The organism is Gordonia sp. JH63 (assembly GCF_009856645.1).
Taxonomy (GTDB): domain Bacteria; phylum Actinomycetota; class Actinomycetes; order Mycobacteriales; family Mycobacteriaceae; genus Gordonia; species Gordonia hongkongensis.
The window spans coordinates 115,344-173,014 of record NZ_CP047235.1; the positions used below are offsets into that span (position 1 = coordinate 115,344).

Here is a 57,671-nt window from a genome sequence, read left to right on the forward strand (position 1 = left end):
GTTCACCGCGCTGGTGCCGTTGTTGGTGATCGGTGTCAGCCTCGGCGTGGGCCGTGGCATCTTGTCCGCACTCGGCGAACTCGGTATGCCGGTATCGCAGTTCACCGTCGCGTTCATGACCGTCATCCTGCTCGGAGCCGGGGTCGACTACTCAGTCTTCTTCATCAGTCGCTATCACGAACGGCTACGCCAGGACGCCACCACCGAGGTTGCGCTCGTGGACGCGACAGCAACTATCGGACGGGTCATCCTGGCTTCAGCTGCCACGGTGGCGCTGGCCTTTTTGGCGATGGTCTTTGGTCAGCTGAGCGTGTTCTCCACCTTGGGTCCGGCATGCGCGATCGCCATCCTCATCGGATTCCTCGCCACGGTCACCCTGCTACCACCGGTGTTGCTGTGGGCGGCACGATTCGGCTGGGGCGCACCCAGGCGAGATCTGACCCGAAAGTACTGGAATCGCGTCGCCGTGCTCGTCGTGCGGCGTCCTGTGCCGCTGCTGGCACTAACCCTGGTCGGGCTAATCGTGCTTAGCGTCTTCGCGACGGGCATCCAGATCACCTTCGACGATCGTGAGGGGCAACCCGCGACAACCGACAGCAACGAAGGCTACGCGTTGCTCGACCGTCATTTCCCTCAAGACGTCACTATCACCGAGTTCCTCGTCGTAGATGCACCGATCGATCTCCGTACTGCCAGCGGGCTGGCCGATCTTGAGCAAATGGCCTCACGTGTATCCCAGATCCCCGGAGTGACTCGAGTCATCGGCGTTACCCGTCCCACCGGGGACAAGCTCGAGCAAGCCGAGCTGTCCTGGCAGAACGGCCAGATCGGGAACCGGCTGGCGGGTGCGGTCGACGATGGCCAGAACCGCCGCGGTGACCTCGAACAGCTCCGTACAGGCGCATTCCAACTCGCCGACGGGCTTACTCAGCTCGACACCCAGGTACGCACCAACTTGGCCCCCCTGGCCGGCATCCTCGATCAGGCAAGCACAGCCGGGCAGCAAATTCAGCAGTACCAGCCACTACTACGCCAACTCGCCGCATCTGCACCAGCGCTCGATCGCGCTTCTCAGAATGCCCCACAGCTGGCCGCGCTCACCCGCCAAACATCTGCAGCCCTGGCAACAGTGACCTCGATCCTGCCCATCCTCGATAATGCGCCCTGGTGCACCCAAGTCCCGCAGTGCGCAGCTCTGCGCGCGCAGACCCGCAATCTCGACGCCCTACTGAGCAACGGGACCCTCGACCAGATCGCCACGCTGTCAACACAACTCGCGCAGCTGGATACACCGATCTCAACAGTCACCGACCAACTCACTTCCACCGTCAACTCACTGGGCTCCACGCTGGGAAGCATCAGCAGCCAAGACCTTCCCGGCAAGCTCACCCAACTGCAAACAGGTATCAGTCAACTCGCGGCGGGATCACGCCAACTCGCCGCCGGTGTATCCGCGCTGATCGACAGCAACCTTCAACAACTCGCCGGGATGGCCGCGCTAGCCACACAACTACAAACCTCCGCCCGCGAGACCGCCGGAACAAACTCAGCAACCGGCTTCTACCTCCCACCTCAGGCCAACGCAGACCGCCGTTTCGTCGACGTCGCTCGCCAGTTCGTCTCGCCCGACGGCCATACCGTGCGCTACGCAATACAAACCAGCTTCGACCCCTACAGCACCGAGGCCATGCAACTGGCCGACACAATCACCGATGTCGCACTCGCCGCCAGACCGAACACAACCCTGCAGGACTCCAACATCGCGACAGCCGGGTTCCCCGCCATCAACGCCGATCTGCAACGTCTACTCACCGAAGACTTCCGACTCCTAGCGTTGGCCACCCTCACCATCGTCGGCCTGATCCTGATACTCCTACTCCGAGCACTCATCGCGCCGCTATACCTTCTGGGCACCGTCATACTCAACTACACCGCGGCACTGGGTATCGGCGTCCTGATCTTTCAACACATCCTCAAAACCGACATCGCCTGGCCCGTACCACTACTGGCCTTCATAGTCCTCGTCGCGGTCGGCGCCGACTACAACATGCTTCTCATCTCTCGCCTACGCGAAGAATCCCAAAACAACATCCGCATCGGCGTCCTGAGAACCGTCACCAACACCGGATCAGTCATCACCTCGGCCGGCCTCATCTTCGCTGCCAGCATGTTCGGACTCATGGCCGGATCCATCTCGATCATGACCCAGGTCGGACTCATCATCGGCATCGGCCTGCTGCTCGACACCTTCATCGTCCGCACCATCGTCGTGCCGACCATCGCCACACTTGTCGGCAGAGCAAGCTGGTGGCCGAGTACCCGAACCGACACGCATCCAGCGTCCCGCTAGTACGCACGCACGTGCCGAGATCTGACCGGCCCCGCCAGTCATCCAGCCATCGCGCCCACCTCATCGACTGACACCCGCTCGACGGTCGGCCGCGGCACCACACCCGACCCACGTGCGAGCGCCCCTCGCGTCGTTGACGCTGGTAGAACTCGCAGGAGGGCCCGTCGCGGCGTTGGGGACTGTCGCTGATTCGGTGTAAGTGGTTTTGATCGCCCCCGGCGTGGGGCAGGAGGAATCACGACGATGACCGACACAATCGGGGGCGTGGATGCCCCGGTGGCAGGGCCGGTTCAGACCGGTCAGGAACACGATGTCACCACCGCGGATGCGGTGCGTGAGCTCTCGAAGGCCGAGCAGGCTTTGGTGAGCGATCTGGTACGTAGCTCACGCGCTCAGGGAGTGGCTCTGACCGGTCCTGACGGGCTGCTCAAAGCGCTGACCAAGAGCGTGCTCGAAGCCGCGCTCGATGAAGAGATGACCGAACATCTTGGCTATGACAAACATGACGTGGCCGGCCGCAACACCGGCAATTCACGCAACGGCACGCGCACGAAACGGGTCCTGACCGACGCGTGCGGGCAGGTGCCCATCGAGGTGCCCCGCGACCGCAACGCCACCTTCGACCCGGTAATTGTCGGTAAGAGCAAACGTCGCGTCACCGATGTGGATCGGGTAGTGCTGTCGCTGTATGCCAAAGGCCTCACAACCGGCGAGATCTCAGCGCATTTCGCCGATGTCTACGGTGTCAACGGCGGCTGAAAACTGACCCCTTATCGACGGTTGAATTTTGACCCCCTTTGGTGTGGTTACTGGTCGGTGTTGACGAGTTCTCGTCGGGCTTTGGTGCGGTAGGAGTCGCCGTCGATAGCGATGACCTCGGCGTGATGGACGAGGCGGTCGATGAGTGCGGCGGCGACGACGTCGTCGGCGAAGACTTCGCCCCAACGGCCGAATGGCATGTTCGAGGTGATCAGAATCGAGCCTTGTTCGTAGCGACTGGCAATGAGTTGGAAGAACAGGTTGGCGGTGTCGGAGTCGAATGGGAGGTAGCCGATCTCGTCGATGATGATCAGTCGGTAGCGGCGGAGCCGTTTGAGTTCGGCGGCCAGGCGGCCGGTGGTGTGTGCCTCGGTCAGGCGGGTGGCCCATCCGGTGGCGGTGTCGAAGAGCACGGGGTAGGCGTTGTGTGCGGCTTTGATCCCGAGCGCGATCGCGAGGTGGGTTTTTCCCACCCCGGGTGGTCCGAGAAGGATCACGTTGTCGCTCTTGGCGATCCAGGTGCTGGTGGCCAGGTGGGCGATCACATCACGACGCAGTCCTGGAAGGTGGTCGAAGTTGAAGTCCTCGAGTGTTTTGACCGCAGGGAAGCGCGCGCCGCTGATCCGCAGCATGGTGCCGTTGGCTTCGCGTTCGCTGACCTGGCGGTCAAGAATCGCTGCGAGGTACTGCTCGTGGGTCCAGTTGTCGGTGCGGGCCCGCTCGGCCAATTCCGCCCAGCATCGGCGGATCGCTGGCATCTTCAACGCCCGCGCCGCGAACTCGATCTGTTTACCTGTTTGATTGTCGGACACAGTCTTTCACCTTTCAATGCTGGTGGATGTGGTGGGCGGGTGAGCTTGGGGCGGGGTGGCAAAGTTCACCCCGAACAGCTCGTCGTAGTCCGGTAACGCCCGGATCGGCACCTCGTGGCCATCAGGGTGGGCGCGGATGCGGGCGGCGTTTCGGGCCCGGTTGGCGAGGTCTTGGCGGCGGTAATCGCGGCGCAGTTCTTTGGCTGCTCGCACGTGCTGAGGGTCGGCGATGGTGACGTGGTTGGCCCAGCTGCGCGCGTGGTCGGCGACGGTGACCTCGCCGCAGAGGATGCGCACCTGCTGCAGGTCGGCAGTGATGTCGACGAACCGACCGATCACCGACGGGTGCACCGAATAGTCATTGCCGGCTACACGTACGTAGTAGTCGCGACCGAGTCGCACCCGGCTACTCAAGCCGATATGCGGTGCGGTCGGAGGTAGGCCGGTCATCTGCTCGAGGTCCTCGGCGAACACGTCACACGGGCGTCGATCACCGATCGCGCGCACCACTCGGGTGTTGGCATGATCGGCCAGCCACCGATCGAACTGGGCGGTGAAATCGGCCGGTGAGCTGAACTGGCGGCCCGGCAGGAACGAGCTCTCGAAGAACCGGTTGTTGCGTTCGACCATGCCCTTGTACTCGGGGTCTCGCGGTGGCGCCAGCTCCAGCCGCGTACCCAACGTGCCCACGAAGCCGGCCGCCAACGCGGTGGGTGTGCCCTTGGGGCCGATCGCGGCTTCGCGGTCCCACACCAGTTTGCGGGTCACCCCGCCCAGTTGCGACAGCAGCAGCCACATTCCCGTCAGGATGTCTCCGCCCTGGCGAGACGGGATCATCACCGCCGACCGGTACCGGGAGAACGCCAACGTCATCACCAACACCGGTAGCATGGCGAACTGATTGTGGCTCAGAGGGATTCGGTAGTCCGGAAACCACAAATCCCACTGTGAACAGCCGCCGGGCTGATAGATCACCCGATCGGCTGGATCTACCCCACGAAACTCTGGACGAATAGCCCGGACCCGGTCTTTGAGGACCGTCAACGACCTCGTCCACCCAACCCGCTCGGCGATCACCGTCGCCGGCATCGTCGGATACTCCCGCAGCAACGCCCGGATCTGCGGTTCGAACGCGTCGACCGCCGAGCCCGTCGCCGGCCGCGAGTACTTCGGCGCGGTATCCGAAGCCAACGCCGCACGAACGGTGTTGCGGGCCACCCCCAACCGGCGCGCGATCTCCCTGATCGGCACACCCTCACTGCGATGCAAACGGCGGATCTCTGCCCATTGCTCCACTGAAATCACCCTCCTAACAAGACGGGGGGGGGGGTCAAAATTCACCCGTCGTCAGGGGGTCAGTTTTCAGGCGTCGTCAACATACGGTGCGTCGGTATCGAAAGACACTGAACCGCCCCGGGTCTGTCGGAGGCTCTCGAACCTGTGAAGGATGGAGAGCATGGCAGCACCACGCAAGTACAGTGAGGAACTCAAGGACCGGGCCACCCGGATGGCATGTGAAGCGCGACGAGATCCCGATTCGTCGAGAGGTGCGATCAAGCGGATCGCCGATCAGCTCGGAGTCCATCCCGAGGCGTTGCGCAATTGGGTTCGTCAGGCCGAGATCGACGGCGGGGTCCGCCCGGGCACCACGAGTGAGGACGCTGACCGCATCGCGGCGTTGGAGCGGGAGAACCGTGAACTGCGGCGAGCGAACACGATCTTGAAGCAGGCTTCGGCTTTCTTTGCGGCGGAGATCGACCGCCCACAGCGCTGATCGTGGAGTTCGTCGCGGCTCACCGCGATGAACACGGAGTCGATCCGATCTGTGCGGCATTGCGCGATACGTCCGCCCAGATCGCTCCGTCCACGGTACGAGCCCACCTGAGCCCCCAGAAGACCGAGGCGCCTCGTGTGGTGCGTGACCGGGAGCTCCTTACCCAGGTCCGCGCGGTGCATGCCGACAACCTCGGCGTCTACGGTGCCCGCAAGGTGCATGCCCAATTGCGCAGACAGGGCCATAGTGCTGCCCGCTGCACCGTCGAGCGATTGATGAAAGCCGATGGGCTGCAAGGGATAGCGAGACTCAAGACACGCAAGACCACGCGCAGCGAGGGAGCTGAAACACCCCGGCCGGCTGACCGGGTCAACCGTCAGTTCACCGCGGCGGCACCGAACGCGTTGTGGGTGGCGGACCTGACCTACATCCGCACCCACTCGGGCTGGGTGTACGCGGCGTTCGTCCTGGACGTGTTCTCGCGGATGGTCGTCGGCTGGCAGGTCTCGACCACCATGCACACCGACCTCGCCCTCGACGCCCTGAACATGGGATTGTGGGCACGGTCGCGTGCCGGCCACGACGTGGCCGGGCTGATCCACCACTCCGACCGCGGAGTGCAATACCGAGCCATCCGCTACACCGAACGACTGGCCGAAGCCGAAGCGGTGACATCTGTTGGCTCCAAAGGGGATTCATACGACAACGCGATGGCTGAGGCGTTCAACTCGCTGTTCAAAGCCGAATGCATCCGTAACCCCGTGATGCGCCCGCGAGGCGGCTGGGCAGGTGTGGGCGAGGTCGAGATCGCCGTCGCTGAGTACGTCGAATGGTTCAACCACCGCCGCCTGCACGGCGAGATCGGACACGTCCCACCCGTCGAGTACGAGAGCGCCTACTGGTCGACCCACACCGTCACCAGCTACCGTGAGAACCCGGTCCCCGCAAACGCTGGAACCAACTAACCGAGCCTCCAGCAAACCCGGGGCGATTCACACCGTCTCCCGAATCACGGATCGGGTCATCGAAGAGATGGTGTCGTGGTGGGCACGCCCGCTGGAGAAAGTGTACGCGGCGGTGTTCATCGACGCGATCATGGTCAAGATCCGGGATGGGCAGGTGCGTAACCGGCCCATCTACGCCGCGATCGGGGTGGATCTCGACGGGCACAAAGACATCCTCGGCATGTGGGCCGGCGACGGCGACGGCGAGTCGGCCAGGTTCTGGCTGGCGGTGCTCACCGACCTCAAGAACAGGGGTGTCCGCGACATCTTCTTCGTTGTCTGTGACGGATTGAAAGGGTTGCCCGACAGTGTATCTGCCGCATTCCCGTTGGCCACGGTACAGACGTGCATCATCCATCTGATCCGCAACACCTTCAAGTACGCCTCCCGCAAGTACTGGGACCAGATCAGCGCCGATCTCACACCGATCTACACCGCGCCGACCGCCGCTGACGCCCGGGCGCGGTGGGAGGAATTCGCCGAGAAATGGGGCACGCCGTACCCAGCGATCGTGACCCTGTGGGAGAGCGCGTGGGAGGAGTTCATCCCGTTCCTTGACTACGACGTCGAGATACGGCGAGTGTTGTGCTCCACCAACGCGATCGAAAGTCTCAACGCCCGCTACCGGCGTGCGGTGCGCGCTCGAGGACACTTCCCGAACGAGCAGTCCGCACTCAAAACGCTCTACCTGGTCACCCGGTCGCTGGACCCGAAGGGTACCGGTCAGACGAAGTGGGCCGTACGCTGGAAGCCAGCGCTCAACGCCCCGGCCATCACGTTCGCCGATCGTATGCCCGCAGCCGAAGAACGCTGACCCGCCGAGCAATCGGAAAACCGCCGCTTACACCGAATATCGGACAGACCCGTCGGGGCCCGATTCCCGCCGAGCTCGTGGTGAGCGTGCGTGAGACGCTGGGTGGGGGTCGTCCAGAACGGGGGGTGTCCCTATGGGTTTGTCAAGCAGCTGAAGCGATTGGGGTTCGGTAGGGCTCGCTGTGCTTGAGCATCGCGTAGAGGACGTCGCATCGTCGGCGTGCCAGGCAGATGAGGGCGGCGTTGTGTTTCTTTCCTTCGGCGCGTTTGCGGTCGTAGTAGGCGCGGCTGGTGGGGTCGTGCAGTGCGGCGAACGCGGAGAGGAAGAAGGCTCGTTTGAGTTTGCGGTTTCCGAATCGGGCGGGGTGCTCGCCACGGATGGAGGTGCCGGATCGGTGGGTGACTGGTGCGATGCCGGCGTAGGCGGCCAGGTGGCCTGCGGTGGCGAATGCTGAACCGTCGCCGACTTCGAGGAGGATGCGGGCTGCTGTGTAGGGGTCGTAGCGGATCTGGTTTCGCACCGCGGCAAAGTGGCTCCGCGCCATGTCTCGATCGTTGTCCGCGTCGCCGGTAGCATCACGGGTGGACGCCTGCACGGTGGCGTGGTCGAAGGCCAGGATACGTGACGCTGCGAGAAGAACTGCAGGCTTCCCGGTTGCCTCCTGTCGATGTCACAGGACCCGGGTCAGCGGGAACCGGCGTCCTGCTGATGGTAATGCTCCTGCGTGCGTTTGTGTGAACGCGGCGGCCCTGCTTAGCGTCCTCCTCGCGGACTTGCCGCGACAGGCCGGTTAGCCTGACAAGGATGCTGCGGCCTTTCGTAGTGACGCCTCCAGGGTCGTTTCCGCCTCGGGTAGAGCCGCCGCGAGGGTTGTGACGGATCGGAGCCGCTCGGATGAGGCGTGATCCTTCTGTACTGCTGCGCGTGCGACTGCAGTCCAGGATGTCGCCGCATGGTGGGCGTTGGCTGCAAGGATGGCGGTGGCGTGATCGCCGGTGAGGCGCGCGATTTCGTCGCAGCCCTGTGCCAGCAGTCGGCGGAACAGGCCGCCGCCGGTCCCCGCTTTCTCGATGAAGGCGCCGAGGCTGAATAAATGCATCTCGAGGTCGTCGGTCGACAGGGCTCCCCAGCTGCAGACGTCGGATGCGAGCGCGCTGGCAGCGTCGAGGCCGTGTGACCCGTGTTCTGCGGGCCCGGCGATCGTCGATGCGCCTGGGGTGCTCAGGCTCGCTGCGGATTGTGCGAATGCCTGTGCGGCCACCTCGAGAATCGAAGGTGGCGTCTGTGGCCAATTGATACGAAACAGCGTGTGTCGGGTTGGCTCCGGGAAGGAGGTCGAGCGGCGCGCGCGTGCGAGTGCGTCCAGTGGGACGCGTTGAAGGTCTTCGCGATCGTTGTCGGCGATGTACGCGACGCCTTGCGTCTCGTCGTAGCCGACTACAACGATGTCGTGGCGGCTCATGCGCAACTGGACCCGCAGGTAGGGGAGTTCTGCGATCTCCGCCCAGACCAGTGCAGGGCGTCCCTGATCGATCTCGCCACGAAGGTTCTCCCAACCCTCGGCCGGGTCGTCTGTGGCAAGCACCTCGACGGTGCCGCCCAGACGGCGGGGGAGGTCGATCTCAAAATCAGGTCCTCGTCCGACTAAGTACACGGGTGGCATCAGCGCTTTTGATCGAATGTAGGTGAGGGAGAGGGCTCCGCCGAGGGCAAAGACGAGGCCCTCGTCGGGTGGGCCGTCGTAACCGAGCCCGGTCCACTCCATGAGGTCTCGCATCGCACCGGACCCACAGTGGCCACCCATTCGGTGCGGGTAGGGGTCGATCATCGAGGGGCCGGACACTGACACGATCCTCCTGTGTTGAGGCGGTACGAAAATTGTCGATTGCCGGGCCGACGACTGAGGCAGACCGGGTTAGGCGTGGAATGCATCTAGTGACGTCGCACGCTGCGTGAGTATAAGAGGGCCATAGGCCTCTTTGAGAGCCACCAGGATGTTGTCGAGAGGCAGGTCGTTGTACACACCTCTTTCGCGGACGTACTCCATGTGTGTTGAGCCGTCCGCGGAGTGAGCGTGGAGCAACGCGTCGCTGTCGCCGGTGAAGTCGATCGGGGCGACTCCGAACCGCGCGCACAGTTCCGAGTTGAACGCGGGTGTCGCCTTGAGCCACCGTCCGTCTATGTAGACGTGGCTGTACCCGTGATAGACGAAGACGTCGGTTCCCATCAGCTCACGTAGGGCGCCCGTTTGGAGGTGATTACGGACGTCGGCGAAGCATAGCCGCGCTGGGATCCCGGCGGCGCGGAATGCGGCGGTAAGCACGACGGCCTTGGGGACGCAGTATCCACGCCCGGATTCGATTACATGGCTGGCCCGGTAGTGCTCTGGGTCGTTGGAGACGGTGTACGGGTCGTAGCGGATGGCGTCGCGCACCGCGGTGAACAGGCGGCCGGCTTTGTCTTTGTCGGTGGTCGCGTTGCCGACGGCTTCGCGTGTGAAGGTTGCGACGGTGGCGTGCTCGATGTCGAGGAAGCGTGAACCCGTCAGCGCCGCCGGGCTGACCGCATTTGTCGGTGATGTGGTCATGGGGCCGCTCCGATCAATTCGGACCTGACGATCGGCGCTCGTTGTGCAATGGCGCGCTTGGCGGTCACGAAGTCAGCGGGTCTGTTGACGCAGTCAGCTGCAATCAGTTCTCCGGCGGTTAAGTAGTAGCAGGTGAAGTCGCGGCCATGGGCGGGGTTGCCGCTGACCAGCACCTCGTCGTATCCGGTGTTGAGCCCGGCGATCTGGAGTTTGAGGTCGTATTGGTCGGACCAGAACCATGGCAGTGCGGCGCGACCGGTTGTGTTGTCGCAGATTGTGGCCGCCGCGATCTTGGCGTGCTCGGTTGTTGCGGACACGCACTCGAGACGAACACGTCGCCCGTACCGCTCGATTCGGTGGTTGGCGCAGTCGCCGGCTGCGACGATGTCAGGATCGCTGGTACGAGCGCGGTCGTCGACGAGGATGCCGTTTTCGACGTCGATGCCCGCAGCTGCTGCGAGCTCCGTGTTCGGAATGACGCCGACGCCGACGATGACCAGGTCAGCGGCCAGCGTCTCCCCCCCGGACAGGACAACGCCGTCGACTCGTTCGTCGCCGCGGAACCCTTCGACCATTGCGTCGGTCCGTACCTCGACACCCTTCTCGCGGTGAATTCGATCGAAGAATTCCGACACGACGGGCGCCGTGACACGTTCGAGTACGCGTCCTGCCGCCTCCAGGACGGTGACCTCGACACCCAGGGTTCGAAGCGAGGCCGCTGTCTCCAGGCCGATGTACCCGCCGCCGACAATGACGACCCGCGAACCCGGGACCGCGGCGGCGCGGATGGCCTCGACATCGGTGGCGGTGCGCAGATAGTGCACGCCCGGCAGGTCGGCGCCGGGGACCGGCAGTGCGCGAGCTCGAGCGCCGGTGCACAGGGCCAACTTCGAGTAGGACACCGCGTCGTTGTTGCCAAGAGTGACGGTTCGTTCGGCACGGTCGATCGAGGTCACGGTCCCGTCGACGAGCTCGATCCGTTGCTTGTCGTAGAACTGGCGGCTCCGAATCGCGACATCGTCGAGATGGCAATCGCCAGCCAGGTATGCCTTGGACAGCGGCGGCCGCTGATACGGCAGGCGGCCCTCGTCGCCGATCAGCAGGATGGCCCCAGCCCACTTCTCCTTGCGCAAATTGGCCGCCAGCTGTGCGCCCGCGTGGCTTGCGCCGACGATCACGACCCGATCAGTACTCACGTCTCCGGCTTGGGAGTCAGACGGACCATCATCTTGCTGATCCCACGAACGAAGTTGGACTGCACGTACTCCGGATCACCGACCACCTCGATGTCGTCGAAGCGCTCGAGAAGTTCTTCCCAGAGAATGCGCAACTGCAATTCGGCCAAACGGTTTCCCATGCAACGGTGCACACCGAAACCGAACGCGATGTGGTTGCGAGCGTTGGACCGATCGATGATGAGCTCGTCCGGGCGGTCGAACACTCGCTCGTCGCGGTTGCCGGAGGCATACCACATGACGACTTTGTCACCTGCGCGGATGAACTGACCGTTGAGCATCACGTCCTTCTTGGCGACCCGACGCATGTATGCCAGCGGGGTTTGCCACCGGATAATCTCCGACACCGCATTGGGAATCAGATCCGGATTGGCTTTGAGTTTCTCGAACTGCTCGGGAAACTCGTTGAGAGCCAGCACTCCGCCGCTCATCGAGTTGCGGGTGGTGTCGTTGCCGCCGACGATCAGCAGCACGAGGTTCCCGAGGAACTCCATCGGGCTATTGTCGAGAAGGTTCTTGGTGTCCTCGTTGCTCTGCAGCATGGTGATGAGGTCGAATCCGGTCTCCTCGCCTGCCGCGGTCCGCGCGGCCTTGTCTCGCCACAGCGCACTCAAGCCCTGTGCCATCGCGACCATCTCGCGGAAAACTTTGTCGTTGTCCGATGGTCCGCCGTTGGCCTGCTCCATCGACGTGGCCAAATCCGACCACTGGACGAGTTTGTGGCGCTGCTCGTAGGGGTAGTCGAGCAATGTCGCGAGCATCCGCGCGGTCAGTTCGACCGACACGGTCTGGACCCAGTCGAACGGTTCGTCGAGCGGTAGCTCCTCGACGACTTCCCGGACGCGAGACCGGATGAGGCCCTCCATCTCGCGCAGGTTCTTCGGTGCGACGACTCCCTGGACGGCGGCGCGCTGCTTGTCGTGCCGCGGCGGGTCCATGGCGATGAACATCGCGATATCCATGAAACGCGGGGGCCGACCGATGATGATGAACGGTTCGGCGGAGAACGCTTCATGGTTTTTGTCGACAGCGATGATGTCGGCATGTCGAGTGACCGACCAGAACGGCCCGAAGGGACTGCGGGGCTGGAAGTGAACGGGCGCCTCATTGCGCACACGCTCGAAGTAGGACCGCCACATGCCCTGTCGGTAGAGAAATGGGTTGCTCAGATCGATGTCAGTGAGTTCGACGTCCTCGACCGGCGGGATGGGGGTCTCGGTGAAGATTTTCTTGCCGTCGGTTCGGGTGACGATCCGGCGGGTCTTGTCATAGACGTGAGCGCCACGGATCTGCAGATCGATCGGGATCATGGACTGCGCCTTCTCGGCGATCGCGGTGGTAATGCTCATCTGAAAGTCGCTCTCATTCTCTCACTTCACAACTGGAACTCGGGGAGGTGAACGGTCAACCCGTCCCACTCTTCGCGCGCGGTCATCTGACACGACAGCCGCGAGTTGGCCTCACGCTCGGGGTGCATGCTCAACATGCCTTCTTCGACGTCTGTGCTGTGGCCGACGGTGTCGATCCACGCGCTGTCGACGACGACGTGGCAGGTTCCGCATGCCGCCTCACCGCCACAGTCGCCATCAATGCCCGGTATCGCCTGGTCGACCGCGGTCTGCATCAGTGACCTGCCGGGCATCACCGGCGCGGGGTAGTCCTCGCCGTCGTGGGTCACGTAGGTGATCGTGGCCATGGCCACCTCCTTGTTCCTGGGTCGTAGAGATGAGTGTGCGCGCGGCGAATGTGGTCGATCCAGGTTCGGACGTCGCGATGTCTTGTTAACTTGGCTCATATGAGCCTTGTCGAGTCGGGGATGCCGCCGCTGGCGTTCGCCCAGCTCCTCGACAGCGGCGCCTTGGGCGCGGCGGAGACCCGAGCGTTCGAACGCATCATGGCCCGCGAGGGCGTCGATCTCGCGGTCGTCATTGCGCGACAGGGCCAAGTGCCTGTCCGGTGGTTTCACGAGGTGTATCCGGCGATGGATTCCCAGCAGGGATTCCGGTTGGGCGTAGCGTTCGCCGAGCACGCTCAGCTCACCTCGTTCGGCCCCATCAGTTTGCCGCTGGTCAGTGCGGGTTCCGTCGTCGAAGTTGTTCAACTGCTTCAGTTCTTGCCCCTGATATCGACCGCGCTGAGCACCGAGTTCCAGCACGGAGATTCTGGACTGACGATCGCTCTGGCCGGGCGCACCGACAGCGCCGGCACCGATTGTTTCGCCGTCACCTACGGTGGTCTGGCTGTCCTGCGGTTGGTGGACATGCTCGCCGGTGCCGTCCCCTCCGTGGAGCTTCATCTGACATGCCAGGCGCCGGCAGACCTGATCGCCGTGGGTGAGATCGGCCATCGGATCGTTTTCAACGCGCCCGCGGCGTTCGTGCACATACCGGCTGCCGTGCTCTACGACGTGTGCCGTTTCTCCGACCCCGTGGCCTACCGGATCGGTATTGCCGAGCTTCGACGCGTCTACGAACAGCGTAGGCCCAGTTCCTACACGCAGCTGGTCCGCGCACAGTTCGATGCCGACCCTGCCCGCGCTGACGGTGCTCGTATCGCGGCGGAGCTGTCGATATCGGTGAGCACACTCAAGCGACGCCTGAACGCCGAGGGCACCACCCTGCGTCGCCTGCGGCAGCAGTTCGTCCAAGAACGGGCCACCGCGCGACTGCTGGATCCGGGCATCGGTGTCGGCGAGATAGCCGCAGAACTGGGGTACTCCGACGCCGCCAGCTTCTCTCATGCGTTCACACGGTGGGTCGGATGCTCCCCGACGCGGTTTCGCCGCGCACCGGCGAATCGGCAGGCAGCGCCGGGCATCTGAGCAGGTCAGTCCGCGCGAAGAAGATTGACGAAAAAGCTGTCTACCGTGGAGGTGTCGGCGTAGCGCGCGAAGTGCATGAGATCGACTTTCACGAACTCGCCGGTGGCGGAAAAGTAGGTCTCGCCGTCCACAGTCCCGCTCGCCCCGATGTGCAGGATGTGATCGGCGTCCTCGTCGATGCACGCCGTAAGACGTACTGGTACGTGGAGGGGTACCGGTCGGCGGTACTTGACGGTCAACGTGCGCGTGACGGCCGGGGTGCCGGCGATCCACAGCGTGAATCCCATGATGTCGTCGCACGCGGCCGAGATAGCGCCTCCGTGCGCCAAACCTGGTCCACCGGAATGCTTGGTGGTGAAAGAGTGATCGGCAAAAACGCGGTCGCCGTCGCGGTACACCTCGAGCTGCAGGCCGCTGGCATTCTCCGGCCCGCAGCCCATGCACGATGGGGAGTGTGCGGGCAGTTTGGTGGGTGCTGACATCACAGTCCTCGAATCGATGCTCGTGCCGGTAGCAGACCACTACCAACGGTATCGTTGGTAGAATGCCACATCCACGCTGGACCAACAGCGTGAGGAGACCTGGTGGCGGTGAGCATCAATGGCCTCGACGACGTCGATCCGCGGCGGGTTCGTTCCCGGAACCGTCTGCTCGACGCCACGGCGGTGTTGCTGCGCAGCGGGGGAGTGGAGGCTGTCACCGTCGAGGCGGTCACGAGCGTTCCCGCAGCTGGAGACAGTCGTGCGGCAGCAGTCGGTCGACCCGATCCCTGCGGGAGTGCCGTCGTTTCAGTCATTCGACCGGATGGGCACGGCGTTCGGGGAGAAAGGCGCCAAGACAACGGCGTTTATCGCCATGGAGAACCGTGGCGGCCTCACCCCGACGGTGCGTGCACGCTACGACGAGCTTGTCCAGGAACTTCGTGGCACCACCGCCGATGTCGCTTCCGCCCGCGACCTGGTGGGGGGATCGCCGATGTGTGTTGTCGAACTTGTCAGGATGTAAAGCCTGGGACGGGATCACGGTCGTTCTAGAAGTACTGGCCGACGTCGGCAATCTTGTAGGCCACCGGGTCATGCAGGCTGTGCGTCCGGATGTTGCGCCAGAACCGGTCCAGCCCCAAACGCGGGTGTGTCCCACGCGCCCCGATGACCTCGAAGATCCGGCTGCCTATAGACAGACCCGCCTCGGTGGCCAAGACCTTCACCCCCGACACCTGAACCATCAGCGAGGCCCGATCGGCGGGTGCCAAAGCATCACCCTTCTCCCAGATCCGCTGCACCGCGTGCGACGCATCGCGGGCCGCCGCGTCAGCGCCTTGTAGTTTAATCGCAAGCTCTCCAAAGGTCCGAACTACGTATGGATCCTGCGTGGCCTCAGAAACCCCCGCAGGGGTCCATGGCCGTGCGTGCTCCAGCGTGTATTCGCGAGCGGAGTCCAGCGCTTCGGCGGCAATTCCTATGTAGACGTGCGAGAAGATCAGTTGCACCAACGGGCCGAATAGGCTGGCGCGCCTATAGCCGAAAAAGTCGGTGATCACGCTGTTCGGAGCCCCCAACACCTCGTGCGGAAGCACTTGAACATCTTTGAAGTCCGTTGTACCGCTGTCGGTCCGCCGCATCCCCAGGGCTTTCCAGTCATTGTTGGGACGCACTCCCCCTCGGTCGGTGGGTATGACCGCTGTGATAATTCCCGACCGCTCGGGTGAGTCATCATCCTGCGCCACGCCAAACACCAGAAGCAGATCGGATCCGAGCGCCCCGCTACAGAAATGCTTGGTCCCGTTCAGCACGTAACCACCGTCGTCGCGTGGGGTTGCACGCACCTTCCAGTCGAGAATGTGACTGTTGTTCTCGCTCAACGCGTTCCCCGTCCAGGAACCCTGCGCCACGCGGCGGTAAGTGGCGTCGCGCTGCTCCGGCGAGCCGAGGAGTTCGATGAAGGCTGCACACACGAGGTGGTATCCGTAGAGGTGGCCAAGCGAGCCGTCGACCTTGGCAATCTCGCGGATTACTGCGAAGACTGAATCGCCCCGGGTTTGCTGGAGGCTCGGTTAGTTGGTTCCAGCGTTTGCGGGGACCGGGTTCTCACGGTAGCTGGTGACGGTGTGGGTCGACCAGTAGGCGCTCTCGTACTCGACGGGTGGGACGTGTCCGATCTCGCCGTGCAGGCGGCGGTGGTTGAACCATTCGACGTACTCAGCGACGGCGATCTCGACCTCGCCCACACCTGCCCAGCCGCCTCGCGGGCGCATCACGGGGTTACGGATGCATTCGGCTTTGAACAGCGAGTTGAACGCCTCAGCCATCGCGTTGTCGTATGAATCCCCTTTGGAGCCAACAGATGTCACCGCTTCGGCTTCGGCCAGTCGTTCGGTGTAGCGGATGGCTCGGTATTGGGCGCGTTCAATCGGTCGATGCAACACTGGGTTGTTGTAGCGAGTGTAGTTGTTCGCCAAAGACTTCGGCGGGAGTTTTCCATCCAAGGACTTTTCTAGGACGGTTGTTGAGGGTGTAGGCGATGGCCTCGAGGTCCTCAGCTGACCACCGCGACAGATCAGTTCCCTTAGGAAAATATTGGCGCAGAACACCATTGGTGTTCTCGTTGGATGGTCGCTGCCACGGTGAGTGCGGATCGGCGAAGAACACCTGCGTTCCGGTGTCCATCGCGAACTGGGCGTGAGCGGACAGTTCCTTGCCGCGATCCCACGTCAACGTTTTGCGCAACTGCTGCGGCAGCGCGGCGATCGACGCTGTCAGTCCTGCATTCATCGCGATGGCACCGTAGCCACCGAGTGCGGGCCCGTTCTTCACAGGCGGCTGCTCACCCCAGCCCTGCTGGCGTGGCAGATGCACCAGAAGTGTTGCACGACTACGACGTTCAACGATCGTGCCGATCGCCGATCTCCCAGTTCCGATAATCAGATCACCCTCCCAGTGCCCGGGGACGGCACGGTCCTCGGCCTCGGCAGGGCGCTGACTGAACACGACATCGGAGGTGACGTGACCCTGCGGCTTGTTGCGCGAGCGGGCCCGCGGCTCCCTCAGTGCACGTCCGGTGCGCAGGCACGCGACCAGCTCACGTTTGAGCGCGCCGCGGCCCTCGATGAACAGGGACTGGTAGATCGCCTCGTGACTGATACGCATGGATTCATCATCGGGGAAGTCGACCTTCAAACGCTGGGAGATCTGCTCTGGACTCCACGCCAGCGACCACCGCCGGTTGGCCCGGTGCGGTTTGTTAAGCCCCTTCCATGGCGGTGGCGTGGGGCCCGCAGCGATCGTGCCATCGGGACGGCGGACAACGCCGGCCAGGCGGTCCTGTACGTACTCCCGCAACTCGACGTGGGCCACGAGCTTCGCTGTTTTCGGGCGCTTGGCGGCCTGCTGGGCTTTCCACTGCGCCACCAACGCCCGATACTCGAGCTTCCCGCTCCTGGTTGCGGCGTTGCGCCGTAGCTCACGCGAGATCGTGGCCGGACTCCGCCCGATCCACCGTGCGATCTCACGCACCCCACGATCCTGGGCGCGTAGCAGCGCGATCTCTTCCCGTTCGGCGAAGGATAGATAGCGGCCCGAAGGCTCATCCAGACTCAGCGGCCTCATGCCGCCAGCGTGGCGGAACCAGCGTGTACCCACCGGCACCGACACACCGACAGCGATCGATGCCTGTGCCGTGCTCACCCCCGTCGCGACCACCCGCCAAAACTCACGTTGCACCTGCCGCGACGGCTCCGGCCGCCCCGGCGATCGCATCGCCGGCCGAAGTGCACGATCAGCACGCCACTGCCGACGAACACCTACCGCCACATCGCTGGTCCTCCGACTCCAGTCCGCCGTAGCCACCGCAAACACCTCCATGATCATGGTGTTGCGACGACCAGTTGAATCCGCCTTGCACTCCGCGGTCGGAGTGGTGGATCAGCCCGGCCACGTCGTGGCCGGCACGCGACCGTGCCCACAATCCCATGTTCAGGGCGTCGAGGGCGAGGTCGGTGTGCATGGTGGTCGAGACCTGCCAGCCGACGACCATCCGCGAGAACACGTCCAGGACGAACGCCGCGTACACCCAGCCCGAGTGGGTGCGGATGTAGGTCAGGTCCGCCACCCACAACGCGTTCGGTGCCGCCGCGGTGAACTGACGGTTGACCCGGTCAGCCGGCCGGGGTGTTTCAGCTCCCTCGCTGCGCGTGGTCTTGCGTGTCTTGAGTCTCGCTATCCCTTGCAGCCCATCGGCTTTCATCAATCGCTCGACGGTGCAGCGGGCAGCACTATGGCCCTGTCTGCGCAATTGGGCATGCACCTTGCGGGCACCGTAGACGCCGAGGTTGTCGGCATGCACCGCGCGGACCTGGGTAAGGAGCTCCCGGTCACGCACCACACGAGGCGCCTCGGTCTTCTGGGGGCTCAGGTGGGCTCGTACCGTGGACGGAGCGATCTGGGCGGACGTATCGCGCAATGCCGCACAGATCGGATCGACTCCGTGTTCATCGCGGTGAGCCGCGACGAACACCACGATCAGCGCTGTGGGCGGTCGATCTCCGCCGCAAAGAAAGCCGAAGCCTGCTTCAAGATCGTGTTCGCTCGCCGCAGTTCACGGTTCTCCCGCTCCAACGCCGCGATGCGGTCAGCGTCCTCACTCGTGGTGCCCGGGCGGACCCCGCCGTCGATCTCGGCCTGACGAACCCAATTGCGCAACGCCTCGGGATGGACTCCGAGCTGATCGGCGATCCGCTTGATCGCACCTCTCGACGAATCGGGATCTCGTCGCGCTTCACATGCCATCCGGGTGGCCCGGTCCTTGAGTTCCTCACTGTACTTGCGTGGTGCTGCCATGCTCTCCATCCTTCACAGGTTCGAGAGCCTCCGACAGACCCGGGGCGGTTCAGACCGTCGGCCAATCTGCGCCCCAACCACCGTGCTCCTCGGGTACCGCGAGCGCCAGCAGACCACTTAGGCGTAAGTCCTCTTTCTCACGGGTGGCTGGCCCCCCATCGCGATCCCGTTCGACGATTCCCTCCCGCCAGCTTGCAGCAAGGTCTCGAGCCACCGCGAGAGGATCGCCCGCCCGCCGGTCGGTGGCCGCCGCCGTGTCGTCGGTGACTGTCATTCGTATTCTCCAATCGCTGATGTGCCGGCCGCGCATGTACGCAGGCTCGTCTGCAGAAATTCCGGGGCCGACCAATCAGTCAGGTCGATCGCCTTATCCACCAGATCGTGGTCGACCAGGTACCGCTGTGTCGCAGCAAGGACAGTGAGCGCATCGTGGTCGAGGGTGGGTACTAAGTTGTCGGTGAAGTGCTCGCCGAAACCGCGTGTCACCGCAGTCTCGCTAACACCGAGGTTGCGGGCATGAATCGCGACTGTCTCGGTCAGATGATCGCGCGCCCAGGAGCCTGCCCGGACCACCGTATCCACCAGATGCTGCACGAGTGACGGGTTCTTATCGACGAGTTGCGCGCTGATTGTCCAAACGCTGGCGTAGTGGCTTGTCCTGTCCAAGCTCAGGTCACGCAGCGGTCTAACACCGGTGAGGTCTTCGAACTCCGCGGACCACGGAAGCCAGCTGAATAGCGCATCGACCGTCCCCCCGGCAAAGACTTGTGCCTGATGGGCCCCGACGGCGGGAAAGAGGTCCGAACCGTTCACTGATGCCGATGCGCTGAGTCGGTCCTGCGGTAAGTCGACTCCCGCCGTCTCAATGGGTACGAGCTCGATATCGTTTACTGTTACGCCGGAGTGACGAAGGGTGTGCTGCAGGGCTCGCGCCTCCCAAGTGCCCAGTGCGACGAGAGTCTGGCGCCACGGGTCGAGCTGTCGGTAGTCACCAAGGTCGCCGCGCAGGATCCGGATTGCCGATGCGGATACGCCGACACGATGCCCCGCCAGTTGCTCCGGTGCGGTCAGGGTGGGGTCGGCCGCGTAAAAGCCCAGCTTTCCCTCGAACAGGGTGACGCCCAGGAGGCGTGTGCGACCCGGTGCACGCAGGCCCTCACTCACCAACGGCGGGATCTCTCCGCCGAATCGGGTGTAAGCGGGATGATCGTAGGTGAAGTGCAAGGAGCCCAGCGGCCCTCCCAGCACGTCCAGATTGATGCCAGCCTCGGCGAGCAACTGCGACTCGCGGCCAACCAGCAGGGCGTTGGGAACAGGGCAGTTGCTGTACGCGAGGGTGTGGACCGCTGAGCTGGTGTCGGTCACAGCGCCGCCGCCCCGCTTGGCAGTTCCAGGCCGAGGTGGTCGCGCAGCGTTGATCCCTCATACTCGTCGCGGAATACCCCACGTTCTTGCAACAGCGGCACCACCTGGTCGACAAAGTCCTCGTAAACGCCGGGCAGATAGGCGGCGGAGATGATGAACCCATCAGCCGCTCTCGCATCGAAGTACTCGACCAGTCTGTCGGCGATCTGGGTGGGCGTTCCTCCCCACTGCGGGACAAAACCCACGTTCGTGCCATAACGCTTTCCAAGGTCGGCCAGTGTCAGATCCTCGCCGTCGCTCGCAACCGTGGAGAACATGTGGAGCATGGTGGGGATGTGCGCGTCCCCCAAGCTCGCGACGATGTCGGAGTACTTCGCGTCTAGGGGGAAGGCGGACAAGTCGATTCCACTATGACTCGACAACGTCGACAGACCGACCTCGGGGTGGACGAGACCGTTGATGTATTCGAGGCGATCGCGTGCGATCGCCTCGGTCTCCCCAAGTATGGGCATGACAGCTGTGAAAACCTTCGTGGCGTCGGGGTTGCGACCCGCGGCACTCACTTGCCCCTTGATGTCCTGGTACGTGCGCTGCATCATCTCCAGCGTCGGCGAGATGCTGAACACGGCGTCGGCCCACTGGCCCGCGAAACGTCTACCGCGAGGCGACAATCCGGCCTGGAGGAGTACTGGCTCGCGCTGACTTGAAGGGGGGATTTGCAGGGGGCCGCGCACGTCGAACCAGTCACCACGGTGATCGACGTAATGAACTTTCTTAGGATCAGCGAACCGGCCGCAGATCTTGTCCAACAGCAGCGCATCATCGTCCCACGAGTTCCACAGCTTACGTACGACCTCGACGAACTCGTCCGCGCGGTCGTAACGGGTGTCGTGTTCAAGATGAGCATCGATTCCGAAGTTCTTTGCCTCTGAATCGTTCAGCGATGTCACGATGTTCCACGACACCCGCCCGTCGGACAGGTTATCCAGCGTTGCCAGGATACGGGCGACGTGAAACGGCGGGTAATACGTGGTGGAGATGGTGGCTCCAAGTCCCAACCGGTCGGTCACGGCGGCCATCGTCGCCACCACCGTGGCGGGCTCGAGTGCGATCGCGCCCTGGCCGCCCAGTCCGACGCCTGTTTGCAGATCATGGCCGTAGCTGTCCTCGACTGCGAGAGCATCCGGAAGGAAAAGAAGATCAAACTTTCCGCGTTCAAGGGTCTGAGCGATCTTCTTATAGTATGCACCGGAAAGAAAATCGTTAGTTGCTGCGGATCTAGTGTCCTGAGTCATTAATTTCCGTTCGGTTGTTAGGCTAGGGAATGGCAACCCGGGGTCCGCGAGCAGTGGATATTGTTCTGACTGATGACGAGCGCCGTGAGCTCGAAGGGTGGGCGCGTCGGCGAACGACGGCCTCGGGTTTGGCGATGCGCTCACGAATCGTTCTCGCCGCCGCTGATGGCGGTTCGAATACTGAAGTGGCACAACGACTCGGCCTCAATCGCAGTACCGTGCGGCGCTGGCGAGGCCGGTTCGTCGAGCACCGCTGCGAGGGGTTGCTCGACGAACCCCGGCCTGGGCGACCTCGCACCGTCGACGACGAGCAGATCAAAAACTTGATCACCGCGACTCTCGAGACCACTCCGAAGAATGCGACACACTGGTCGACGCGGGCGATGGCCGAGCATCTCGACATGTCACAGTCAACCGTGTCGCGTGTGTGGCGGGCGTTCGGATTGGCTCCGCACAAACAGGATTCGTGGAAGCTGTCGAGAGATCCCTTGTTCACCGAGAAGGTCCGTGAATCACCCCTGGTTTGATGCCGCTTCCTTCTGAGTCAGGAAGGATGAGCACATGCCTAAGAAGATCGATCCGGAGGTCCGTTCGAGGGCCTTGCGTTTGCTGGAGGCGCACGGCGGCGAGTACACGTCGTTGACTGCCGCGGCAGAGGCGATCGCCAAGCAGGTCGGTGTCGGTGGGGAGACGGTACGTCGGTGGGCCGTGCAGGCCCAGGTCGATGCCGGCGCCCGGTCGGGGACCACGTCGAAGGAGTTCGCTGAGATCAAGCGACTCAAGGCGGAGAACAAGCAATTGCGAGAGGACGTTGCCATTTTGAAAGCGGCGACGACTTTCTTCGCGGGGGAACTCGACCGCCGCAACCGATGATCGTGGCGTTCATAGATCAGATGCGCGCCAACGGTTTTGCGGTCGAGTCGATCTGTCGGGTCTTGCGTGAGCAGGGCTGCATGATTGCCGCACGAACCTACCGGGCATCGCGAACACGCACGCCTGCCGCTCGGACCGTCTCCGATGCCCACGTCGTCGATGCGGTGCGCACCGTGGTCTGGCGCACCGATGACGACGGCCGGCGGAAGATGACTCCGGAGGGCCTCTACGGGCGGGTGAAGATGCGCGCCCATCTGCATCGGACAACACTGCCCGGGGTGTCCTATGGCGCCGTTGATCGAGCGATGAAAGTGCTAGGCCACAACGGGATTCGAAGGTCCAAGGGAGTCCGTACGACCGTGCGGTCCGCTGATGGTGTACGTGCGGAGGATCTGGTGAATCGACAGTTCAGTGCCGTCGAGCCGAACCGGGTGTGGGTGACCGATTTCACCTACTGCCGGACGTGGGCGGGGTGGGTGTACGTGGTGTTCATCATCGACGTGTTCTCACGTCGGATCGTGGCGTGGCACGCCTCGACGTCGAAGACGGTGGAGCTGGTGACGGTCCCGCTTCGGATGGCGCTGTGGCAGCGGAAACGAGAGGGTCATCCGGTGAAAGCTGCTGAGCTGATTCATCATTCGGATGCTGGAAGTCAGGGCGGATTCAACTGGTCGTCGCAACACCATGATCATGGAGGTGTTTGCGGTGGCTACGGCGGACTGGAGTCGGAGGACCAGCGATGTGGCGGTAGGTGTTCGTCGGCAGTGGCGTGCTGATCGTGCACTTCGGCCGGCGATGCGATCGCCGGGGCGGCCGGAGCCGTCGCGGCAGGTGCAACGTGAGTTTTGGCGGGTGGTCGCGACGGGGGTGAGCACGGCACAGGCATCGATCGCTGTCGGTGTGTCGGTGCCGGTGGGTACACGCTGGTTCCGCCACGCTGGCGGCATGAGGCCGCTGAGTCTGGATGAGCCTTCGGGCCGCTATCTATCCTTCGCCGAACGGGAAGAGATCGCGCTGCTACGCGCCCAGGATCGTGGGGTGCGTGAGATCGCACGGTGGATCGGGCGGAGTCCGGCCACGATCTCGCGTGAGCTACGGCGCAACGCCGCAACCAGGAGCGGGAAGCTCGAGTATCGGGCGTTGGTGGCGCAGTGGAAAGCCCAGCAGGCCGCCAAGCGCCCGAAAACAGCGAAGCTCGTGGCCCACGTCGAGTTGCGGGAGTACGTACAGGACCGCCTGGCCGGCGTTGTCCGCCGTCCCGATGGCACGATCGCTGCGGGCCCCACGCCACCGCCATGGAAGGGGCTTAACAAACCGCACCGGGCCAACCGGCGGTGGTCGCTGGCGTGGAGTCCAGAGCAGATCTCCCAGCGTTTGAAGGTCGACTTCCCCGATGATGAATCCATGCGTATCAGTCACGAGGCGATCTACCAGTCCCTGTTCATCGAGGGCCGCGGCGCGCTCAAACGTGAGCTGGTCGCGTGCCTGCGCACCGGACGTGCACTGAGGGAGCCGCGGGCCCGCTCGCGCAACAAGCCGCAGGGTCACGTCACCTCCGATGTCGTGTTCAGTCAGCGCCCTGCCGAGGCCGAGGACCGTGCCGTCCCCGGGCACTGGGAGGGTGATCTGATTATCGGAACTGGGAGATCGGCGATCGGCACGATCGTTGAACGTCGTAGTCGTGCAACACTTCTGGTGCATCTGCCACGCCAGCAGGGCTGGGGTGAGCAGCCGCCTGTGAAGAACGGGCCCGCACTCGGTGGCTACGGTGCCATCGCGATGAATGCAGGACTGACAGCGTCGATCGCCGCGCTGCCGCAGCAGTTGCGCAAAACGTTGACGTGGGATCGCGGCAAGGAACTGTCCGCTCACGCCCAGTTCGCGATGGACACCGGAACGCAGGTGTTCTTCGCCGATCCGCACTCACCGTGGCAGCGACCATCCAACGAGAACACCAATGGTGTTCTGCGCCAATATTTTCCTAAGGGAACTGATCTGTCGCGGTGGTCAGCTGAGGACCTCGAGGCCATCGCCTACACCCTCAACAACCGTCCTAGAAAAGTCCTTGGATGGAAAACTCCCGCCGAAGTCTTTGGCGAACAACTACACTCGCTACAACAACCCAGTGTTGCATCGACCGATTGAACGCGCCCAGTACACATCGGTTACACTGACTGAGCGGCTGCGGCTCGAAGACATCGCCGCGTCGATCGGGTCGGTCGGAGACGCCTACGACAACGCTCTGGCCGAGTCGGTGAACGGGCTGTACAAGACCGAGTGCATCCGGACCACGATCTTCCACTCCGGCCCGTACCGGACGATCTCCGACGTCGAGTTCGCGACCGCTGGTTGGGTCGACTGGTACAACAACAGCAGGCTGCACTCGAGTATCGGCCAGATTCCCCCGACCGAGTTCGAAACGCTCCACTACGCTGGCCTCGGCCCCGAGGACCAGCCCACACTGGAGGCGGCACAAAACCCTAGGGTGATTCACCCAGCCGATCTTTCCCATGCTCCCGGGCACCCCGCAACGGGCCAGCCACGACTATGTGCGCAACGGCACCTCCAGTCTGTACGCGGCGTTGGACATCGCGTCGGGAAAAGTGATCGGTTCGCTTCACTCACGGCATCGGGCAACAGAATTCATCGGGTTTCTCCGCAAGATCGACGCCGAGGTGCCCGACGAGCTCGACGTCCACCTGGTCATGGACAACGCCTCTACCCACAAGACGCCCGCGGTCAAACGATGGCTGACCTCGCACCCACGATTCGTTGTCCACTTCACCCCGACGAGCTCATCCTGGATGAACCTCGTCGAACGCTGGTTCGCCGAACTGACCACCAAGAAGCTCCAACGCTCCACCCACCGCACCGTGAGAGCGCTCAACGCCGACATCAGAGCATGGATCGAGACCTGGAACGACAACCCCCGCCCCTACGTGTGGGTCAAGACCGCTGACCAGATCCTCGACTCCATCGCCCACTACTGCACACGAATTAATGACTCAGAACACTAGCGGGAATTATGTCATAACGTAGGTTATCGGCGAATCTTGGAGAAAATCAGGTCATTTCGTCATGAATGACGAAACTGTGGAGCAATCACGAACCGTTCGGCCGTCGAGGCGTTCTCCAAGCTGATCCTGCGGAACGAGTACACCCTCTCCGACGTCGAGAAGGTCATCGCCGGGGACACCGATGCCGTCGACGTGCCACCCGACTAGACCCCGTCCAGCGGTGGGCCGCGACCTCTCACGGTCGCGGCCCAGCGCCCCGGCCCCGCTCACACCCGCCACCTCGAGGAACCATCGTGACCATCACCGCCGAACTTTTCCCCCGCTGCGCCCTGCCCGGCTGCGCGATCCCCACCGACACCCAGGGCCACCCCTGCAGACAATGCCGCCGTGACCTCGGAACCCTCGTGCGCCACAACCCCGGCGGCCGCCGACGCCCAAACCGGCCGCGACCACGACGTCGCCCTGGCCTACCGGGCTTAAGAACAGCTACGCATCGCCGACGCCGCCGAACAACGCATCGCCCTCCAGATCGGTCAGCGCGAGAAGCCCGGACAGTCCAGTTGGCTGTGCGAGAAACGCCGAAGGTGTGACATTCTGTCCGTTCCGTACCCGAGGAGTGCGAACGTTCTGTAGGTATCGCGCGACGGGCGGTGCGACCACCATGGATGCACTGCGCATCGTCGCGCGCCATGCCCGAACGCACCCCGCCCAATCGGGGGCCGACACTTCCTGGACGGACTCCATGACCGCACTCGACGCCGCGACCCCGTCGGCACCCGGACCGGGCCATTCGGGCCCGCAGGCCGAGGCCGAACTCGAACTGATCCCCGAGTCCGCGAAGACCCATGACGTGCGCGGACAGTTCTGGATCTGGGCCGGTGCGAACATCGCGCCGATCAACTGGGTGCTGGGTGCACTCGGCGTCACGATGGGCCTCGGGCTGTGGGAGACGGTGGCGGTCCTCGTCGTCGGCAATGCCATCGGCATGACCATCTTCGGCGTCTTCGTCGTCATCGGTCAGCGCACCGGGGTCACCGGAATGGTGCTGTCGCGAGCCGTCTTCGGACGCCGCGGCGCCTACGTTCCCGCCGCCGTCCAGGCCCTGGTCTGCATGGGCTGGTGCGCGGTCAACACCTGGATCGTTCTCGACTTGGTGATGGCGCTGCTCGGCGAGATGGGACTCGTCGACCCGGACCTCGACAACAACGCCGCACGGATCGTCGTGGCCGCGGTCATCATGGGGATGCAGGTGACGATCGCGTGGTTCGGGTACCGGGTGATCTCCGCGTTCGAACGATGGACGGTGCCTCCGACGGTCGCGATCCTGCTCGTCATGACCGTCGTCGCGTGGGTCGGCCTCGACGTCGACTGGGGACAGACGACCGCTCCGGAGCTCACGGGATCGGCCCACATCGGCGCGATCACGGCGGTGATGACCGCGATCGGCATCGGCTGGGGTCTGACGTGGATCGGTTACGCCGGCGACTACTCGCGCTTCGTGTCCCGGGACGTCCCGTCGCGCAGGCTGTTTCTCGCCAGTGCACTCGGGCAGTTCATCCCGGTCGTCTGGCTCGGAGTGCTGGGTGCGTCCCTGGCGACATTGAGCGACTCCGCCGACCCGGGTGAGATCATCGTCGACGCCTACGGCGTTCTCGCACTGCCGGTTCTGTTGCTGGTGATCCACGGACCGCTCGCGACCAACATCCTCAACATCTACACGTGCACGGTGTCGACGCAGGCGCTCGACATCCGCGTCGACCGGCGCGTGCTGAACCTGATCATCGGCGTCGTGGCGATGGCGGTCGTCGTCTACTTCGTGCTCAATAGCGACTTCGCGACCACCATCGACTTCTGGCTGGTGTCGATCGTCGGCTGGTTGAGCCCTTGGGGCAGCGTTGTTCTCGTGCACTGGTTCCTGATCGCGCGGCAACAGATCGACGCCGAGAGTCTGTTCGCCACACCGGCGGACAGCGTCCTGCCGATGGTCCGGCCGACCGCCCTCGTCGCACTCGCTCTCGGTGTCACCGCGACCTGGATGTTCATGTACGGGATGCTGCCGGCACTGCAGGGGCCGGTTGCGGTCGCACTGGGCGGGATCGACCTGTCGTGGCTCGCCGGGGCAGTCGTTGCCGGCACCTCCTACTGGACCATGGAGAAACTCACCGCGCCACGCGCTGCCTGAAGCCCGTCCCGCCAGAGCCGTGGCGGTCGGCGGCGACGACGGGCGAAAGCCGCCTGCCGCATCAGGTCGTCGACTAGGGTTCGGCGCAGTGGAGGCAACGCGGCCTCCTGGTGAGGAGGTTCCATGGCCACCGTCCACACCGCGACCGGCCCGATCGATTCCGCAGACCTCGGAAACGTGTTGGTGCACGAGCATGTGTTCGTCCTCGGCGAGGAGTTCCGGCAGAACTACCAGGATGACTGGGACGAGGACGACAAGGTCGCCGAAGCGGTCCGCGACCTGACCGAACTGAAGGAGCTCGGGATCGACACGATCCTGGACCCGACGGTTCTCGGTCTCGGCCGGTACATCCCACGCATCCAACGGATCGCCGAACAAATCGACCTCAACATCGTCGTGGCGACCGGCCTCTACACCTACAACGACATCCCGTTCCAGTTCCACTATGCCGGACCGGGAATGCTGTTCGACGTCCCGGAACCGTTGGTCACCCTGTTCACGAAGGACCTGACCGAGGGGATCGCGGACACCGGTGTGCGAGCGGCCTTCCTGAAGTGCGCCATCGAATCACAAGGATTGACACCGGGAGTTGAGCGCGTGATGCGCGCGGTGGGACAGACGAGCGCCCAGACGGGGGCGCCCATCACCGTCCACACCGATCCGCACAGTCAGTCGGGTCTGGTCGCCCAGCGGGTCCTCGCCGAGGAGGGAGCCGACCTGACGAAGGTGGTCATCGGCCACTCCGGTGACAGCGTCGACCTCGACTACCTGATGAAGCTCGCCGACGCCGGTTCCATCCTCGGCATGGATCGTTTCGGGCTCGACCTCCTCCTGCCATTCGACGAACGGGTGAACACCGTCGCCGAACTGTGCAAGCGCGGCTATGCCGACCGCATGGCCCTCGCGCACGACGCCGCCTGCTTCATCGACTGGTTCGACCACGAGGCCAAGAAGCAAGCACTCCCGAAGTGGAACTACCGGCACGTCAGTGAAGAGGTATTGCCCGCCCTGCGCGAACGCGGGGTGAGCGAGGCCGACATCACGACCATGCTCGTCGACGTGCCGCGCCGCTACTTCGAGTAGGGCCGCGATGCACGGACCACTTGGCTTCGCGGAATGTCCGCGAGCCGGCGCGGACTCAGGCCCTGGGTACCGGGACCGCCACAGAGTTCGACCGGGCTCAGGATGGCGGATGCCAGCGCGCGGAACTCGCCTTCGATGCCCGGCCGCGAGCGGAGCTCTGGCGACGAGATGACCTGGTAGACGAATCCGGCAAGTGCCTGCGTGAGCGCGTTGGCATCGGCGTGCGCCAGGGTCGGTGAACGGGCCAGGATCGCGGCAGTCCACTCAGCGGTGTAGTCCGACGCGGTCCGGCGAAGTGAGACCTGGTCTGCTTCCGGCAGATACACGATGTCCTGGAGGGCGATGACCAACACTCGACCGTTCGGGCCGAGCGAGTAGTCGAGGAACACACCTACGAGGACGTCCAGCGCTTCAACCGCCGAGGACTCCGCCAGTGCGTCGACGGATATCCAGTGCAGATTCTCGAGACCTCGACGCATGATGGTCATCAAGATGTCGGTCTTTCCCGCGTACTCCTGGTAGACCGTCGCCGGCGACACATCCGCTTCGGCGGCGATCTCGTGGATTCGGACGTTGGGAAATCCGCGCGCGAAGAACATCCGGGTCGCGGCGGCGAGTATCCGATCACGCCGCGCAGCGGGCCGTCGGCTGGATCCATCGGCGAACCGCGCGCGGGACTGTGCCCCGCGGGGAAGCGGACAGCTCAGGATCGAGTCCACGACCGCCCGCTGGATCTGCGTGAGCCGTCGTGGGGTGAGCGAACCCCGCATCGCCGCGGTGCTCGAGAACACGCTGACCGCCGCGGTCGCGAGGAGTTTCGCGGTCTGGGCGTCGATGCCGGCCTCGGTGGTGTCGAACTTCGACGCCAATGCGTCGATCAGCGTGCGGTGGTGCGCGTCCATGTCGTCGAGATCGGATCGGTGCAGATGGCGTCGCTCGCGGGTCCACAGTGTCGAGACGTCGCCATGCGCCGCCCTGGTCGCAAGCAGGTCGAAGAACACGCCGAGCTGTTCCGCCGGCGATTCGCTGCGCTCCTCGGCTTGGGTCAGGAGTGCGCGTACCCCCTCCACCTGCGTCGCCAGCGCTCTCGCCAGAATGTCCTGCTTGGACGGAAAGTACCGGTACACCGCCGGCCCGGTCAGTCCGACGGCGGCGCCGATCTCCTCGACGCTCACATTCCGGTAGCCGGAGTCCTGAAAGAGCGCGGTCGCTTCCGCGATGAGTTGCTCGACCCGCGGTTCCAGGGGTCGCCCCGGCTTCTCGTCTCGAGGCGCGGAGATCGGCGCCGACCGTGACGGGGACGGAGGTGTGGGTGAGTTCATCGCGCGCCGGCAGCCTCTCCTGCTCGTGTCTGACGACCTCAGGGGTCACTTTTCATTCGTTGGAGCCCGCCGGATGGATCCCAACAGTGCCGCGTATCACACTCGCGAATCTGAGATCGAAACCGAACGACTCTTGCCACGCGGCGGTAGGCGTATGTCTCCGGCTCGGGGCCGCAGACCGCGGTCGTCGGACGACGCTCCGGCCCCACGCCGAGCGTCGTGGGTCGACGATGCAGCGTGTGTAACGGAGACTCACTGAATCCTCCGTCAGCGTGTGACCGCTGGCCGCTGTGCTGGGCTTTCATTACGCATTCGCGCCCAGATGACATCGCGTTACCGCGTGTATCGGCCATTAACCCTGGATCCGCATTCAGGCCCGAGAAGACGGCTGACCGTACCGCCCGGTACGTGGTCGGGGTTCGAGTTCGGTTGCGCCACCCGCGTTCCGAGTTCGGGATTCGTTCGCCCAGCGAAGCTTCGCAGGCTCGCCGTATGCCTCCCCTTCTCGCCCATCCTCTGCTAGTGTCCGAAACGGGTCGTCGGGGAGGACGGCCTCTCTTCATCTCAGACACGCACACGCTCGACTCGTTCAGTCGATGCTTCCGGGGGGAAGTCTCGTACACACGTGTGGTTGGACCGTGCGCGGGATTGGACAAGTGATCGAATTGACCGGCCAGAACAACGGGACCGCAACTGTTGCGGCGCAACCAACAGATGCCCAGCATCGACTCAGCAATGGATCATTCGTTGGGTACCGAGATCTCGGCCCGACGACATCCACGGTGAGCCTCATCATTCCGGTCCGCAATGAAGCACGGAACATCGGGTGGGTGTTGGAACAGATCCCCAAGCGGATCGACGAGATCATCCTCATCGACGGAAACTCCACCGACGCAACACTCATCACCGCGCGGAGTTACCGCCCCGACATCAAGATCGTGCAACAGAGCGGACCCGGCAAGGGCAGTGCGTTGCGTACCGGTTTCGCCGCCGCGACGTCCGACATGATCGTCATGATGGACGCCGATGGCAGTATGGCTCCGCAGGAGATCACGCATTTCCTGCACTTCCTCGAGAACGGTTACGACTTCGTCAAGGGGTCGAGGTTCATGGGCGGGGGCGGGTCACTCGACATCACCCGGTTCCGGCGGTTGGGCAACTACGGGTTGCTCGCGTTCTTCAACAGCTTGTACCGAACCGAGCTGACCGATCTGTGTTACGGCTTCTGCGCTTTCCATCGGCGATACCTGGATCTTCTGGATCTGCAGGCGACCGGCTTCGAGATCGAGGCCGAGATGACTGTCCGCGCGGTGCAGGCCGGCCTGCGGATCGCCGAGGTTCCGAGCCTGGAAATGCCGCGTCGCACAGGTAATTCCAATCTCAACGCGATCTCCGACGGCCGACGGGTGCTGCGCACCGTGTGGCAGGCGCGAGGTGGCAGGCGGCCGGCGACGATACGTCCTGATGACAATCATCGAGGCGCCGCCCAGGTCTCCTCGGGTCACCCGGCCGGCTGAGCCGTGACCTCCGTCAAGGTCGACGACGCCGGTGAGCGGCGTGGTCGGATCGTGGTGATGACGGATCGGATGAGTCCCGGCGGGGTGAGTCATTTCATCCTGCAGGTCGCGACCCACTTCGCGGGCGAGGGACATCAGGTCGACGTGCTGTCGCTGGCGGCCGGTGAATGGGACCATCGGCTCGCCGATGCCGGCATCCGACGGCTTCGTCTCACGGACTCCGCAGCACTCCGCGCACTGCGATCCGCCGACGTGATCCATTGTCAGCAACGATTTCTCGGACTGATCGCCGCTGCGCTCGGGCGTGGTTCCCGCACAGTCGAACACGTACACAACGTGCTCACCGACCATCGCGGCCTGTCGTATCGCACGCAGCGGATCGTCGCGGTGTCGGGCGCCGTCCGGGCGTCACTACTCGCGAACTTCCCGCACGTGACTGCTGAGCGGGTCTCGGTCGTGCACAACGGAGTACGGAAGCTGGGCGCCACCATTGCGGCCTATGAAGACAGGCCATACGACCTCGTGAACGTCGCGCGGTTCGACGAGCAGAAGGACCCGCTGCTGTTCCTCGAACTGGTGAAGGAGCTCTCGGAACGGCGGGAGAGTCTTCGTTGCCTGTGGATCTCTCCCGGTACGGGACCGCTACAGGACGACTTCCTCCGAAGACGCCAGGAACTGCTCCTCGAGGACGTGGTCCAGATCAGCGTCGGGGACACCCACGCGCACACACGCGCACAGGTTGCCCGGTCCCGGATGTTCCTGCTCACATCGCGGTGGGAGGGCCTACCGCTGTCGGCGCTGGAGGCGCTGGCCAGCGGCACGCCGGTGGCGACAACCCCGTGCGGCGAGATCGCACACATCGTGAACGAGAGGTCGTGCGGTGTCGCCATCGACCCGCAGGCAGACGACCGTGCCGACCGGATCAACGACGTGCTGACCAATCGGACGTCATGGAATCGGCTCGCGCACAGAGCTTTCGCCGTAGCGGATGACTTCAGCGAAGTCCGCATGACGGAACAGATCAGACACATCTACGCCGGGATCGCCCCGGTATTCAGCAAGGTGCCCAGTCGGCACCTCGACAGCCAACGAACAGGAGGACGGGGATGAGGGTTCTCGTCACCGGACATCTCGGATACATCGGAGCCGAGTTGGTCCCCATGCTCGTCGACGCCGGACACGACGTCGTCGGGCTCGACACCGATTACTATCGGGACCGCGACTTCCGCACGGAACCGCTGCGCGTACCCACGCTCGACATGGACATCCGTGACGTCGAGCAGCGTCATCTGGCGGGGTTCGACGCCGTCGTACACCTGGCGGCACTGTCCAATGATCCGGTCAGCGAGCTGAACCCGGAGCTCACCTACGACATCAATCTCGATGCCAGCGTGGGCATCGCCCGAGCTGCGAAGGCGGCCGGCGTTGCCCGCTTCGTCTTCTCGTCGTCGTGCAGCCTCTACGGGGCGGGCGCGGAGGGTGCGCTCACCGAGGATGCCGAGATGGAGGCCGTCACTCCGTACGGCGAATCCAAAGTCCGCGCCGAACAAACGATCAGCGAGCTGGCCGACGACGCCTTCTGCCCCACCTTTCTCCGGAACGCCACCGCGTACGGGATCTCCCGTCGCCTCCGCACGGATGTCGTGGTGAACAACCTCGTCGGGCATGCGGTCACGTCCGGAAAGGTGCTGTTGATGAGCAATGGCGCCGCCTGGCGACCGCTCGTCCATGTCCGCGACATCTCGCACGCGATCGTCACGGTCCTGCAGGCGCCACCGGCGACCGTGCACAACGAGGTGTTCAACGTCGGTCGCAACAGCGACAACCATCAGATCCGGGATGTCGCGAAGATGGTCGCCGACATCGTGCCCGAGTGCGAGGTGGCCTTCGCCGACGACGTCGTCGTCGACATCCGGAACTACGTCGTCGACTTCACCAAGATCGAGACGTCGCTACCGGGCTATGCGCCGCAGTGGACCCTGGCCACCGGCATCGCGGAGATCCACGCCGCCTACGTCGACGCGGGCCTGAGCGCGGACCGGTTCAACGGAAACGACTTCGTCCGGCTGCGAGTCCTGCGCGAGCTCCTCGACGCCGACGTGCTCGACGCCGATCTGCGATGGACGGGTGATCGGTCATGAAAGCGGTGATCCTCGCAGGAGGCAGAGGCACCCGGATCAGTGAGGAGTCCGTCGACCGGCCGAAACCCATGGTCGAGATCGGCGGACGCCCGATCATCTGGCACATCATGCAGATCTACGCGGCCGCCGGCGTCACGGATTTCGTTGTGCTGCTGGGCTACAAGGGCTACATGATCAAAGAGTTCTTCGCCAACTACTTCCTGCACGCCAGCGATGTCACCGTGGATCTGGGCACCGGCGCGATCGAGAACCACTCGTCGAACGGTGTGCCGTGGCGCGTCACCCTCCTCGACACCGGTCTGGACACGATGACCGGCGGCCGCCTCCTGCGCGCTCGCGAACACATCGGCAACGAGACCTTCTCGTTCACTTACGGTGACGGTGTCGCCGACATCGACATCCGAAAGGTGCTGGCGCACCACGAGATGTCGGGCAGCATCGCGACGGTGACGGCCGTGCAACCACCCGGGCGGTTCGGCACGCTCGACGTCTCTTCGCCGCAGACCAGATTCGTCGAGAAGCCGGAAGGCAGCAGCGGCTGGATCAACGGCGGGTTCTTCGTCTCGTCGCCGAAGATCCTCGACTACATCGCCGGCGACGCCACCCTGCTGGAGAAGGAGCCGCTGGAGACCCTGTCCGCTGAGGGGCAGCTGTCGGCATACCAGCACGACGGATTCTGGCGCGGGATGGACACCATCTGGGACAAGGTCTTCCTCAATGATCTCTGGGATCGCGGAGAGGCGCCGTGGAGGTGCTGGTCATGACGACCTCGATGGAACGAGCCACCTCGACGGTGCCCGTCTACCGCCCCTACCTGGGCGAGGATGTCCAGCAGGCTGCAGTCGATGCCCTCGCGGCCGGATGGCTGGGCATGGGTGCACTCAGCAAGCAGTTCGAGGAGGAGGTCGGAACCTACCTCGGCGCATCCGAAAGAACTGTCGTGTCGACGAATTCGTGTACCGAAGCGCTTCATCTGGCGGCCCGGCTGATCGGACTCGGCCCGTCCGACGAAGTGATCTGTCCGTCGTTCACCTACGTGGCGGGTCATCAGGCGCTGACGCGGACCGGAGCCGAGGTGGTCTTCTGTGACGTCGAACCCCGGTACCTCAACATCGACCCGCAGCGTGTGCGCGAGCTGATCACGCCTCGCACCAAGGCGATTCTGGTGGTCGACTACCTCGGCTTCCCGTGCGACCTCGATGAGCTGATGACCATTGCGCGCGAGCACGATCTGCGGGTGATCGAGGACGCGGCGCACGCGTTCGGCAGCGTCCGGGCGGGTCGTCGTATCGGCTCACACGGCGACATCACATGTTTCAGCTTCGGACCGGTGAAGATGATCACGACGCTCGAGGGCGGGGCGATCGTCACCTCAGATCCTGCTGACCTGCAGGTGCTTCGGGAGCTTCGGCATCTCGGTATCGACTCCGACACCGACGCGCGATATCGGAACCAGCGCAACTGGGACTTCGACGTCGTGCGGCAGGGTTACCGGTGCCACCTCGGCTCGGTTCCCGCTGCGATCGGTCTGTCGCAACTGGCCAGGGTCGACGAATTCATCGCCAACCGCCAACGCTACTGTCGGTTCTATGATTCGGCATTCGCCGACATCCCCGGGCTCGAGCTGTTCGACACGGACTGGGCTGACATAGCACCGTACATCTATGTGATCAGGACCGGCGGTCGCGCCGAACGCGCCCAGTTGGTCGAACACCTCAAGTCCGCCGGAGTCGCCACCGGAATTCACTTCCAGGGTGCGCATGAGTTCAGTTTCTACCGGAACAGCCGACGCGGTGACCTGTCCGTGACCCAGGCCGCTGCCGACCGTGTTCTGACCCTTCCGCTGCACTCGTATATGAGCGACGCGGATCTCGACCGGGTCGTCTCCGCGGTGACATCCTTCTACCGTCCCGCCATCGGTTCGGGGCGGGCCACGGACGGATAGACGTGGTTCACCGACTCGAGGTCGCGATCGCGCGGGCGCTACCGAGCCCGCCGACTGCGCACTCGGTGCCTGACCGTGCACCGGCCGTCGTCGCCCTCCTGTCGATGACGGTGATCGCGGTCTCGACGCTGATGTGCGTTCTGACGGCATCCGGGGTGGCGGCGCTCTTGCCCGAGGGGCTCCGTGCCGTGGTGGTGGTGAGTGTGACCCTGGTTCTCCCCGGGTTACCGATCGCGGGGCTGTTCGGGTGGCCGTGCAACGGACTGCTGCCGAGCGTCGCCATCGCCTTGTCGTTGAGCACGACCGCCATCATCGGGCTGGCCTCGCTCCTCGCCGGCTTCTGGCATCCGCTGCTCGCGCAGGGGGTCATCCTCGTGATCGCTGCCGTCGCAACCGGTGTACTCATCAGAGCGCGATGCCCGCGTCCGTCGTCCGACCTGCGCGCGGGCGCGGGAGCGGCGGCGTCGGCGGTGATCACGTCGGTCCGGACGTTCGATCGGGTCACCGCGGCACTGCTGGTGGCCGCCTTCGTCCTCTTCCTGATCGCCGTCGCCCGACTGCATCCCGAGCAGGCAGGTGTGTACGGGCTCGTACCGGTTCTCGGGATCACCTACTTCATCGGATTGGCTGCGCTCTGCGTGGCCCTGTTCCGGGAGTATCGTCGACGCCGACTGCACCGGACGGGTCTCGCCGCGACCAACGTGATGCTCATCGTCTACATGAGCATGCCGGTCGCATGGTCCAGTGGCACACCGCCTTTCCCGACCGCCTATGTGCACCGGTTCCTGACCGATTGGTACTCCGAGCTCGGCGCGCTGCCGCCCGCGGTCGACGGCCGGATCAGCTGGAGTGGCTTCTTCGCGGGCGCGGCGCATGTGATGAGGACGGGTGGGCTCGACGACAGCACGGTCTTCCTCACCAGCGCGTCGCTGATCTTCGGAACTCTGCTGATGTTTCCCCTGTACGCACTCGGACACAGCGTGTCCGGAAGCGCGCGCGTCGGATGGGGGACCATCACCATCTACATTCTCTTCAACTGGTATCAGCAGGATTACTTTGCGCCCCAGGCGCTCGCGATGCAGTTGTACGTGACGATCGTGGCTGTGCTGATCTGGCAGCTGAGGGTCTCACCCCTCCCGCCCGTCGGCTTCTGGCGCGCATGGCGACGCGTGCCAGGACGACCACGTGGTCGTGGACCGGGATTCTCATACGCGGTCGAGGGAGTTGTGATCGTCCTCGTCGCCGCGATGGTGGTCAGTCACCAGTTGACCCCGATGGTGACCATTGCCGCCCTGGCGGGGCTCGCCCTCGTCGGGTCCACACGACACAAACTGCTCTGGCTGGCCGGACTGCTCCTGTTCAGTGCGTGGTTCACCTTCGGTGCGAGCGGGTATTGGCTGGGGCACCTCGATCAGATCCTGACCGAGATCGGCGACGTCACCGCGAGTGTCAGCTCCGGGCTGTCTGACAGAATCACCGGGGATCCGGTCTACGGTCGGATGCAGTACCTCAGGATCGGTGGCACCGCCCTGCTCCTCCTGGTGGCCACGATCGGCTGGTTCCGTCTCGGCAAGAGCCGATTCCGATCACCCCTCGCCGTCCTGTCCCTGGTCCCGTTCGCGCTCGTCGTGGTGCAGAGCTACGGCGGCGAGGTGCTCGTACGGTGCTTCCTGTATGCGTCACCCGCGCTGGCCGCACTGGCCGCGCTAGCCGTGGTCGGTGCGGCGCGTCGAATCCGCGGTCCCGCGCGCTTGCCCGCCACCGTGTTCGCGATCAGTGCGGTCGCAGTCACTCTCGTGGTCGCGGTGCTGGGGGTCTCCAATCGTGCGCTCAACACCTCGTTCGAGTACTCGCGGCCGGCCACCGTGCGGGTTTCCGACGAGCTGGTGGCCCAGGCGCCGTCGTCTGCGATCGCGTACTGGGGGCACGGCTCGACGATCGGACTGCCGCGGGCCTACGACATCGGGGCCTCGTGCATCGCCGAACAGCGCGAGTTGGCGGAATGCACTGCGGCTGAGGACATCGACTATCTGCTGGTATCCGAGGAGGACGAGAAGCTGTTGCAGTACCGGTACGGGATCAGCCCGGACGAGGTCGCCCGACAACTCGCGCTGATGGTGCAACGGGACGGTTTCGTCTCCGCCTACGACGACGGAGAGGTCCACGTGCTGAAGCGTCTGGGGGCGCCCGACATCGATCTGGAGACCGCGCCATGATCGCGACCGTCCTGCTGTTCGTCACGGCCGCAGCTCTTTTCGTAGCCGCTACCGTTCGGCGCGAGCATCGGGTCCCTCCACGGGGAGCGGTGTCCACCGATCGCGTGTCACAGGTCATCACCGTCGTGGCGATCACGACCACGGCGATCGCCTGCGCTTCCGCCCTGCTCTACATGGTGGGCCGGATATGACGCGTGCGCGAGGTGGTTGGTTCCGGACATTCCTGCAGCTGTTGACGGTGGTTCTCCTCGCCCCGGTAGTCGGATGTGGGATGACACCGGCGCGGGGGTTTCCTCGTGGAGACCTCCCCGGCTGGAAGCAGGTGTTCTTCGACGACTTCGATCGTGATGCGCCGGTAGGGAGTTGGGCGAACGAGTGCTCCCCGTACGACGTCGTGTACACCGGCGCGGAAGGTCAGCAGTGGTTGACCTATCCGCGGTGTTTCCCGGACACCTTCGACCGTCGGCCGTATCGAGCGGATGAGGTACTGAGTGTGGACAACGGGTACCTCGTTTTCGATCTGCACAACGTCGACGGGGTTCCGGCAGGGGCGAGTGCATCACCGATACTCGACACCGGTAGCCAGTACCAGACCTACGGGCGCTACTCGGTCCGGATGCGTGTCGACACACCAGACCTCGACGAGTACTACGTCGCATGGCTCCTGTGGCCGCAATCGGAACAGTGGCCGCGGGACGGCGAACTCGACTTCCCCGAAGGCTGGCTGTCGAGAACCGTTGGTGGATGGCAACATTTCGCGGGCGAAGGTTCCTGCGACGGGTGCAAGATCCCGTCCCGGGACATCGGGGCGCGCTTCACCGACTGGCACACCTACACCATCGAATGGTCGCCGGGGCGTGTGCGGTACCTGCTCGACGACACCGTGGTCCTGGACAGCACGCAGTGGGTCCCGACGACACCGATGCGCTGGCAACTGCAGACCGAGACCCGAGGCGACGGGAACAACCGCGGCCGGGTTCTCGTCGACTGGGCTGCCGTGTGGTCGTACGAGGAATGACGTTGCACGAGTGTAGACTTCGACCGGAACTGAAGAGGACTGATGGGAAATAGTGACATCGGCAAGTTGTCGGTGGTGATCTGTGCCTACACCACCGACCGATGGGCTGACCTGATCCGATCGGTCGACGCCGCCGAACGCGAACTGACCGATGACGATGAACTGATCGTGGTGATCGACCACAATGATGAGCTGTTCGACCTGGCGAGGCGTGAGTTCGCCTCGTCGCTCAAGCCGCTGATCTGGGTGGTGGCCAACGACGAGAAGCGCGGTCTCTCCGGTGCCCGCAACTGCGGCACCCGTCTCGCCTCCGGTCAGATCGTCGGGTTCGTCGATGACGATGCCGTCGTCGAACCCGGCTGGCGCCGGCGACTTTCCGGGCAGTTCACCGATTCGGATGTTGCGGCGGTGGGCGGATACGCGGAGCCGGTGTGGCCCGGCGACCGACCCCGTTGGTTTCCCCGGGAATGCGACTGGACAGTGGGATGCAGTTACGCGGGTTTGCCGACCGCGCCGGCGCCGGTCCGCAACCTGATGGGGTGCAACATGGCGTTCCGTCGCCGGACCTTGCTCGAGGTCGGGGGATTCGACACCGACCTCGGACGGGTGGGCACGCTTCCGGTGGGCTGCGAAGAGACCGAGTTGTGCATCCGGATCGCCCGTTCTGACCCGGCTGCGAGGATCATCTTCGACCCGGATGTCCGTGTGCGACACCATGTGAGCCGGAACAGGACACACGTCCGGTACGTCTTGCGGCGGTCGTTCGGCGAGGGCGTGTCCAAGAGACAGATCAGTGGCCTCGTCGGGGCGGCGGACGCCACGAGCTCGGAGCGTTCGTATCTCACCAGGACGGTCCCGGCGGCCATCATGCGTTACCTCCGCGACGGTGTGACGGTCGAGCAGCGCAGGACGGATCCCGGAGGTCTCGGACGCTGCACCGTTCTCGCCGGGACCGTCGTCGCAGCAGGTCTGGGCTACCTCTTCGCGATGCTGACCGAGGCGCGAAGCGCGTTGAGTCCTCAGACATGAGCATCGTGAGCAGGCCGGTGATGCTCGGCTCGAGGGCGATGACGGTGGACTCCGTCGCCGTGGTGGCGAGCTTCTTCGTCACGGCTGGGGCGGGAATGCTCTTCTGGGTGGTCTCGGCCAGGGTCATCCCTCCACATGCGCTCGGCATCCAGACCGCTCTGTTGTCACTTGTCACGACGGTCGGCACCATCACCGCGTACGGGGTGGGAAGTGCCTACAAGGCGATGCTGTCGACGCCCGACTGCCCACGTCGCGAACGGTTGCTCGAGGGCCTGCTCATCACCATCGGCTCGGCCGCCGTCTTCGGCGTGATGGGCGGGATGATCGCGGGCGACATGCTCGAGAACCGGGTGGCGACCGTCGTGCTGGTGGCCTGCGGGTCCGTCGTCATGGCGCTTTTCGTACTCAAGGACGCCGCTCTGATCGGACTGCACGCCTCGCGCTGGCTTCCGATCGTCAATGTGGCCGCCGTGGTTCTGAAAGTGGCCCTCGTCTGCGTGTTGGCGAGTGTCGTGGCGCTCGCTGCGGTGTGGGCCACGATCGTGCCCGCCCTGCTCGGGGCGTGCGTGGTGTTCGTCGTCCTCGTGCCGCGGATTCTGCGGCGCCCCGAGAACCGCACAAGCCCGCACCGTGTCGTGGTGGTGGATCGCGCCCAGATGCCGATGTTCGCTCTGCGCGATGGCATCGGAAGCGCGACCTCGTTCGGACTCATCCTCGTGCTGCCGTTCCTCACCACGCTCGTCGCCGGACCGGTTGCGGGTGCGACTCTGGCCTTGGCGCTCGCGGTGGCACAGGTGCTCGACTTCGTGCCGGATGGCATCGGAGCAGCACTCACCGCGCATCTCGCGCGCGATCCGGCGGCACTGGCCGGGCAGATCCGTCGAATCTGGGCCATCTCGCAATGTCTGGTCGTCGTCGGAGCAGGGGTTCTGATCGCAGCCTCGCCGCTCGTCGGGAAGATCTTCGGCCCGGCCTACTCGGGCTCGGAGTTCACGACGTCGTTGTGCCTGCTCGCGGCCGCCTCGGTCCTGCGCGTCCCGTATTCGATCTGGATGTCAGTACTCCGGGCGGAGTTGGACACCAAGACGATCCTGCGATGCAACACGGTGGTGTTCGTCATCACCTTTCCGGTCACCCTCGTGCTGGCGGGCACCTGGGGCAGCATCGGTGCGGGCTCGGGTTTGCTCGTCAGCTCGCTCCTGCTGGGCGCTGTCGGCACCTGGGACCTGAGACGACGATGGTTGTCGAACGCAAAGGGTCACCGCAAGCTCGTCTGGTAGCGGCGCATCCCACGCAGCCACCGGTCGTAGTCGGCGCCCTTCTGGCGGTACATGTCGAGGACCTCCGGGTGCGGGAGGATGAGGAAGCGTTCGTCGGCGACGGCCTCCAGGACGATCGCGGCCACCGTCCCGGGGGTGAGTACCGCGCCGGCGCTCTCGACCGCCCGCTGCATCAACCGCTGGTCAGCGGTGGCGGAATCACCGTCGGGCCGTAGCAGTTTGGTGTCGACACCCATCGGGCAGAGGCAGCTGACGCGGACCCCGTCGTCGCCGTGGGTGATGTTGAGCCATTCCGCGAAGCCGACCGCGGCGTGTTTGGTGACCGAGTACGGCGCGTTGCCGATCTGGGTGAGCAGACCCGCGGCCGACGCCGTGCTGACGAAGTAGCCGCTCCCTCGTTCCACCCAGCCCGGGATCAGGCGTCGAGCCGCCCGGATGTGGGCGCGGAGGTTGACGTCGAAGGCGAGATCCCACACCTCCTCCCCGGTGTCGACACCGCCGCCCAGTCCGACCCCGGCGTTGGCGAAGTAGAGGTCGACCGGACCGAAGGTGTTCTCCGCCAGCCGAACCGCGGCGTCGATGTGTTCGTCTGACGAGGCATCACCGGCGAGCGCGGTCGCCGAATCGCCCAGCTCCTCGGCGACGGCCCGGGCACCGGACTCGTCGAGATCGGTGACGACGACCCGCGCGCCCGCATCGACCAGGGCATGCGCGATGGCCGCGCCGATACCTCCACCGCCACCCGTGACGATGGCAACCTTGCCTGCGACGTCCATGGATCTCCTTCGATCGCCGATGTGTGGGTCCAGAGTTACCAGACGGCGGGGCGAAATCCCGCTCGCTGAGGTGCGAGGAGCGTAAGCGACGAGCCACGAAGGGTTTGGCGACGCATCTCACCACGACCCTTCGTGACGGCCTCCGCAAGCTCCGGCCTCCTCAGGGAGCAGTGGTTAGGCTCGCTCCAAGCACAACGAGTTCTTTCGTAGTCCACGACGGCCGCGAGGCCGCGGATACTGAGGAGCGCCCGGAGCTTGCGGAGGGCGCCGCCCCCTCCGCTCCCTGAGGAGCGCCCGGAGCTTGCGGAGGGCGCGTCACGAAGGGTCCCGACAGAGGTCACGAGACTCTCGACGCCGATGACTTTCCCGCCGCCCCACGGTCTGACATCGTGACGTTCACCGGAGTGACGAGAGGCAGCGCAATGGGAAAGATCCACGTCCACGAGTTCATCACCCTCGACGGCAGCTACGAGGACCCGAGTTTCACGATGCCGTACGGTTTCCCCGACGCGCTCGGCGAGACACTCAGTTCGTTCATGAACGACTGCACCGGAATCCTCCTCGGACGCAACACCTTCGAGATGTTCGGCCCGGAATGGTCGGACCGGACCGTCGACGACGATCCCGGCGCCCCGTTCTTCAACGACACCACCAAGTACGTGGTGTCCTCGACCCTCGACGAGGCGTCCGGGTGGCAGAACTCCGAGGTCATCGGGGCCTACGACGCCGACCGGATCCGCGAACTCAAGAAAGACCGTAACCTGTACATCAGCGGCAGCGGCACCCTCGTGCGGGCGCTGCTGCGCGACAAGCTGATCGACGAGTTGCACCTGCTGGTCTATCCGGTCGTGCTCGGCAGCGGTGCCCGCCTGTTCGACGGTCTGGCCGACCTGCCGCTCACGCTCGCCGGCACCGACGTGTTCGACAACGGCGTCGTGCACCTGTCGTACGGTCCCACTGATTGAGAACCCCGCCTGGGCCGAGACCAGTTACTCCGCTGCCGAGTGACGTCGCATGCGATATCGATCCGTCGGCGCGACTTCGATCGAAGTCGCGCGGCCTGATTGACGTCGCATGCGACTTCAGTTGGGGGGTGGCGCGGCAGTCGGAAATCCTCCGCCCGCCCCGGGATCACGTCCCCGGCGAGGGACCGAGTGACGACCCGCCGGCGAGGTCCATCGCGGTGAGGAGCAACCGGGCGACGCGGGCGTAGGCCTGGTGCTCGGCCTCGCAGAGCGCGATCTCCTCGTCGCCGAGTTCGGCCTTGCGGGCGGTCGTGAGATTGTCCATCCACTCCCGCATCTCGGCCGCGCAGATGTCGAAGAACTCGTGGACGCGCTCACGGTCCTGACGGCACATGGCCAGCACGGTCGTTGGGGAGAGCTTGTTGTCGAGCTTCTGGTTGACCCGTAGGAGCCCCTGCAGCGCCACGGGAAGGCGGTCGCCACGGCGACGGTGCTCCAGTTTGGGGCCGCTCTCGAGGCGTCGGATCATCTCCCCGCGCGCCGACCGGGCGAAGTCGTCCCAGCGTCGGAGGGCGGCATCGAGATTGGCCGGACTGAAGACCGCGACGTCGATGCGGCGCTGGGCGAAGACGAGCCCGTTGCGCACGACCAGCGCGACTTCGGGCCACCGCGGCGAGAACTCGGCGACGACCATTCCGAGCAGCGAGGGTGCGGGCACCGACGAGCTGAGGATGGTCACGATCTCCAGGGAGCGGGCGTCTCGGGTCGGCCGGAGCAGTGAGGTGCCCGTCGACCGCAGGAAGATGGCCTTGCGTGGGCTCACCACGGCGGGACGTCCGGCCGCGCTCATCGCGGCGCGGGCCAGTTCCACGAGATGGTCTTTCGACTGCGGCACCACCCCGCCCTCGACTGGGGCGTCGAGGAAACGGGCCGGGGCGGTGAAGCGCAGGGTGTCGGCGTCCGTGCTGCCGGCTCGATCCGAGTCGGCCGGCCGGCCGGCGTCGGTCTCGTCGGCGTCGTCGGTGTCGAGACCGTCAGCCGGGGAGTGGTGTCGGGCGAAGGACGGGTCGCCGATGCTCACGAACGACGGGTGGATGACACCCCACACCTCGCGCAACGCCCGCACGGCGGCGCCGGCGAGGTCGCCGGACCGAACGGCATCGGCTTCGAAGCAAAAGGCGCTGCGACCCTCGAGCCGGCACCAGCCTCGGTCGACGATGTAGGTGGCCTGGCGCATCCACCGGTCCTTGTCGGTCCAGGTGAGGTCCCCCGCCGAGATGGTGCAGCGCAGGCGGTCTGCCGACTCGGGACTTCCGGCCACCGCGAAGGTCATCCGTCGTCGCCATCCTCCGGCGGCCGCCTCGACGATCGACAGCGTCTGACCCGGCAGGAGACGTGGCACCCGAACCGCGAGAGTGTCGGCGAAGTCCCGCCAGGCCGCCTCGAGGTCGGCGTCGAAATCGGGGGACATGCAGGCTCCTCGTGGGCGGGACGTACGCGGACCGGATCCGAATAGTACGACGCCGCGCAGACACCCGTGGCGACACCCGCAACAGAACTACAGGGGGGCGGAGTGCTCGATCGTCTCGTCGTAGACCGGGTCCCACGGGAGATCGTGGTCGGCGTAGTCGGTGCTCGTCAGCGCCACGTGGGGTACCGGTTCCCCGGTGAGCGATTTCCACGTGATCGAGTTGACGATGCGGACCGCGGCGGCGTCGAACGTCGTCGGATGCCAGGTGTCCGCGGACTCCAGCGGACCCATCACGCGCGGCGCGGGGAGCCGGGGATGCGCACCGGACTGCCCGGTTCGCGACATGTCGCAGAGCACACAGGTCCCGGACGCCGACGGCAGATGACGGCGGCGTCTGGCCCACGCTTCGGCGCGCATCGGGATGACCGTCAACTGCACCAGCGTCCCGGCGCGGCCTAAGTCCTGAACACCCTGTGTCGAAGGGGCGACGACCTGTTGTTCTCGGCCGGCGGGGCCTCGACACCACGCGACGGACGGCTGTGTGGGCACCTCGAGGTAATCGCCGGCGTCGAAGTCCGGCACGCCCGTGAACGCACTGCCGCTGACGACGTTGACACCGTCGACGCCGACCATCACCAGGAACGGGTGCAGGTGCGGCGAGGAGAAGTCGAGCCAGGTGGCCTCCGACTGCCACATCGGGATGGTCGCGTGCGCGTCGCCGTCGGGTGAACCCTGCGCGAGGCGGAGGGCGCCATGGCCGCCCACCGCGCCGCGCCGTCCGACCGGGTCCGCGGTGCGCAGAGCCCGCTGGAACGTGACGTGCAACCGGGCGTCGTGACCCAGCTCGGGGAAGGTGATCGTGAGTGCGCGCCGATTCGTGGTGATGGCCATGTGAGGGCTCCGATCGTGACTGGAACCGCTGAGGGTTGCCTAACCAATTGAACGCCTCATCTGGCGGCGGTGCGATGCTCCGCGTCGGAAATCGTCCGCGCAGACTACGTGCAGGGGTCCTGCCGGTACCGATTTGCCTGAGTCACTTGGCCTGCGAGCTGCGATCCGCGGCGTCGTCGTCGGACAGCACGACGACGCGCAGCGCCGCCCGCAGGTTGTGCGTGGTCGCCTTCCAGGCCTCGGCTTCATGGCGGCACGCGTCGGCCTCGGCCGGGTCCGACGCGGCGGCCGCGTCGACCGCCGACCGCCGCCAGGTGAGGTGCTGCTCCTCGCTGGTGTTGATGTACGAGAGGATGTCGGCCTGGCTGTACCGGCAGATCTTGGCGACCTCGCGGGCGGACAGCGAGCGGCCGTCGGGGTCGAGTTCGAGCAGTGTCTGCAGAGCGTCGGGGAAACGGCCGTCGTTCCTCGCGGTCAGTGGTGCGTCCTCACCGACCTTGGCGATGACCGACGGGGCGCAGTCGGCCAGGAACGTGAACCATTCGGCCAGCGCCGAGCTCAGGTTGTGCGGATGGAACACGGCGCACTCGACGGTCAGCGTCGCGAAGACCTCGTCCTCGAGGAGATGCACACGTACCGCCGACCCCATGGTCGGCTGGGCGGCGACGATATCGGCGGCGCGCCGGCGGTCGGTGATGTCACCGGCGAGGCGCGCGAAGAACTCGAAGCGGGGTGCGTCGTTGCGCGGACTCAGCCACGACGAGACGGGCTTGGTGGGCAGGGCGATGTCGCCGTCGGCGTCGGTCTGGATACGGCAGCCGGTGAGGTCCTCGAGCGAGCCGACGAGCAATGCCCGCAGATGGTCGGCGTCGAACGGCTGAACCGCGACCTCGATCTGGGGTTCGGGGCGCGCGGCGGGGGAATGGTCGAGGAACGCGGGGTGCACGACCTCCCAGACCTGCCGGAGCGTCAGCACCGTCGTGTGCGCGAGCTGATCGACGCGGCGCCGCCCGACTTCGAAGATGTGGGTGCCGTTGCGCAGACGTCGCCACCCGAGGGCTGCGAGGAGGTCGAGATGCTCGGCGAAGTACTCCGGCGTGGGATGCAGGTCGGTGTCCTCGATGGTGCAGCGCAGCCGGCGCGAACCGGTGACCGAGAATCGCATCGTCCCGTGCGGACCCTCCGGGATGGCGGGGTCCTGCTGGATCGTGAGGGTCTCGCCCGCCTCGAGATGCGACAGACGATCTCCGACGTGCAACGCGAACGTGCGCCACGCGTCGTCGATGTTCGAGTCCACGGTGAAGTCGGTCATCTCGACTCCCTTCCTCGTGCGCTGACGTGCATGCGCATTGTGCAGCGATGTCAGGATCGGGAGCACGCTCCACCGAGCTGTTCGACGGCCGGCCCCGAACCCGCCTTCGGACTTCAGGTTATGTGACTCGGCCGACAGACTTGGTCACTTGAACAGACCCGTCGACGAAGCCTTGCCCGAACCGTACCCCTAGGTCGGCGGCCCGGCTGACTCAGGCATCGGTTGTTAACCGACAAGAAGTACTTGTGTCCCCAGCCCGGGGGACACCCGTCTCTCGGGCGGTTCTCAGACGCTCTGTCGTTGACGCCAGCTCAGGGTCACCGAGGTCCCGTGCGGTCCGCTGGTGACGTCGGATGCGTCGCAGAGTGCCGAGATCAGGGCGAGTCCGCGACCGCGGTACGGCGACGACGACGCATCTGTCTTCCACTGCCCCGTGTCGGTGACGATGACCTCCAGGGAATCGTCGCGCGTCTTCCGCGCCCGGACATCGATGGCACCGGGCCGGGTGCCGGGCGATGGGGTGGCGTAGGCGTGCTCGGCCGCGTTGGCGACCGCCTCGTAGACCGCGAGGACGATGTCGCTGCGACGCTCGGCGTCCACGCTGATCGTCGCGTCCAGCCACTGCGCGAACTGTTGCCGGAAGCGGTAGGCGGACTCGGGAGAGGCCGTGACCGAAAATGCGAGACCGGTCGCGTCCGTCCCGTCCGAGTCGCCGGGGTCTCGGTGAGCCGATGAGATCCGAACCATCTGTGACTAACCAGCCGGACGGTCGGCCAGCCCCTCTGTGGTGGTCATGGCCGTGATCGCATGGTTCAGCGTCGGGTAGAGCACCATCGTCTGGTCGAGGCCCATGATGGTGAGGGGGCGGGCGGTCGCCGGTCCGGCGGCCACGACGCCGAACATGCCGGTGGGTGCGATGGCCTCGTGTGCCGCGACGAGCGCCGCCATCCCGGCGGAGGCCAGGAACTCGGTGGTCGTCAGGTCGATGATCAGACCGTCGGGTTGTCCGCTCAGCGCCTGCGACACGGCGTCGGACAATTGCGGGGCGGTGAGCACGTCGATGCTGCCCTCCACGGTCAGGATCACCAGTTGCTCATGTGCTGCGGACACCACCGACATCAGCGCGCGTCCGGCACTCAGGCCACTGTCGTCGACGATCACAGCATCAGGATTCTCTGCCTGCATCGGGTGGCCCTCTCTACGGGGGACGGCGGCAGCCCGACTTGCGGCCCCGTCCCGGGAGATGTACGACGGCAGCTGCTCAACCGGTGATCCCATCGTGCCACGGCATGACGCCACGCCGGTACCGGGGTGCGCGAACGCCCTCGGCGGTTACTTTCCGAAGAGCCGGCCGAGGAAGGGGATGGTGTCGGCTTGCGACCGGACCAGCGTGCCGCTGTGGTCGCTCGGATAGGTCCGGAAGGTCACCGGCTGGCGGTTGGCGGTCAGCGTCGCCGCATAGGCCGCGGTGGTGGGATACGGCACGTCGGTGTCGAACAGGCCGTGGCCCATGAAAAATGGCTTGTCGAAACCCTTTTCGGGCATGCCCAGGTAATTCGCCAGGGTCGCGGAGAATCTCGGCAGACTGGTCAGCGGGGCGGTGAAGTAGTCGCCGAGCGAGACGCCCCGGAGCTGCTCCTCGAATTCGCCGACGCAGCGGGTCTCGGCGAGGGCCACATACTTCCGGCCGCTCGGCGTGAGGATGCGATCGATGCCGAGCTCGGGGTGTGCGTATCGGAGTCCGGCGAGGATGTAGCTGAGGTAAGCGGTCAGCGCCGGGGTGATCGCCACCGGCGGGACACCCGGACCCGCGATCTGGACCAGTCGTTCGATGTAGGCCGGCGTGCCGGTGCCGACGGCACCCCGGTAGTCGAGCTCTTCACCGCCGAACTCGGTCGCGTAGCGCGCGGTGTAGATGGCCGCGCCGCCGCCCTGTGACTGCCCGACCGCCGCCCAGGAGCGCGACAACCGTTGTGCGACAGGTCGAGTCGAGGAGAACTCCCGGCCCGCTCGCACCATGTCGACGACGTTGTGGGCCGTCGTGCGGCCGTCGAGGTAGGCGTGCAGACCCGGGGTGCCCAGGCCGGCGTAGTCGCTGGCCACGATGGCGTAGCCCTGCTGCATCCACTTGGCGAGGTACGGCAGGTCGCGCTCGGGCAGGCCCGGACCCCGGACCGAGGGGGCGCAGTCGTCGCCGATCCCCGACGTCCCGTGGGCCCACGAGATCACCGGCCAACCGCCCGGCGGTGCCGTCCCCCGTGGGGTGAACACGGTCCCGGTGCTGAGCGCCTTCTTGCCGAGAGCATCGGTCGTGACATAGGTCAGGACGGTGGCGTCGGCGGAGCCGGGCACCCAGAACTGCGGGGCGAGCGGCCTGGCGGAGACGACCGTGCCGACGTCGCCGAGGTTCGACGGCGAGGAGATCGCCGGGCCGGCGGCGAGGGTCCCGGCCGCTCCGGAACCGCCGATCGCGACCGCCGCACACACGGCCAGTGTCAGAACCTTGCGGTGCCATCGCGTCACGATCCACACCGTACTGCGAACGGGTGCCGGTCGTCGATTCCTCGCCTGTTCCGTTATCGCTCAGTTCCTTTCGGTGCGCCGGGAGCGGGACCGTCGGCCACGGCCATACCCTGGTTCGGACAAACCCGGCAGAGAGGTGTCACGGCATGGCGTTGCGGACGGTCGGGTTGCCGACCCCGGGGGACATGAAACCGAGGTGGGCTGCGTACGCGGCACTGCTGGCCGTGCGGGGTGAACGCTGGGCGCAGGGGGCGCATGCGACCGCTCACGGGTGGCATTACGACGACGGCGGAGGCAACTGGGCTGACCTCGGCACCCGGCTCCGGGCGATGGTCGCCGCCGGTGATGCGCCGACGGCGGCAGACCTGCGGCGCATACTCGGACCGGCGGCCGCGCACGCCGACATCGACGCGGCAGTGGCTGCGGCACAACGTTTCTGACGATGTCAGGTCCGTCGCGCCGCGCGTCCGTCACCGCGAGCGCAGTTCCCGCTTGAGCAGTTTGCCGCTCTGGTTGCGGGGGAGCTCGTCGACGAACCGCACCTTCTTCGGGACCTTGAACGGCGCGATCCGAGACCGGACGTGCTCGATCAGTTCCTGCTCGGTCACCGACCGGCCGTCCCGCACCACGACGACCGCGGTGATGGCCTCGATCCACTTCTCGTCCGGCTCGCCGATGACGGCCACCTCCGAGACCGCCTCGTGGGTGTAGATCGCGTCCTCCACCTCGCGGGAGGCGACCAGGATGCCGCCGGTGTTGATCACGTCCTTGATGCGGTCGACCACCGTGATGAAACCCTCCGCGTCGCGGGTGACGAGGTCGCCGGAGTGGAACCAGCCGTCACGGAACGCGTCCTCGGTGGCGGCCGGGTTCTCCCAGTAACCGCGGCACAGTTGCGGCGAACGATAGAGGATCTCGCCGGGAACCCCGGGTTCGACGTCGTTGCCGTCGGAGTCGACGACCCGGGTCTCGACGAAGAACACCGGCCGACCGCACGAGGACGGCCGGTCCTCGTGCTCCTCCGGGCGCAGAACCGTTGCCAGCGGCCCGATCTCGGACTGTCCGAAGCAGTTGTAGAACTGCATGCCGGGGAACTGCTCGCGGAGCCGGTTCAGCACGGTCACCGGCATGATCGACGCGCCGTACTGGGCCTTGCGCAGCGAGGACAGATCCCTGGTCGCCAGGTCCGGGTGACCGGCGAGCGGAACCCAGACGGTCGGCGCGAGGAACAGCGACCCGATGCGGTCCGCCTCGACGCGACGCAGGATCTCCGGGATGTCCGGGGTCGCCATCAGCCGGACGGTCGCGCCCACGGAGAGGTACGGAAGCATGAAGACGTGCATCCCCGCCGAGTGGTAGAGCGGCATGGCGATCAGCGGGTTGTCATCCGCGGTGAAGTCGAGGGCGATCACCGACGACACGTACTCGCTGATGAGTGCCGCGTGGGACATCATGGCGCCCTTGGGCTTCGAGGTGGTTCCGGAGGTGTAGAGGAGCTGGGCGAGATCGTCGCCGTCGGCCGCAGAGGTGAACTGGCCGGCCGGTCTGGTCGCCGTCTCGAGAAGTGAATCGTCGGCGTCGCGCAGCGGGACGATCTCCTCGACCTCGGCGAGATCGCCGCGGATCTCGTCGATCCGTTCGGACAGGGCGGGGTCGACGAGGACGGCACGTGCGCCGGACTGCACGACGAGATAGCGGAGTTCCTCACCCCGCAGCGCGTAGTTGATCGGGACGTGGACGAGTCCCGCGCGGCAGCACGCCAGGAAACCGATGACATACGCGTCCGAGTTCGTGCCGTATGCCGCCACCCGGTCGCCCTGCTGCAGTCCGCGGGCCACCAGCCCGGCGGCGGCAGCGGACACCGCGTCGTCGAGCTGTCGATAGGTGAAGGAACGGTCGTCGAAGACCAACGCGGTGCGGTCGGGATGCCGCGCCGCGGACCTGCGGAGGATGCCGTCGATGGTGTTGGCGGAAGAAGGTCGCGAAGCCATGCCGTCGACGATACTTGGACGTCCTAGTGAACCGTGGCGGATCCGCCCATCAGGGCCCGGGCGTGCCCGTCAGGGCCAGAAGATGGTGCCGTTCAGGAAGTCCTGGGCGAATCGGTTGCCGGTTCGGTACTCGCCGCCGAGCGGGACCCCGAAGTACCCGCCCGCTCCGCCGGTCTCCTCCCACTTGCGCCGGATCTGGCCCCAGACGATCTGCGCGCCACCGGTTTTCGACCATGTGACCACACCGCCCTGGAAGTCGTTGCTCCGTCCGCTGCCCGACCGGTACTCGTTGCTGACCGGATAACCCAACGCACCGCGCTCGGCCCCGGCCTTCTGCCACCGGCTCCGGATCGCGCCGCCGACCTGGTGTGCCGTACCGCCGTCGGCGGCGGGGTGCCAGTAGAACGACGTGTCGCGTGAGAACACCTGGAATCTGCCACGCTTGGCTCCCGCGCGTTCGGGGCCGGTCGGGACGCCCCACTTGAAGAAGCCGCCCGTCGACGAGTAGGCCTCGCCGATCTTGCCGCCGACGAGGTGACCGTTGATGATCCGATCGGCCTGCGCACTCGGCGCGAGCATCACCAGCGACACCATCGTCGCCACGACCGCGACGCTCGCCACCCGCCGTCGGACGCGTCTGCGAACGGACTCCGGACGGAGGTCACGGGCGGGGCTCGCCGTCGACGTCGTGAGGGCAGACATGCGCGCGATGGTACGGACGTCCCACGGCGCCTGCTGTTGGACAGCTCACATCAGGGGTGAAACCGCAGGTGTCAGGGGCCCGCGGGAGCCTCGGGTGGGGGTGAGTTCTCCGTGGTGGTCGTGGTGGTCGTCTCGTCCGGGGCCTCTCCGGCGGGCGGCGCGGCATGTGTGGAGGGGTCCGGCGCCGGCGGGTCCGTCGTCAGGGGGCCCGGCGCAGACGGTTCGGGAGCCGGGGCGGCGGGCGGTACGACGATCCAGTTCGCCGACCGGACGGTCACCGTCTTCGACGCGCCGACCGCCGTCAGCGTCAACGTCCACACTCCGGTGCTGGTGGTGGAGCCGGACACCGAGGTGCGCTGTAGGGCCGAACCGGCGACCGACCGCGTCACGCCGTCGGTGCACGAGAGGGCGACCGTACCCGCCGAAGAGCTGCCGGGGGCCGTGCAGCCCACCGACAGCCCGGCGTCGTCGAAGCTGAAACTGCCGATGAACTCCCCCGAACCGCTGAACGAGGTCGGCGTCGCGGGGGCCTCGGCCGGGGCTCCCGGTGCCGGCGCGCCGGGGACGCCCGGCTCCGACCCGGGTTCGGGCGCCTCCGGACCCGGCGCCTCGTACCCGGGCGCCTCGGGGACCGGGGCGTCGGAGGCGGGCACCGATGCATCCGGTGGTGGCGCGTCCGAGGCCGGTCCCGGGCTGTCCGGCGCGGCGGGTGGCACCGCGGAGTCCGATTCGGACGAGTCCGGTCCAGCGGAGTCCGGAGCCGCCGAGTCCGAGTCCGGTGCTCCTTCCGGCAGACCGCCGTGCTCCTCGGCCCGCTCCTCGAGGGCCGGGGCGGCCGCGGGGTTGCCCGGCGCGATCAGTCCGTTGTGCTCGGCGTCCTCCTCGGTGTCCGCCTCGAACGGCGTGTTCAGCGCGGCCGGGGTGGGCAGGGGACCCGACGGTGGCGGGAAGCGGCTGAGATCGAGCAGTCCGCCGAGCGGTTGCGAGAAGATCTGTCCGGTCAGGTAATTCAGCAGCTGGAGCGCGTCGCCGACCGGGGTGCCGGGGGCAGCCGGGACCGACGGCGCGGGTACGATGGTCGTCGACTTGCCGACCGCGGTGACGTTCTGGTTGTTGTACGCGATGCGGGTGACCGATCGACTCTTGTACCCCTCCCACGTCCGGCCCTCCAGCCGGTACCCGCCGAGCGGGGCGGCGGCCGGCGGGGCGAGCGGATTGCCGCACGAGCACATGGCGCGCGGGACGCCGGCGGAGTCGACGTAGACCGCTGTCCCACGCTGCAGGACGGACTGGAACGGGACCGCTCGGCCGGAGGTGTACGAGTGGTTGGTCACCCAGGTGTCGGTGGTCAGCACCACGGGGGTGAGGGTGTTCAGATAGTGCGGGATGTCGGCGGTGCCGATGCCGTAGACGCCGGCCCAGGCGCGAGCCGCCGGGGGATCGGCGAGCAACCGGTTGCTGAGTGCCGCGGTGTCGCAGGCGGCGGTGTCTCCCGCGGCATACAGCCCGGCGTCGGTGCCGTTGACCGCGCGGCCACCGAGGTCGGCTGCGCCCGCGGTACCGGTGAGTGCCACGTTCGCCGGGAGGTCGCCGGCCCCGGACACGAGGACCGGATCGGTGAACGGATCGATCCCGGGGTCGTTCGCCGCGGTCAGGGTGAGGCCGGGGACGTAGATGTCCCCGTCGCGGGCCTTGACGACGAAGACGATGCCCGCGGCGAGGACGAGCGCGAGGACGACCACGACGGCGCTCAGTACGAGGGTCAGTGCGCGACGACCGTCGGGCCGCGGCGGGATCGCGCCGTACGGGGTCGACGGGTGGGTCGGGGGACCGGGTGGATAGGTCATCGCGCAGCTCCTACTGGTCCACTCCTGCCCGGGCGGGCAATCGTTCGACCCGAGCCCAGTATCGGCGCGTCACAGAACGGGGAGCAAGGCTTGACCAGCATTTTCACGTCGTCGACGGCAAATCTCGACCGTTTGGACCACACCGCCGTAACGCCGCGCGGCGGGGCACCGACACCAGTCCGGGCCCCGCGCGCGGAGCCGGGTCAGGCCCGGCCGAACACCATCGATTCCTCGACCTTGTTGATGCGGTGGTCGATGGCGTCGCGGTAGTAGTTGTGCCGCACCTGCCAGTGACCGCGGGTGCCCGACTTCGGCAGTGCATCCGGGGACCGTTCGACGTACCCCGCCTTGAGATCCCACAGCGGCCGCGAACCCATGACCTCCGAACCCAGATGCGGATAGGCATGGGTGTAGCCGTTCGTGCGCATGTACCTGATCAGGTCGGCGACGGCGCGAGCGGTCATGTCCGCGCGAAGGGTCCACGAGGCGTTCGTGTAACCGACCGACCAGGCGAGGTTCGGGACGTCCTCGATGAGGTAGCTCTTGAAGACGAAGCGGTCGTGCGGTTTCACCTCGGCGCCGTCGACGCGGAGCCGGGTACCGCCGAAGCCGAGCAGTTGCAGTCCGGTCGCGGTGACGATGATGTCGGCGTCGAGGTGCTTGCCCGAGGTGAGGGTGACCCCCGTGGCGTCGAACCGGTCGATGTGGTCGGTGACCATCTCGACCTTGCCCTCGGTGATGTCGGCGAAGAGGTCGGCGTCGGGGACCATGCACATCCGCTGGTCCCATGGGTTGTACGTCGGATTGAAGTGGACGTCGACCGGATAGTCCTCGGGCAGGTTCGCGACGACGTTGTTGCGGATCATCTTGCGTCCGAGCTTCGGGAACCGGTGGGTCAGGTGCACGATCGCGGCCGTCTGGGCGGCGTACCTGGTGCGGATGACCTTGTGCGCCGCCTGCGGTGGCAACAACTTCTGCACGAGCGGTGCCAGGTACTGCTTCTGCTTGGACGAGAAGATGTATGACGGCGAGCGCTGCAGCATCGTGACGTGCTCGGCCTGCTCGGCGAGGCTCGGGATGAGACTGACCGCCGTCGCGCCGCTGCCGATCACCACGACGCGCTTGCCCCGGTAGTCGAGGTCTTCGGGCCAGTGCTGCGGGTGCACGATCTGGCCGGTGAAGTCGTCGGCACCGGCGAACCGTGGTGTGTAGGGGTTGTCGTAGTCGTAGTAACCGGTTGCGAAGATGACGAACCTCGCCCGGTGGGTCTCGCGGCGCCGGTCCTCACCGACCTCGACCCCCAGCGTCCAGGTGTCCGTCGTCGAGTCCCAGTCGGCGGTCAGGACGTGCTGCCCGAACCGGATGTGCTCGGCGATGGCGAACTTGTGGGCGGTGTCCTCGATGTACTCCCGGATGTCGTTTCCGTGCGCCAGCGCCCGCGGCTTGCGCCACGGCTCGAACGGGTAACTCAGCGAGTAGATGTCGCTGTCCGACCGCACGCCGGGGTACCGGAACAGGTCCCACGTCCCGCCCATGCGTTCGCGGCGTTCGAGGATCAGATAGTCGGCGTCGGGATTCTGCTCCTTCAGCCGATAGGCGCAGTCGATGCCGGACAAGCCGGCGCCGATGATGATCACGTCGCGCACGGTGGGCTGTGTGGCGTTCGGTTCGCTGTCGGTCACGGGGACCTCCTCGGTGGGGATGCCTCAGGTGCTGTCATCATGCAACACTTGTCTTCAGATGTGAACGGAATCACACCAACCGTAGGCCTGCCCGCCTGGGGCCAGTCATCGCGCGAGGTCAGGGGACGCAAGATGCCGATGGAAAAACACACTTACTGCCGAATCTGTGAGCCGCTGTGCGGCATGATCGCGACCGTCGAGGACGATCGGCTGATCTCGTTGCGGCCGGACAAGGAGCACCCGCTGTCGCGGGGCTTCGCGTGTCCGAAGGGGATCGCGTTCGCCGAGATCGTCAACGATCCCGATCGTCTCCGGCACCCCCTCCGACGACGCCCCGACGGCGAGTTCGAGCAGATCTCATGGGACACGGCGCTCGACGAGATCGGCCGCCGGCTCGTCGAGGTGCACCAGAAATCCGGCAGCGACTCGATCGGCTGGTACTTCGGCAACCCGGCGACGTTCTCGACCGGGCACACGCTGTGGACCGCGATCTTCATGAACCTCCTCGGCACGCCGCACGTGTACTCGGCGGGATCCCAGGACGTGAACAACCGCTTCGTCGCCAGTCACTTCCTGTACGGCAACCCGCTGACCGCGCCGATTCCCGACATCAACCGGGTCGACTACCTCGTCATCATCGGGGCGAATCCGGTGGTGTCGCATGGCAGCGTGATGAGTTCGCCGCGTATCCGTGAGGGTCTGAACGCGATCACCGCGCGCGGCGGGTCCGTCGTCGTCGTCGATCCCCGGCACACCGAGACGGCCCGAGAGTTCGACTGGCTGCCGATCACGCCCGACACCGACGCGCTGTTCCTGCTGTCGCTGTTGCACGTGCTGTTCGACGAGAACCTCGCCGACCGTGAGCGGCTTCGGCGGCAGGCGCGCGGCGTGGCGGAGCTCGAGACGCTCGTCGCGGCCTACGCGCCGGAGGTGACCGCGGGCCGGACGGACATCGATCCGGAGCGTGTGCGCGCTGTCGCCCGCTCGCTCGCCCGTACGGAGCGGGCCGCGGTGTACGGACGGGTGGGTACCTCACTGGGGCGCACCGGCACGCTGACGACCGCCCTGCTGGACATGGTGAACCTCGTCGCGGGCAACCTGGACGTGCCGGGCGGGTCGATGTTCGGTGATCTGGGGATTCCGGGTCAGCGCCTGGGCGTCGCCGCGCTGCAACGGCTTTCGAGCTTTCGCTGGGCGGGGCGCCGGAGCCGCGTCGGCGGCCTGCCGCAGGTCCTCGGGACCGCGCCGGCGTCGTTGATGGCCAAGGAGATCACGACCCCGGGCCGCGGGCAGCTGCGCGCGCTGTTCGTCAGCGCGGGTAATCCGGTGCTGTCGGTTCCGAACGGCGACGAATTACGTTCGGCGTTGGACGAACTCGACCTCATGGTGTCCCTGGACATCTACCGCAACGAAACCAACGCCCGGGCCGACTACATCCTGCCGGCCACCACGATGTACGAACGCGAGGACTTCCTGCTCCCGTTCCAGGCCCTGTTCACCACTCCGTTCAAGCAGGCCACCGAGGCGGTGATCCCACCGCAGGGCGAGGCGCGAGAAGAGTGGACGGTGATCAACGAACTGATCGGCTTCCTGTCGTCGGAGAGCCTGCTGATCCGCTCGCTGCACGTCGGCAACCAGCTGGCGCGACGCGTGGGCCGGCCGGTCACCCCGCGCCGGGTCTCGGACCTGGTGATCCGAATGGGATTGGGAGGAGACCGATTCGGCCTTCGACGCGGTGGACTCACCTACCGCCGGCTCGTCGAGGACCATCCACACGGTGTCGTGGTCGCCGACGACCTCGCCCCCGGGCAGCTGGCCAAGAACGTCACGTACCTCGACGGCCGGATCCGGTTGACCGCACCGGAGTTGATGACCGAGGTCGAGCGACTCGGTGTCGCTGACGACGCAGGGTATCCGTTGCGGCTCATCGGGATGCGTGAGATCCGGTCAGAGAACAGTTGGCAGCACAATGCGCCGATGTTGTTGCGCGGCGGACGGTCCCACGCCGCCCGGATGCACCCCGCCGATGCCACGGCACGCGGGCTGGCCGAAGGCGACCTCGCGACGGTGGAGTCCCGGCACGGTCGGATCTCGTTGCCCGTGACCGTCACCGAGGACATCAAGCCCGGCGTCGTCGCGATCCCGCATGGCTGGGGCCACAACGGTTCCGGCGGCTGGACGCAGGCGAACGCGGCTGCGCAGAACGACCTGGGCGCCGGTGGCGTGAACGTCAACGC

At 65.6% G+C, this 57,671-nt stretch carries 45 protein-coding genes, 9 pseudogenes and 2 other annotated features (2 of these 56 cut by a window edge); of the genes and pseudogenes, 26 read left to right on the forward strand and 28 right to left on the reverse strand.

Annotated features, from left to right (window positions below; genetic code table 11):
• Positions 1–2,350 carry the 3' portion of an MMPL family transporter gene (locus GR168_RS00540; RefSeq protein WP_033206569.1) on the forward strand. Its footprint begins 692 nt before the window's first position, so the window shows 2,350 of its 3,042 coding nt (coding positions 693–3,042); its start codon lies beyond the left edge, outside the window; its stop codon occupies positions 2,348–2,350.
• Between the two features lie 243 nt (positions 2,351–2,593).
• Positions 2,594–3,100: pseudogene (locus GR168_RS00550) on the forward strand (transposase); the annotation flags it as partial.
• Between the two features lie 56 nt (positions 3,101–3,156).
• On the opposite strand, the gene istB reads toward GR168_RS00550, so the two are convergent.
• Positions 3,157–3,921, reverse strand: a complete 765-nt coding sequence (gene istB, locus GR168_RS00555) for an IS21-like element helper ATPase IstB (protein WP_004021756.1) — start codon at positions 3,919–3,921, stop codon at positions 3,157–3,159.
• Between the two features lie 6 nt (positions 3,922–3,927).
• Positions 3,928–5,226: an IS21 family transposase gene (istA, locus tag GR168_RS00560; protein ID WP_165629285.1), complete on the reverse strand. Its 1,299-nt coding sequence runs from the start codon at positions 5,224–5,226 to the stop codon at positions 3,928–3,930.
• Between the two features lie 151 nt (positions 5,227–5,377).
• Here istA and GR168_RS00565 point away from each other — a divergent pair.
• Positions 5,378–6,660 (forward strand): IS3 family transposase gene (locus tag GR168_RS00565; protein ID WP_226512018.1). Its coding sequence is split into 2 segments (ribosomal slippage): positions 5,378–5,666 and positions 5,666–6,660, totalling 1,284 coding nucleotides; the frame shifts between segments, so codons are not numbered across the junction.
• Positions 5,656–5,784, forward strand: a sequence feature (AL1L pseudoknot). Its footprint overlaps the gene before it by 129 nt.
• A gap of 31 nt (positions 6,661–6,691) precedes the next feature.
• A pseudogene (locus GR168_RS00570) lies at positions 6,692–7,513 on the forward strand (IS256 family transposase); the annotation flags it as partial.
• 142 nt (positions 7,514–7,655) lie between these two features.
• Here GR168_RS00570 and GR168_RS00575 read toward each other — a convergent pair.
• The 6 genes and pseudogenes from GR168_RS00575 to GR168_RS00600 all read right to left on the reverse strand — a co-directional run.
• Positions 7,656–8,003, reverse strand: a pseudogene (locus GR168_RS00575) (transposase); the annotation flags it as partial.
• Between the two features lie 300 nt (positions 8,004–8,303).
• Positions 8,304–9,317: a BtrH N-terminal domain-containing protein gene (locus tag GR168_RS00580; RefSeq protein WP_172622077.1), complete on the reverse strand. Its 1,014-nt coding sequence runs from the start codon at positions 9,315–9,317 to the stop codon at positions 8,304–8,306.
• A gap of 111 nt (positions 9,318–9,428) precedes the next feature.
• Positions 9,429–10,100 (reverse strand): transglutaminase-like domain-containing protein, encoded by a 672-nt coding sequence (locus GR168_RS00585; protein ID WP_159369738.1) that lies wholly within the window; start codon positions 10,098–10,100, stop codon positions 9,429–9,431.
• The gene (locus tag GR168_RS00590; protein ID WP_014928948.1) at positions 10,097–11,296 is read right to left on the reverse strand and encodes an FAD-dependent oxidoreductase; all 1,200 of its coding nucleotides are present in this window, start codon (positions 11,294–11,296) and stop codon (positions 10,097–10,099) included. The genes GR168_RS00585 and GR168_RS00590 overlap by 4 nt, the downstream gene beginning before the upstream one ends.
• Positions 11,293–12,684, reverse strand: coding sequence for a cytochrome P450 (locus GR168_RS00595; RefSeq protein ID WP_004020620.1), 1,392 nt, complete (start codon positions 12,682–12,684; stop codon positions 11,293–11,295). Before GR168_RS00595 ends, GR168_RS00590 begins: the two co-directional genes overlap by 4 nt.
• A gap of 26 nt (positions 12,685–12,710) precedes the next feature.
• Positions 12,711–13,031, reverse strand: a complete 321-nt coding sequence (locus GR168_RS00600; protein WP_004020621.1) for a 2Fe-2S iron-sulfur cluster-binding protein — start codon at positions 13,029–13,031, stop codon at positions 12,711–12,713.
• Between the two features lie 99 nt (positions 13,032–13,130).
• On the opposite strand from GR168_RS00600, the gene GR168_RS00605 reads away from it, so the two are divergent.
• Complete coding sequence (locus GR168_RS00605; protein ID WP_004020622.1) at positions 13,131–14,156, forward strand: helix-turn-helix domain-containing protein; 1,026 nt, start codon at positions 13,131–13,133, stop codon at positions 14,154–14,156.
• 5 nt (positions 14,157–14,161) lie between these two features.
• On the opposite strand, the gene GR168_RS00610 is transcribed toward GR168_RS00605, so the two are convergent.
• Positions 14,162–14,638 (reverse strand): PaaI family thioesterase, encoded by a 477-nt coding sequence (locus GR168_RS00610; RefSeq protein WP_004020623.1) that lies wholly within the window; start codon positions 14,636–14,638, stop codon positions 14,162–14,164.
• Between the two features lie 108 nt (positions 14,639–14,746).
• On the opposite strand from GR168_RS00610, the pseudogene GR168_RS23800 reads away from it, so the two are divergent.
• Positions 14,747–14,872: pseudogene (locus tag GR168_RS23800) on the forward strand (TetR family transcriptional regulator); the annotation flags it as partial.
• 25 nt (positions 14,873–14,897) lie between these two features.
• Positions 14,898–15,161, forward strand: a complete 264-nt coding sequence (locus GR168_RS00620) for an MMPL family transporter (RefSeq protein ID WP_004020624.1) — start codon at positions 14,898–14,900, stop codon at positions 15,159–15,161.
• Positions 15,162–15,186: 25 nt separating this feature from the next.
• On the opposite strand, the gene GR168_RS00625 is transcribed toward GR168_RS00620, so the two are convergent.
• From GR168_RS00625 to GR168_RS00655, 7 genes and pseudogenes are all read right to left on the reverse strand, one after another.
• Positions 15,187–16,110 (reverse strand): acyl-CoA dehydrogenase family protein, encoded by a 924-nt coding sequence (locus GR168_RS00625; protein WP_014928945.1) that lies wholly within the window; start codon positions 16,108–16,110, stop codon positions 15,187–15,189.
• A 99-nt stretch (positions 16,111–16,209) separates the two neighbouring features.
• Positions 16,210–16,557: pseudogene (locus tag GR168_RS00630) on the reverse strand (integrase core domain-containing protein); the annotation flags it as partial.
• A gap of 4 nt (positions 16,558–16,561) precedes the next feature.
• On the reverse strand, positions 16,562–17,761 hold the full coding sequence (locus GR168_RS00635) for an IS30 family transposase (RefSeq protein ID WP_101819295.1): 1,200 nt from the start codon (positions 17,759–17,761) through the stop codon (positions 16,562–16,564).
• 169 nt (positions 17,762–17,930) lie between these two features.
• A complete protein-coding gene (locus GR168_RS00640) occupies positions 17,931–18,671 on the reverse strand; it encodes an IS3 family transposase (protein ID WP_159369739.1) in 741 nt (246 codons plus the stop codon).
• Positions 18,585–18,713, reverse strand: a sequence feature (AL1L pseudoknot). It overlaps the preceding gene by 87 nt.
• Entirely contained in the window at positions 18,674–18,991 is a 318-nt protein-coding gene (locus tag GR168_RS00645; protein ID WP_004022138.1) for a transposase, read from the reverse strand. (Overlaps the previous feature by 40 nt.)
• A 270-nt stretch (positions 18,992–19,261) precedes the next feature.
• Positions 19,262–20,356, reverse strand: coding sequence for a hypothetical protein (locus GR168_RS00650; RefSeq protein ID WP_004022072.1), 1,095 nt, complete (start codon positions 20,354–20,356; stop codon positions 19,262–19,264).
• On the reverse strand, positions 20,353–21,651 hold the full coding sequence (locus tag GR168_RS00655) for an LLM class flavin-dependent oxidoreductase (RefSeq protein WP_068970850.1): 1,299 nt from the start codon (positions 21,649–21,651) through the stop codon (positions 20,353–20,355). Before GR168_RS00655 ends, GR168_RS00650 begins: the two co-directional genes overlap by 4 nt.
• Positions 21,652–21,680: 29 nt before the next feature.
• Here GR168_RS00655 and GR168_RS00660 point away from each other — a divergent pair.
• From GR168_RS00660 to GR168_RS00695, 7 genes and pseudogenes are all read left to right on the forward strand, one after another.
• Positions 21,681–22,163: pseudogene (locus tag GR168_RS00660) on the forward strand (IS630 family transposase); the annotation flags it as partial.
• Between the two features lie 49 nt (positions 22,164–22,212).
• Positions 22,213–23,186 (forward strand): annotated as a pseudogene (locus GR168_RS23805) (IS3 family transposase); the annotation flags it as partial.
• A 283-nt stretch (positions 23,187–23,469) separates the two neighbouring features.
• The gene (locus tag GR168_RS00675; RefSeq protein WP_101819295.1) at positions 23,470–24,669 is read left to right on the forward strand and encodes an IS30 family transposase; all 1,200 of its coding nucleotides are present in this window, start codon (positions 23,470–23,472) and stop codon (positions 24,667–24,669) included.
• Between the two features lie 4 nt (positions 24,670–24,673).
• Positions 24,674–24,973: pseudogene (locus GR168_RS00680) on the forward strand (integrase core domain-containing protein); the annotation flags it as partial.
• 43 nt (positions 24,974–25,016) lie between these two features.
• Positions 25,017–25,541 (forward strand): annotated as a pseudogene (locus GR168_RS00685) (IS630 family transposase); the annotation flags it as partial.
• Between the two features lie 742 nt (positions 25,542–26,283).
• A complete protein-coding gene (locus GR168_RS00690; RefSeq protein WP_058253433.1) occupies positions 26,284–27,723 on the forward strand; it encodes a cytosine permease in 1,440 nt (479 codons plus the stop codon).
• Between the two features lie 123 nt (positions 27,724–27,846).
• A complete protein-coding gene (locus GR168_RS00695) occupies positions 27,847–28,806 on the forward strand; it encodes a phosphotriesterase-related protein (RefSeq protein WP_159369741.1) in 960 nt (319 codons plus the stop codon).
• Here the strand turns inward: GR168_RS00695 and GR168_RS00700 are convergent.
• Positions 28,794–30,128 (reverse strand): TetR/AcrR family transcriptional regulator, encoded by a 1,335-nt coding sequence (locus tag GR168_RS00700; RefSeq protein ID WP_068972372.1) that lies wholly within the window; start codon positions 30,126–30,128, stop codon positions 28,794–28,796. The two genes, GR168_RS00695 and GR168_RS00700, sit on opposite strands and share 13 nt — an antisense overlap.
• A 647-nt stretch (positions 30,129–30,775) precedes the next feature.
• Here GR168_RS00700 and GR168_RS00705 point away from each other — a divergent pair.
• From GR168_RS00705 to GR168_RS00745, 9 genes are all read left to right on the forward strand, one after another.
• Complete coding sequence (locus GR168_RS00705) at positions 30,776–31,645, forward strand: glycosyltransferase family 2 protein (RefSeq protein WP_139115590.1); 870 nt, start codon at positions 30,776–30,778, stop codon at positions 31,643–31,645.
• Positions 31,646–31,648: 3 nt separating this feature from the next.
• The gene (locus GR168_RS00710; protein WP_065631352.1) at positions 31,649–32,755 is read left to right on the forward strand and encodes a glycosyltransferase family 4 protein; all 1,107 of its coding nucleotides are present in this window, start codon (positions 31,649–31,651) and stop codon (positions 32,753–32,755) included.
• The gene (locus tag GR168_RS00715) at positions 32,752–33,786 is read left to right on the forward strand and encodes an SDR family oxidoreductase (protein WP_068972371.1); all 1,035 of its coding nucleotides are present in this window, start codon (positions 32,752–32,754) and stop codon (positions 33,784–33,786) included. Before GR168_RS00710 ends, GR168_RS00715 begins: the two co-directional genes overlap by 4 nt.
• Positions 33,783–34,550 carry a glucose-1-phosphate cytidylyltransferase gene (gene rfbF / locus GR168_RS00720; RefSeq protein WP_065631350.1) on the forward strand — a complete coding sequence of 256 codons (768 nt, stop codon included), beginning with the start codon at positions 33,783–33,785 and terminating at the stop codon, positions 34,548–34,550. The genes GR168_RS00715 and rfbF overlap by 4 nt, the downstream gene beginning before the upstream one ends.
• Positions 34,547–35,731 carry a DegT/DnrJ/EryC1/StrS family aminotransferase gene (locus tag GR168_RS00725; protein WP_139115589.1) on the forward strand — a complete coding sequence of 395 codons (1,185 nt, stop codon included), beginning with the start codon at positions 34,547–34,549 and terminating at the stop codon, positions 35,729–35,731. The genes rfbF and GR168_RS00725 overlap by 4 nt, the downstream gene beginning before the upstream one ends.
• 65 nt (positions 35,732–35,796) lie before the next feature.
• Complete coding sequence (locus tag GR168_RS00730) at positions 35,797–37,947, forward strand: hypothetical protein (protein WP_139115588.1); 2,151 nt, start codon at positions 35,797–35,799, stop codon at positions 37,945–37,947.
• A 271-nt stretch (positions 37,948–38,218) separates the two neighbouring features.
• Entirely contained in the window at positions 38,219–38,965 is a 747-nt protein-coding gene (locus GR168_RS00735) for a glycoside hydrolase family 16 protein (protein ID WP_065631396.1), read from the forward strand.
• 42 nt (positions 38,966–39,007) lie between these two features.
• Positions 39,008–39,994 (forward strand): glycosyltransferase, encoded by a 987-nt coding sequence (locus tag GR168_RS00740; protein WP_068972368.1) that lies wholly within the window; start codon positions 39,008–39,010, stop codon positions 39,992–39,994.
• A complete protein-coding gene (locus GR168_RS00745; RefSeq protein WP_159369742.1) occupies positions 39,991–41,274 on the forward strand; it encodes a hypothetical protein in 1,284 nt (427 codons plus the stop codon). The genes GR168_RS00740 and GR168_RS00745 overlap by 4 nt, the downstream gene beginning before the upstream one ends.
• On the opposite strand, the gene GR168_RS00750 is transcribed toward GR168_RS00745, so the two are convergent.
• Positions 41,253–42,050 (reverse strand): SDR family oxidoreductase, encoded by a 798-nt coding sequence (locus GR168_RS00750; RefSeq protein WP_159369743.1) that lies wholly within the window; start codon positions 42,048–42,050, stop codon positions 41,253–41,255. The genes GR168_RS00745 and GR168_RS00750 overlap by 22 nt on opposite strands.
• Before the next feature lie 422 nt (positions 42,051–42,472).
• On the opposite strand from GR168_RS00750, the gene GR168_RS00755 reads away from it, so the two are divergent.
• A complete protein-coding gene (locus tag GR168_RS00755; RefSeq protein WP_159369744.1) occupies positions 42,473–43,015 on the forward strand; it encodes a dihydrofolate reductase family protein in 543 nt (180 codons plus the stop codon).
• 166 nt (positions 43,016–43,181) lie between these two features.
• Here the strand turns inward: GR168_RS00755 and GR168_RS00760 are convergent, their stop codons facing one another.
• The 6 genes from GR168_RS00760 to GR168_RS00785 all read right to left on the reverse strand — a co-directional run bounded on the left by GR168_RS00760 (position 43,182) and on the right by GR168_RS00785 (position 49,221).
• Complete coding sequence (locus tag GR168_RS00760) at positions 43,182–44,486, reverse strand: hypothetical protein (protein WP_159369745.1); 1,305 nt, start codon at positions 44,484–44,486, stop codon at positions 43,182–43,184.
• An 87-nt stretch (positions 44,487–44,573) separates the two neighbouring features.
• Positions 44,574–45,377, reverse strand: coding sequence for a hypothetical protein (locus GR168_RS00765; RefSeq protein ID WP_159369746.1), 804 nt, complete (start codon positions 45,375–45,377; stop codon positions 44,574–44,576).
• 142 nt (positions 45,378–45,519) lie between these two features.
• On the reverse strand, positions 45,520–46,689 hold the full coding sequence (locus tag GR168_RS00770; protein WP_159369747.1) for a hypothetical protein: 1,170 nt from the start codon (positions 46,687–46,689) through the stop codon (positions 45,520–45,522).
• Positions 46,690–46,974: 285 nt separating this feature from the next.
• The gene (locus tag GR168_RS00775) at positions 46,975–47,436 is read right to left on the reverse strand and encodes an ATP-binding protein (protein ID WP_065631341.1); all 462 of its coding nucleotides are present in this window, start codon (positions 47,434–47,436) and stop codon (positions 46,975–46,977) included.
• Positions 47,437–47,442: 6 nt separating this feature from the next.
• A complete protein-coding gene (locus GR168_RS00780) occupies positions 47,443–47,874 on the reverse strand; it encodes an STAS domain-containing protein (RefSeq protein ID WP_065631340.1) in 432 nt (143 codons plus the stop codon).
• 147 nt (positions 47,875–48,021) lie between these two features.
• Complete coding sequence (locus GR168_RS00785; RefSeq protein ID WP_159369748.1) at positions 48,022–49,221, reverse strand: lipase family protein; 1,200 nt, start codon at positions 49,219–49,221, stop codon at positions 48,022–48,024.
• Positions 49,222–49,358: 137 nt separating this feature from the next.
• On the opposite strand from GR168_RS00785, the gene GR168_RS00790 reads away from it, so the two are divergent.
• On the forward strand, positions 49,359–49,652 hold the full coding sequence (locus GR168_RS00790; protein WP_159369749.1) for a hypothetical protein: 294 nt from the start codon (positions 49,359–49,361) through the stop codon (positions 49,650–49,652).
• Positions 49,653–49,682: 30 nt separating this feature from the next.
• On the opposite strand, the gene GR168_RS00795 is transcribed toward GR168_RS00790, so the two are convergent.
• The 4 genes from GR168_RS00795 to GR168_RS00810 form a co-directional block, all read right to left on the reverse strand.
• A complete protein-coding gene (locus GR168_RS00795; RefSeq protein ID WP_159369750.1) occupies positions 49,683–51,203 on the reverse strand; it encodes an acyl-CoA synthetase in 1,521 nt (506 codons plus the stop codon).
• Positions 51,204–51,272: 69 nt separating this feature from the next.
• A complete protein-coding gene (locus tag GR168_RS00800; protein ID WP_238994983.1) occupies positions 51,273–51,905 on the reverse strand; it encodes a lysozyme in 633 nt (210 codons plus the stop codon).
• Between the two features lie 71 nt (positions 51,906–51,976).
• Positions 51,977–53,752, reverse strand: coding sequence for a DUF6777 domain-containing protein (locus GR168_RS00805; RefSeq protein WP_159369751.1), 1,776 nt, complete (start codon positions 53,750–53,752; stop codon positions 51,977–51,979).
• Positions 53,753–53,955: 203 nt separating this feature from the next.
• The gene (locus tag GR168_RS00810) at positions 53,956–55,434 is read right to left on the reverse strand and encodes an NAD(P)/FAD-dependent oxidoreductase (protein ID WP_159369752.1); all 1,479 of its coding nucleotides are present in this window, start codon (positions 55,432–55,434) and stop codon (positions 53,956–53,958) included.
• Between the two features lie 132 nt (positions 55,435–55,566).
• On the opposite strand from GR168_RS00810, the gene GR168_RS00815 reads away from it, so the two are divergent.
• Positions 55,567–57,671, forward strand: partial view of a molybdopterin-dependent oxidoreductase gene (locus GR168_RS00815; protein WP_159369753.1) — the 5' portion only. The gene runs 136 nt beyond the window's last position; the window shows 2,105 of its 2,241 coding nt (coding positions 1–2,105); its start codon is at positions 55,567–55,569; its stop codon lies beyond the right edge, outside the window.

What these genes read in the sequence shown, in the direction of transcription:
- GR168_RS00580 (WP_172622077.1), bottom strand. Translation starts at nt 9,317, where the DNA reads ATGGGTGGCCACTGTGGGTCCGGTGCGATGCGAGACCTCATGGAGTGG.
- GR168_RS00585 (WP_159369738.1), bottom strand. Translation starts at nt 10,100, where the DNA reads ATGACCACATCACCGACAAATGCGGTCAGCCCGGCGGCGCTGACGGGT.
- GR168_RS00595 (WP_004020620.1), bottom strand. Translation starts at nt 12,684, where the DNA reads ATGAGCATTACCACCGCGATCGCCGAGAAGGCGCAGTCCATGATCCCG.
- GR168_RS00600 (WP_004020621.1), bottom strand. Translation starts at nt 13,031, where the DNA reads ATGGCCACGATCACCTACGTGACCCACGACGGCGAGGACTACCCCGCG.
- GR168_RS00605 (WP_004020622.1), top strand. Translation starts at nt 13,131, where the DNA reads ATGAGCCTTGTCGAGTCGGGGATGCCGCCGCTGGCGTTCGCCCAGCTC.
- GR168_RS00610 (WP_004020623.1), bottom strand. Translation starts at nt 14,638, where the DNA reads ATGTCAGCACCCACCAAACTGCCCGCACACTCCCCATCGTGCATGGGC.
- GR168_RS00635 (WP_101819295.1), bottom strand. Translation starts at nt 17,761, where the DNA reads ATGAGGCCGCTGAGTCTGGATGAGCCTTCGGGCCGCTATCTATCCTTC.
- GR168_RS00645 (WP_004022138.1), bottom strand. Translation starts at nt 18,991, where the DNA reads ATGGCAGCACCACGCAAGTACAGTGAGGAACTCAAGGACCGGGCCACC.
- GR168_RS00655 (WP_068970850.1), bottom strand. Translation starts at nt 21,651, where the DNA reads ATGACTCAGGACACTAGATCCGCAGCAACTAACGATTTTCTTTCCGGT.
- GR168_RS00675 (WP_101819295.1), top strand. Translation starts at nt 23,470, where the DNA reads ATGAGGCCGCTGAGTCTGGATGAGCCTTCGGGCCGCTATCTATCCTTC.
- GR168_RS00690 (WP_058253433.1), top strand. Translation starts at nt 26,284, where the DNA reads ATGACCGCACTCGACGCCGCGACCCCGTCGGCACCCGGACCGGGCCAT.
- GR168_RS00695 (WP_159369741.1), top strand. Translation starts at nt 27,847, where the DNA reads ATGGCCACCGTCCACACCGCGACCGGCCCGATCGATTCCGCAGACCTC.
- GR168_RS00700 (WP_068972372.1), bottom strand. Translation starts at nt 30,128, where the DNA reads ATGAACTCACCCACACCTCCGTCCCCGTCACGGTCGGCGCCGATCTCC.
- GR168_RS00715 (WP_068972371.1), top strand. Translation starts at nt 32,752, where the DNA reads ATGAGGGTTCTCGTCACCGGACATCTCGGATACATCGGAGCCGAGTTG.
- rfbF (WP_065631350.1), top strand. Translation starts at nt 33,783, where the DNA reads ATGAAAGCGGTGATCCTCGCAGGAGGCAGAGGCACCCGGATCAGTGAG.
- GR168_RS00725 (WP_139115589.1), top strand. Translation starts at nt 34,547, where the DNA reads ATGACGACCTCGATGGAACGAGCCACCTCGACGGTGCCCGTCTACCGC.
- GR168_RS00735 (WP_065631396.1), top strand. Translation starts at nt 38,219, where the DNA reads ATGACACCGGCGCGGGGGTTTCCTCGTGGAGACCTCCCCGGCTGGAAG.
- GR168_RS00740 (WP_068972368.1), top strand. Translation starts at nt 39,008, where the DNA reads ATGGGAAATAGTGACATCGGCAAGTTGTCGGTGGTGATCTGTGCCTAC.
- GR168_RS00745 (WP_159369742.1), top strand. Translation starts at nt 39,991, where the DNA reads ATGAGCATCGTGAGCAGGCCGGTGATGCTCGGCTCGAGGGCGATGACG.
- GR168_RS00750 (WP_159369743.1), bottom strand. Translation starts at nt 42,050, where the DNA reads ATGGACGTCGCAGGCAAGGTTGCCATCGTCACGGGTGGCGGTGGAGGT.
- GR168_RS00755 (WP_159369744.1), top strand. Translation starts at nt 42,473, where the DNA reads ATGGGAAAGATCCACGTCCACGAGTTCATCACCCTCGACGGCAGCTAC.
- GR168_RS00760 (WP_159369745.1), bottom strand. Translation starts at nt 44,486, where the DNA reads ATGTCCCCCGATTTCGACGCCGACCTCGAGGCGGCCTGGCGGGACTTC.
- GR168_RS00765 (WP_159369746.1), bottom strand. Translation starts at nt 45,377, where the DNA reads ATGGCCATCACCACGAATCGGCGCGCACTCACGATCACCTTCCCCGAG.
- GR168_RS00770 (WP_159369747.1), bottom strand. Translation starts at nt 46,689, where the DNA reads ATGACCGACTTCACCGTGGACTCGAACATCGACGACGCGTGGCGCACG.
- GR168_RS00775 (WP_065631341.1), bottom strand. Translation starts at nt 47,436, where the DNA reads ATGGTTCGGATCTCATCGGCTCACCGAGACCCCGGCGACTCGGACGGG.
- GR168_RS00780 (WP_065631340.1), bottom strand. Translation starts at nt 47,874, where the DNA reads ATGCAGGCAGAGAATCCTGATGCTGTGATCGTCGACGACAGTGGCCTG.
- GR168_RS00790 (WP_159369749.1), top strand. Translation starts at nt 49,359, where the DNA reads ATGGCGTTGCGGACGGTCGGGTTGCCGACCCCGGGGGACATGAAACCG.
- GR168_RS00795 (WP_159369750.1), bottom strand. Translation starts at nt 51,203, where the DNA reads ATGGCTTCGCGACCTTCTTCCGCCAACACCATCGACGGCATCCTCCGC.
- GR168_RS00800 (WP_238994983.1), bottom strand. Translation starts at nt 51,905, where the DNA reads ATGTCTGCCCTCACGACGTCGACGGCGAGCCCCGCCCGTGACCTCCGT.
- GR168_RS00805 (WP_159369751.1), bottom strand. Translation starts at nt 53,752, where the DNA reads ATGACCTATCCACCCGGTCCCCCGACCCACCCGTCGACCCCGTACGGC.